At 73.2% G+C, this 55,977-nt stretch carries 52 protein-coding genes (2 of these 52 running past the window's edge); 22 read left to right on the forward strand and 30 right to left on the reverse strand.

Annotated features, from left to right (window positions below):
- Positions 1-326 carry the beginning of a helix-turn-helix transcriptional regulator gene (locus ACZ6ZR_RS05850; protein WP_465640061.1) on the reverse strand. 697 nt of this gene lie to the left of the window's left edge, so only the first 326 of its 1,023 coding nucleotides appear in the window; the start codon lies at positions 324-326; its stop codon lies off the left edge, out of view.
- A 92-nt stretch (positions 327-418) separates the two neighbouring features.
- On the opposite strand from ACZ6ZR_RS05850, the gene ACZ6ZR_RS05855 reads away from it, so the two are divergent.
- A complete protein-coding gene (locus ACZ6ZR_RS05855) occupies positions 419-976 on the forward strand; it encodes a DinB family protein (RefSeq protein ID WP_465639731.1) in 558 nt (185 codons plus the stop codon).
- A 50-nt stretch (positions 977-1,026) separates the two neighbouring features.
- Positions 1,027-1,446, forward strand: a complete 420-nt coding sequence (locus ACZ6ZR_RS05860; protein WP_465639733.1) for a DUF3224 domain-containing protein — start codon at positions 1,027-1,029, stop codon at positions 1,444-1,446.
- Between the two features lie 9 nt (positions 1,447-1,455).
- Here the strand turns inward: ACZ6ZR_RS05860 and ACZ6ZR_RS05865 are convergent, their stop codons facing one another.
- From ACZ6ZR_RS05865 to ACZ6ZR_RS05885, 5 genes are read right to left on the reverse strand one after another with little or no spacing between them, the layout of a single operon-like run.
- Positions 1,456-1,848, reverse strand: coding sequence for a RidA family protein (locus tag ACZ6ZR_RS05865; protein ID WP_465639735.1), 393 nt, complete (start codon positions 1,846-1,848; stop codon positions 1,456-1,458).
- A 55-nt stretch (positions 1,849-1,903) separates the two neighbouring features.
- The gene (locus ACZ6ZR_RS05870; protein ID WP_465639736.1) at positions 1,904-2,968 is read right to left on the reverse strand and encodes a caspase, EACC1-associated type; all 1,065 of its coding nucleotides are present in this window, start codon (positions 2,966-2,968) and stop codon (positions 1,904-1,906) included.
- 13 nt (positions 2,969-2,981) lie between these two features.
- Positions 2,982-3,335, reverse strand: coding sequence for an effector-associated constant component EACC1 (locus tag ACZ6ZR_RS05875; protein WP_465639737.1), 354 nt, complete (start codon positions 3,333-3,335; stop codon positions 2,982-2,984).
- 30 nt (positions 3,336-3,365) lie between these two features.
- Positions 3,366-4,526 carry a hypothetical protein gene (locus ACZ6ZR_RS05880; RefSeq protein WP_465639739.1) on the reverse strand — a complete coding sequence of 387 codons (1,161 nt, stop codon included), beginning with the start codon at positions 4,524-4,526 and terminating at the stop codon, positions 3,366-3,368.
- Positions 4,523-5,488, reverse strand: a complete 966-nt coding sequence (locus ACZ6ZR_RS05885; protein WP_465639741.1) for a hypothetical protein — start codon at positions 5,486-5,488, stop codon at positions 4,523-4,525. Before ACZ6ZR_RS05885 ends, ACZ6ZR_RS05880 begins: the two co-directional genes overlap by 4 nt.
- A 224-nt stretch (positions 5,489-5,712) precedes the next feature.
- Here ACZ6ZR_RS05885 and ACZ6ZR_RS05890 point away from each other — a divergent pair, with 224 nt between their 5' ends.
- The gene (locus tag ACZ6ZR_RS05890) at positions 5,713-6,501 is read left to right on the forward strand and encodes a cupin domain-containing protein (protein ID WP_465639743.1); all 789 of its coding nucleotides are present in this window, start codon (positions 5,713-5,715) and stop codon (positions 6,499-6,501) included.
- Between the two features lie 47 nt (positions 6,502-6,548).
- Positions 6,549-6,881 carry a hypothetical protein gene (locus tag ACZ6ZR_RS05895; RefSeq protein ID WP_465639745.1) on the forward strand — a complete coding sequence of 111 codons (333 nt, stop codon included), beginning with the start codon at positions 6,549-6,551 and terminating at the stop codon, positions 6,879-6,881.
- A 112-nt stretch (positions 6,882-6,993) separates the two neighbouring features.
- Here ACZ6ZR_RS05895 and ACZ6ZR_RS05900 read toward each other — a convergent pair whose 3' ends face one another.
- Positions 6,994-7,506: a pyridoxamine 5'-phosphate oxidase family protein gene (locus ACZ6ZR_RS05900; protein ID WP_465639747.1), complete on the reverse strand. Its 513-nt coding sequence runs from the start codon at positions 7,504-7,506 to the stop codon at positions 6,994-6,996.
- A 297-nt stretch (positions 7,507-7,803) separates the two neighbouring features.
- On the opposite strand from ACZ6ZR_RS05900, the gene ACZ6ZR_RS05905 reads away from it, so the two are divergent.
- Positions 7,804-9,153 carry a helix-turn-helix domain-containing protein gene (locus tag ACZ6ZR_RS05905; RefSeq protein ID WP_465639749.1) on the forward strand — a complete coding sequence of 450 codons (1,350 nt, stop codon included), beginning with the start codon at positions 7,804-7,806 and terminating at the stop codon, positions 9,151-9,153.
- On the opposite strand, the gene ACZ6ZR_RS05910 is transcribed toward ACZ6ZR_RS05905, so the two are convergent.
- Positions 9,154-9,654 carry an SsgA family sporulation/cell division regulator gene (locus ACZ6ZR_RS05910; RefSeq protein WP_465639751.1) on the reverse strand — a complete coding sequence of 167 codons (501 nt, stop codon included), beginning with the start codon at positions 9,652-9,654 and terminating at the stop codon, positions 9,154-9,156.
- Positions 9,655-9,951: 297 nt separating this feature from the next.
- Here ACZ6ZR_RS05910 and ACZ6ZR_RS05915 point away from each other — a divergent pair, with 297 nt between their 5' ends.
- Positions 9,952-10,959 (forward strand): hypothetical protein, encoded by a 1,008-nt coding sequence (locus ACZ6ZR_RS05915; protein WP_465639752.1) that lies wholly within the window; start codon positions 9,952-9,954, stop codon positions 10,957-10,959.
- 175 nt (positions 10,960-11,134) lie between these two features.
- Here the strand turns inward: ACZ6ZR_RS05915 and pepN are convergent, their stop codons facing one another.
- Complete coding sequence (gene pepN, locus ACZ6ZR_RS05920; protein WP_465639754.1) at positions 11,135-13,618, reverse strand: aminopeptidase N; 2,484 nt, start codon at positions 13,616-13,618, stop codon at positions 11,135-11,137.
- A 162-nt stretch (positions 13,619-13,780) separates the two neighbouring features.
- On the opposite strand from pepN, the gene ACZ6ZR_RS05925 reads away from it, so the two are divergent.
- Positions 13,781-14,962 (forward strand): TerD family protein, encoded by a 1,182-nt coding sequence (locus tag ACZ6ZR_RS05925; protein ID WP_465640063.1) that lies wholly within the window; start codon positions 13,781-13,783, stop codon positions 14,960-14,962.
- Between the two features lie 120 nt (positions 14,963-15,082).
- On the forward strand, positions 15,083-15,676 hold the full coding sequence (locus ACZ6ZR_RS05930; protein ID WP_465639756.1) for a Uma2 family endonuclease: 594 nt from the start codon (positions 15,083-15,085) through the stop codon (positions 15,674-15,676).
- A gap of 13 nt (positions 15,677-15,689) precedes the next feature.
- Here ACZ6ZR_RS05930 and ACZ6ZR_RS05935 read toward each other — a convergent pair whose 3' ends face one another.
- The 3 genes from ACZ6ZR_RS05935 to ACZ6ZR_RS05945 form a co-directional block, all read right to left on the reverse strand.
- The gene (locus ACZ6ZR_RS05935; RefSeq protein WP_465639757.1) at positions 15,690-16,619 is read right to left on the reverse strand and encodes a proline dehydrogenase family protein; all 930 of its coding nucleotides are present in this window, start codon (positions 16,617-16,619) and stop codon (positions 15,690-15,692) included.
- Between the two features lie 92 nt (positions 16,620-16,711).
- Positions 16,712-18,340, reverse strand: a complete 1,629-nt coding sequence (pruA, locus tag ACZ6ZR_RS05940) for an L-glutamate gamma-semialdehyde dehydrogenase (protein ID WP_465639759.1) — start codon at positions 18,338-18,340, stop codon at positions 16,712-16,714.
- Positions 18,341-18,507: 167 nt separating this feature from the next.
- On the reverse strand, positions 18,508-20,016 hold the full coding sequence (locus tag ACZ6ZR_RS05945; RefSeq protein ID WP_465639761.1) for an L-lactate permease: 1,509 nt from the start codon (positions 20,014-20,016) through the stop codon (positions 18,508-18,510).
- A gap of 208 nt (positions 20,017-20,224) precedes the next feature.
- On the opposite strand from ACZ6ZR_RS05945, the gene ACZ6ZR_RS05950 reads away from it, so the two are divergent.
- Positions 20,225-21,835 carry a PucR family transcriptional regulator gene (locus ACZ6ZR_RS05950; protein ID WP_465639762.1) on the forward strand — a complete coding sequence of 537 codons (1,611 nt, stop codon included), beginning with the start codon at positions 20,225-20,227 and terminating at the stop codon, positions 21,833-21,835.
- Between the two features lie 58 nt (positions 21,836-21,893).
- Here the strand turns inward: ACZ6ZR_RS05950 and ACZ6ZR_RS05955 are convergent, their stop codons facing one another.
- Genes ACZ6ZR_RS05955 through ACZ6ZR_RS05965 form a run of 3 tightly spaced genes read right to left on the reverse strand, consistent with a single transcriptional unit; the run spans position 21,894 to position 24,808 of the window.
- Entirely contained in the window at positions 21,894-22,028 is a 135-nt protein-coding gene (locus ACZ6ZR_RS05955) for a hypothetical protein (RefSeq protein ID WP_465639764.1), read from the reverse strand.
- Entirely contained in the window at positions 22,025-24,619 is a 2,595-nt protein-coding gene (gene lanKC / locus ACZ6ZR_RS05960) for a class III lanthionine synthetase LanKC (protein ID WP_465639766.1), read from the reverse strand. Before lanKC ends, ACZ6ZR_RS05955 begins: the two co-directional genes overlap by 4 nt.
- A gap of 24 nt (positions 24,620-24,643) precedes the next feature.
- A complete protein-coding gene (locus ACZ6ZR_RS05965; protein ID WP_465639768.1) occupies positions 24,644-24,808 on the reverse strand; it encodes a hypothetical protein in 165 nt (54 codons plus the stop codon).
- A gap of 134 nt (positions 24,809-24,942) precedes the next feature.
- On the opposite strand from ACZ6ZR_RS05965, the gene ACZ6ZR_RS05970 reads away from it, so the two are divergent.
- On the forward strand, positions 24,943-26,031 hold the full coding sequence (locus ACZ6ZR_RS05970) for a LuxR C-terminal-related transcriptional regulator (RefSeq protein WP_465639770.1): 1,089 nt from the start codon (positions 24,943-24,945) through the stop codon (positions 26,029-26,031).
- A 36-nt stretch (positions 26,032-26,067) separates the two neighbouring features.
- On the opposite strand, the gene ACZ6ZR_RS05975 is transcribed toward ACZ6ZR_RS05970, so the two are convergent.
- Positions 26,068-27,555 carry an alkaline phosphatase PhoX gene (locus ACZ6ZR_RS05975; protein WP_465639772.1) on the reverse strand — a complete coding sequence of 496 codons (1,488 nt, stop codon included), beginning with the start codon at positions 27,553-27,555 and terminating at the stop codon, positions 26,068-26,070.
- A gap of 149 nt (positions 27,556-27,704) precedes the next feature.
- Positions 27,705-28,904, reverse strand: coding sequence for a hypothetical protein (locus tag ACZ6ZR_RS05980; protein WP_465639774.1), 1,200 nt, complete (start codon positions 28,902-28,904; stop codon positions 27,705-27,707).
- Between the two features lie 196 nt (positions 28,905-29,100).
- On the opposite strand from ACZ6ZR_RS05980, the gene ACZ6ZR_RS05985 reads away from it, so the two are divergent.
- Positions 29,101-29,547, forward strand: a complete 447-nt coding sequence (locus ACZ6ZR_RS05985) for a VOC family protein (protein ID WP_465639776.1) — start codon at positions 29,101-29,103, stop codon at positions 29,545-29,547.
- Positions 29,548-29,620: 73 nt separating this feature from the next.
- The gene (locus ACZ6ZR_RS05990; protein ID WP_465639778.1) at positions 29,621-30,067 is read left to right on the forward strand and encodes an SRPBCC family protein; all 447 of its coding nucleotides are present in this window, start codon (positions 29,621-29,623) and stop codon (positions 30,065-30,067) included.
- A 55-nt stretch (positions 30,068-30,122) separates the two neighbouring features.
- Here ACZ6ZR_RS05990 and ACZ6ZR_RS05995 read toward each other — a convergent pair whose 3' ends face one another.
- Complete coding sequence (locus ACZ6ZR_RS05995) at positions 30,123-31,700, reverse strand: hypothetical protein (protein WP_465639780.1); 1,578 nt, start codon at positions 31,698-31,700, stop codon at positions 30,123-30,125.
- Positions 31,701-32,090: 390 nt separating this feature from the next.
- Here ACZ6ZR_RS05995 and ACZ6ZR_RS06000 point away from each other — a divergent pair, with 390 nt between their 5' ends.
- On the forward strand, positions 32,091-33,437 hold the full coding sequence (locus tag ACZ6ZR_RS06000; protein ID WP_465639782.1) for an MFS transporter: 1,347 nt from the start codon (positions 32,091-32,093) through the stop codon (positions 33,435-33,437).
- A 141-nt stretch (positions 33,438-33,578) separates the two neighbouring features.
- Positions 33,579-36,359: an endonuclease/exonuclease/phosphatase family protein gene (locus ACZ6ZR_RS06005; protein ID WP_465639784.1), complete on the forward strand. Its 2,781-nt coding sequence runs from the start codon at positions 33,579-33,581 to the stop codon at positions 36,357-36,359.
- 55 nt (positions 36,360-36,414) lie between these two features.
- Here the strand turns inward: ACZ6ZR_RS06005 and ACZ6ZR_RS06010 are convergent, their stop codons facing one another.
- From ACZ6ZR_RS06010 to ACZ6ZR_RS06045, 8 genes are read right to left on the reverse strand one after another with little or no spacing between them, the layout of a single operon-like run.
- Positions 36,415-36,792, reverse strand: coding sequence for a metal-sulfur cluster assembly factor (locus tag ACZ6ZR_RS06010; RefSeq protein ID WP_465639786.1), 378 nt, complete (start codon positions 36,790-36,792; stop codon positions 36,415-36,417).
- A gap of 22 nt (positions 36,793-36,814) precedes the next feature.
- Entirely contained in the window at positions 36,815-37,267 is a 453-nt protein-coding gene (gene sufU / locus ACZ6ZR_RS06015) for a Fe-S cluster assembly sulfur transfer protein SufU (RefSeq protein WP_465639788.1), read from the reverse strand.
- A 14-nt stretch (positions 37,268-37,281) separates the two neighbouring features.
- A complete protein-coding gene (locus ACZ6ZR_RS06020; RefSeq protein ID WP_465640065.1) occupies positions 37,282-38,532 on the reverse strand; it encodes a cysteine desulfurase in 1,251 nt (416 codons plus the stop codon).
- 35 nt (positions 38,533-38,567) lie between these two features.
- Positions 38,568-39,332 (reverse strand): Fe-S cluster assembly ATPase SufC, encoded by a 765-nt coding sequence (sufC, locus tag ACZ6ZR_RS06025; protein WP_465639790.1) that lies wholly within the window; start codon positions 39,330-39,332, stop codon positions 38,568-38,570.
- A gap of 6 nt (positions 39,333-39,338) precedes the next feature.
- A complete protein-coding gene (locus ACZ6ZR_RS06030; RefSeq protein ID WP_465639792.1) occupies positions 39,339-39,656 on the reverse strand; it encodes a bifunctional 3-phenylpropionate/cinnamic acid dioxygenase ferredoxin subunit in 318 nt (105 codons plus the stop codon).
- The gene (gene sufD, locus ACZ6ZR_RS06035; RefSeq protein WP_465639794.1) at positions 39,656-40,885 is read right to left on the reverse strand and encodes a Fe-S cluster assembly protein SufD; all 1,230 of its coding nucleotides are present in this window, start codon (positions 40,883-40,885) and stop codon (positions 39,656-39,658) included. The genes ACZ6ZR_RS06030 and sufD overlap by 1 nt, the downstream gene beginning before the upstream one ends.
- Positions 40,886-40,944: 59 nt before the next feature.
- Complete coding sequence (gene sufB, locus ACZ6ZR_RS06040; RefSeq protein ID WP_465639796.1) at positions 40,945-42,360, reverse strand: Fe-S cluster assembly protein SufB; 1,416 nt, start codon at positions 42,358-42,360, stop codon at positions 40,945-40,947.
- Positions 42,357-43,199: a helix-turn-helix transcriptional regulator gene (locus ACZ6ZR_RS06045; protein WP_465639798.1), complete on the reverse strand. Its 843-nt coding sequence runs from the start codon at positions 43,197-43,199 to the stop codon at positions 42,357-42,359. Before ACZ6ZR_RS06045 ends, sufB begins: the two co-directional genes overlap by 4 nt.
- A gap of 164 nt (positions 43,200-43,363) precedes the next feature.
- On the opposite strand from ACZ6ZR_RS06045, the gene ACZ6ZR_RS06050 reads away from it, so the two are divergent.
- Positions 43,364-44,287 carry an ABC transporter ATP-binding protein gene (locus tag ACZ6ZR_RS06050; RefSeq protein ID WP_465639800.1) on the forward strand — a complete coding sequence of 308 codons (924 nt, stop codon included), beginning with the start codon at positions 43,364-43,366 and terminating at the stop codon, positions 44,285-44,287.
- On the forward strand, positions 44,284-45,048 hold the full coding sequence (locus ACZ6ZR_RS06055) for an ABC transporter permease (protein ID WP_465639802.1): 765 nt from the start codon (positions 44,284-44,286) through the stop codon (positions 45,046-45,048). Before ACZ6ZR_RS06050 ends, ACZ6ZR_RS06055 begins: the two co-directional genes overlap by 4 nt.
- A gap of 4 nt (positions 45,049-45,052) precedes the next feature.
- Here the strand turns inward: ACZ6ZR_RS06055 and ACZ6ZR_RS06060 are convergent, their stop codons facing one another.
- Complete coding sequence (locus tag ACZ6ZR_RS06060; protein WP_465639804.1) at positions 45,053-45,640, reverse strand: LPXTG cell wall anchor domain-containing protein; 588 nt, start codon at positions 45,638-45,640, stop codon at positions 45,053-45,055.
- 167 nt (positions 45,641-45,807) lie between these two features.
- Positions 45,808-47,094: a choice-of-anchor A family protein gene (locus tag ACZ6ZR_RS06065; RefSeq protein ID WP_465639806.1), complete on the reverse strand. Its 1,287-nt coding sequence runs from the start codon at positions 47,092-47,094 to the stop codon at positions 45,808-45,810.
- A 468-nt stretch (positions 47,095-47,562) separates the two neighbouring features.
- On the opposite strand from ACZ6ZR_RS06065, the gene ACZ6ZR_RS06070 reads away from it, so the two are divergent.
- Positions 47,563-48,831, forward strand: coding sequence for an acyltransferase family protein (locus tag ACZ6ZR_RS06070; RefSeq protein ID WP_465639808.1), 1,269 nt, complete (start codon positions 47,563-47,565; stop codon positions 48,829-48,831).
- Positions 48,832-48,878: 47 nt separating this feature from the next.
- Positions 48,879-49,856, forward strand: coding sequence for a COX15/CtaA family protein (locus tag ACZ6ZR_RS06075; RefSeq protein WP_465639810.1), 978 nt, complete (start codon positions 48,879-48,881; stop codon positions 49,854-49,856).
- Positions 49,857-49,915: 59 nt separating this feature from the next.
- On the opposite strand, the gene ACZ6ZR_RS06080 is transcribed toward ACZ6ZR_RS06075, so the two are convergent.
- Positions 49,916-50,266 (reverse strand): hypothetical protein, encoded by a 351-nt coding sequence (locus ACZ6ZR_RS06080; RefSeq protein WP_465639812.1) that lies wholly within the window; start codon positions 50,264-50,266, stop codon positions 49,916-49,918.
- 75 nt (positions 50,267-50,341) lie between these two features.
- Between ACZ6ZR_RS06080 and ACZ6ZR_RS06085 the strand changes: the two genes are divergently transcribed.
- Positions 50,342-50,986: a DUF2461 domain-containing protein gene (locus tag ACZ6ZR_RS06085; protein ID WP_465639813.1), complete on the forward strand. Its 645-nt coding sequence runs from the start codon at positions 50,342-50,344 to the stop codon at positions 50,984-50,986.
- Positions 50,987-51,128: 142 nt separating this feature from the next.
- On the opposite strand, the gene ACZ6ZR_RS06090 is transcribed toward ACZ6ZR_RS06085, so the two are convergent.
- Positions 51,129-52,070, reverse strand: a complete 942-nt coding sequence (locus tag ACZ6ZR_RS06090) for a heme o synthase (protein WP_465639815.1) — start codon at positions 52,068-52,070, stop codon at positions 51,129-51,131.
- Between the two features lie 445 nt (positions 52,071-52,515).
- On the opposite strand from ACZ6ZR_RS06090, the gene tkt reads away from it, so the two are divergent.
- The 3 genes from tkt to zwf all read left to right on the forward strand — a co-directional run.
- Positions 52,516-54,612, forward strand: coding sequence for a transketolase (gene tkt, locus ACZ6ZR_RS06095; protein WP_465639817.1), 2,097 nt, complete (start codon positions 52,516-52,518; stop codon positions 54,610-54,612).
- Between the two features lie 81 nt (positions 54,613-54,693).
- Positions 54,694-55,824: a transaldolase gene (gene tal, locus ACZ6ZR_RS06100; protein WP_465639819.1), complete on the forward strand. Its 1,131-nt coding sequence runs from the start codon at positions 54,694-54,696 to the stop codon at positions 55,822-55,824.
- Positions 55,825-55,890: 66 nt separating this feature from the next.
- Positions 55,891-55,977, forward strand: partial view of a glucose-6-phosphate dehydrogenase gene (gene zwf, locus ACZ6ZR_RS06105; RefSeq protein WP_465640067.1) — the beginning only. Its footprint extends 1,473 nt past the window's final position; 87 of the gene's 1,560 nt are visible here — the first part of the coding sequence; it begins with the start codon at positions 55,891-55,893; its stop codon lies off the right edge, out of view.

The raw sequence follows: 55,977 nt of genomic DNA on the forward strand, positions 1-55,977 counted from the left end.
TTGCCCAGCGCGCTGCCGACCGGGCTCGTCGTGTCGTTCGCGTCGTGGTGACCGTCCAGGACCGCCATCACCAGGCAGAGCGCCTCCGTCGCGCTGAACGTCAGCGGCGGCAGCCGCAGACCGCGTCCCAGCCGGTACCCGCCGTACGGTCCGCGGTCCGACTCCACCGGGATGCCCGCCTCGCGCAGGATGCCGACGTACCGCCGGACGGCACGCTCGGAGACCCCGAGCCGGTCGGCGAGCCGGGCCGCGGTGATGCCGGGGCTGCCCTGCAGGAGCTCGAGCGTCAGCAGCGCGCGTGCGGTGGGCGTCGTGTCCGGCTCCACCAAGGGTCTCTCCTCCACTGGCTGCTGCCGTCTCGTCAGCTCCGGCAGGTTCCGGACGTGGATCGTCCGGAACCGACCCTAACGTGCTCCTCATGACCGACGACACCACCCTGAGCACCACCATCCACGAACCGTCCAACACCGCCGACGAGGTCGAGATGCTGCTGTTCGCGCTCGACCGCTCCCGTGCCCAGTTCGCCTGGAAGTGCGGCGGCCTGGACGCGGCCGCCCTCAACCGGCCGCACCCGCCGTCGACACTGACCCTCGGCGGCCTGCTCAAGCACATGGCACTGGTGGAGGAGAGCTACACCGTCGACTTCACGGGTGAGGCCCCCGGACCACCGCTGGACGTGCCCGAGGCCCTCACCGACCCGCAGTGGGTCTGGCGCACCGCGGCCACCGACACCCCCGAGCAGCTCTACGCCCTGTGGCACCGCACCACCGAGCGCTCGCGCACCGCGATCGCCTCAGCCCTCGCCGACGGCGGCCTCGACCAGGCGGCCAAGTACCGGCGGTGGCCGGACGGCACCGCACCGAACCTGCGGCGCATCCTGGTGGACCTGCACGACGAGTACGCCCGCCACGTCGGCCACGCCGACCTGCTGCGCGAGGCCGTCGACGGCCTCACCGGGGAGGACCCGCCGCAGTAGCTGTGGCCGGGTGGCCGGATCTGTCGGTGGCGCTGGCTAGCATCCGCCCCATGAGAGCTGACGCGACGTTCACCGTGAAGTCCTTCGTCCCCGCCGAGTTCACCCCGGCCTTCGAGGTCACCACCGGCGCCCCGGCCGGGGTCGCCACCATGGAGAAGCTCTACGAGGGCGAGGCCGCCGGCCGCTCCGCGACCATCTTCACCTCGGCCTTCGACCACGCCACCGGCGTCGGCACCTACCTCGCCCTGGAGTCCTTCGAGGGCTCCCTGCACGGCCGCGAGGGCAGCTTCAACTTCGCCCACTCCGCCACCACTACTGGCAGCGACCGCCTCTCCCCCTTCTTCGTCATCGTCCCCGGCAGCGGCACCGGAGCCCTCACCGGCATCACCGGCGCCGGCTCCCTCACCGTCGACCAGGACGGCACCCACCGCGTCACCTTCGAGTACGAGCTCGACGGCCAGGAGGTCTGAGCCCCGCCGCTACTCCGGGACGACCGCGAAGGCTTCGATCTCCAGGAGGAGGTCGGGGCGGAAGAGGGCGGCCACCTGGACGGCGGAGGAGGCGGGGGCGTGGACGGGGTCGAGGTGTTCGTCCCAGGCGGTGCGGACGGCTTCCAGGTGGGCGATGTCGGTGACGAAGACGGTGAGCTTGACCAGGTGGGCGAAGGTGGCGTCGGCGGCGGCCAGGCAGTGGCCGATGTTGGCGAAGACCTGGCGGGCCTGGGCCAGGGCGTCGCCCTCGCCGACCAGGGCGCCCTTCTCGTCGAGAGGGACTTGGCCGGCCACGTGGACCTGGCGGCCGGTGGCGCTGACCACGTGGCTGTAGCGCGGGCTGGGAAAGACTCCGGCCGGGGCGGCGGTGCGGAAGGTCACGAGGAGGCCTCTCGGGTCGGGTGGGGCGGGGTGGCCATCCTCTCCTGAGGGGGTGTCAGGTGCGCCAGCGGGCCAGGGACTCCTTGATGGCCGCGAGGACCGGGGAGTCGGCGGGGAGGATGGCGGCGGCGAGGGCGGCCAGGGGTTGGAGCAGGGCGAGGGCGGCCTCGCGGCCCTCGGTGGTGCCGATGGCGTGGGCGTGGGCGTTGCGGAGTTGGAGGGTGAGCAGGTCGGCCGGGCCGAGCACGACGGCGGCGTCGGCGGCGATCGCGGCCAGCCGGGCGGTGGCCTGTGGCTGGTGCCAGGGCCGCCGGTGCTGGCGGACGGCGAACTGGCGGTAGGCGAAGCCGGCCCGGACGCGCAGGCCGGCCGCGGTGAGCGCGGTGCCGTAGGCGGGGTTGCGGGCCAGCGCCAGGTGGCCGCTGCCGTCCACGGCGCGCTGCATCGGCACGGGGGCCTGGTAGCGGCGCGGCATCGGATCCGGCAACTGGGCGAGTTCGACGGCCAGATGATGGTGGATCAGGTCCAGCGGGAGGTCGGCGGGCCCGTCCGGGACGCCCTCGCGGAGCAGCCGGAGCAGTTCCTCGGCGAAGCGGGTGAGCCCGAGCTCCGGGTTGAGCAGGGCCTTGCGGGCGCGGTCCACCGCGGTGAGCAGGTGCAGGTCGGCGGCGGCCGGCTCGTCCAGGGCCAGCCCGGCGAAGCAGCAGTCCAGCACCGCGATCCGGTGCGCCGCCGTCTGCCCGAGGGCGGCCAGCGCCGCCTCGGCGGAGAGCGCGGTGCGGGGCACCTGGTCGGGGTCGTCCTCCGTCCCGGGCAGCGCCAGGTGGAGGCGGCCGGCCGCGCTGGTCACGCCGTGGCCGGCGTAGTAGAGCAGCACCGTGGAGCGGGCCCGGCCGGCCACGTCGGCGATCCGGTCCAGCACCTCGCGGGTGCTCTGCGGATCGACCAGCCGTACCACCCGCTCGGGGGCGAAGGTGCCGTCGGGGCCGGAGAGGTGGTCGGCGAGCAGCTCCATCGAGGCCACCGCCTCGGGCATCGGTGGCAGTCCGGCGTAGCTGCCGACGGCGACCAGCACCGCCCAGGAGTCGGCGCGGTCCGGGCTCAGGGTCCAGGGTGTCATCGGGGTGGGTGACTCACTCGGCCAGGAAGTCCTCCACCTGGTTGAGGAGTTGGCCGGTGTCGGTGGTGGAGTCGCCGGAGATCCGCAGCTCGGTGCCGTCCGGGCGGCGCAGCTCCATCGAGACCCCGCCCTTGCGCAGCCGGGCCTCCAGCCAGACGCAGAGCGGGCCGATCACCAGCGGGCCGAGCTCGGCGGCGTACTGCACGGCGTCGGCCATGCCGCCCTGCTCGTCGGGGCCCGGCGGGCGGATCCGGTTGGTGGTCAGGCCGCGCAGCTCGGAGTCCCGGTTCAGGTGCTGCTGGAGCGCTTCGGCGTCGTCCCGGACGTCGCCGTCCGTGCCGTCGAAGGCGATGGTGAACTGGGGCATGGTGGCGCCTTTCGGGTGTGGGGGCTGTGGTCAGAGTAGTGGCGGGAGGGGCGCCGGCCGGACCGGAGGGGGCGGCAACGGGACCTCCACCGACGGGAGTTGCTCGAAGAGGCGGGCGGTGCGGCCGGTGAACTCGTACGGCAGCCGGACGGCCGCGGCCGTCTCGCCCGGGTCCGCCAGGCCGACCAACTCGTGTTCCAGGAGCGACCAGTTGGCGTCCGGCAGACCGACCGGGCGGTGGGCGGCGGGCAGCGGATCGGCGCCGAGGGCGGTGAAGTCGGCCCAGGCGCGGGCGTGTTGCACCGGCGGCAGCGGGACGGCCACCCCGCCGACCTGGGCGGCCACCGACTCCGGCAGGCCGGGGCCGGCCGGGCCGGCCGCGGCCAGCAGGATCCGCAGGCGGTGGGCCGGACCGAGGTAGCGGCGGAGCGCGTCGTCGAAGAAGTCCCGGCCCGCCTCGGCGGAGGGGTCGGCCCGGTGGGCTCCCTGCCAGAGCGGACTGCCGGTGCCCGGCAGGGCGAGGGCGGCGTAGCTCTCGGCGAACCGGGCCATCACCGCGGCGGCCTGGGCCGGCAGCCCGGCCGGGGTCAGGCTGACGGCCAGGCAGGTGGGGTGCGGCTGCCTGGCCAGGGTGGTCCAGAGCAGCTCCCACGTCCCGGCGGCCGGGGCGAACGGCGCGGCGGCCACCGCGTACGCCCGCTGGGCGGTGGGCCGGGCCAGCGGACGGACCTCGACGCGCTTGCGGATCTCGTACCAGGAGAGCGGGCCGACGGGCGTGCCGAGCGGGTTCAACTCGGCCATCAGGGCGGCGTGTTCGCGCACCGGGGCGGTGGCGACGTGGGCCGGGGGAACGACCCCGAGCAGGGCCCGGACCGCTGCGGCGGCGGCCTCCGGCGTGGGGCCGGTGGCGCGCGCCAGCAGGGTGGCGCGGAGCCGGGTGCCGGTGCCGCCGCTGCCGCCGCCGGTGACCCGCAGTTCGAGGTGACCGGCGCCGGGCCGGGGGTGGCAGAGCGCGGTGAGCCAGGCGAGTTCGGCGGCGCCGGCCTCGGCCCAGCGGCGGTCCTCGGGCAGGGCGGCGTAGCCCCGGTGGTCCGTGAGCCCCAGGGCGGGGGCCAGCCGCACCGCCGCCCACCCGACGTGGCCACCCGCTCCGTCGGGGCCGGTCAGCACGCCGTCCTGAGCGATCGTCACGACCGCTGGGTGGGCGGCGCGGGCGGAACGGGCGGGGTCGGCGGCACCGGGCCCAGCGGCGGGGTGACCGAGGTGGGGGGCGAGGGCGGCACGGGGGCGGCGGGCGGCACGGGGGCCGCCGGCGGGACCGGAGCGGCGGGCGGGACGGGCGGCGTCGGCGGGGCAGGTGGCCGGGGTACCGTCGCGCCGGACGGGGCGCCGGACGGCGGGCCACCCGGGAACGTGACCAGCGGCACCCTGCGGCCCTCGATCGCCACCACCAGCCCCTCGCGGCAGGCGGCGTGCACCGCCTCGCGCATCGCCCGAACCTGCGAGGTCCGGGCCATCGCCGTCCGGATGTCACCGCGGCGGGTCAGCGCGTCGGTGACGAACTGCACCAGCAGCCGGGCCTTGCTCCTGGTCCGCCACATCTGCCAGCCCAGGTAGAGGCCGTTCCCGTAGCGGAAGACCGAGACGTGGGCGACGCAGTCGCCCTGGCCGAGGTTCAGCTGCCGGCCGGCACCGGCCAGGGAGCCCCCCTCCTCCACGACGGTCAGGGGGTAGCCGCGCTCCAGCACCACGTTGCGGATCTGCGCGAAGGCGGAGTCCACGTCGGTGCGGGCGTGGAGCAGCACGCGCCACTCCGCGACCGGCTCGGTCAGGCCGCCGACCAGCATCAGGGCGACGAAGAGCAGGAAGGTGGCGCCCAGCACGAACAGCAGCCAACCCGCGTAGCCGGAGCCGGAGTCGGAGCCCCCGTACCCGGAGGAGTAGTCGGAGCCGGAGTCGAGCAGCATCGGAAGCCCCACCACGGCCAGGGCCAGACCGACCGTCCAGGACAGGAACGCGGCCCGGAGCCAGAGCCCGAGGATCGCCCGCCCGCTGACCCGGTCGTCGAGCACGGTCTCCACCGGCTCGTGCCGCAGGGTCTTGTCGAGGTAGGCGGCGTTCCCGTCGGCGCCGTCCCATCCGGGTACTGGCACGGCACTGCCGTACGTCATGCGATTTCCCCCTGGCTGTCCGTCAGATCGCTTGCGCGGTGCACATGTTGGCATAACGGCAGGTACTTGTCAGTGACCCCGGAGGAACCGGGTCAATCGGACAGGACCGGTCGGTGACGCCTGCCCCAGGTGTCCGGGACAGCGGGCCGCGCAGCATGGAGGCCGGACCGCACCGCGTCCGAAGGACCCGACGGAGGAGGAGAGGCATGCTGGCGAACCGGACCACCCCGGCCACCGGGTACTCCGACGAACTGATCGTCGCCGACCCCGGCGGCGCCGCCGACGTGTACGCGATGCACGGCGGCCGGAACGTCGCCCGGTGGAAGTGCCTGGCCCGCCGACTCGGCCTGTCCGGCACCTGGGAGGCGATCGAGGTCTCCACCCTGCCGCCCGCCACCGAGTGCGGCGTGCACCACCACAGCCGGACCGAGGAGCTCTACTTCGTGGTCTCCGGCGAGGGCGAACTGCTGCTGGACGGCGTCCTGCACACCGTCGGCCCCGGCACCCTGATCACCAACCCGGTCGGCACCCGCCACCGGCTGAACAACCCGGGCGCGGTGGACCTGGACTGGATCGTCATCGAAGTCATCAGCCCACCGGTCGCCGCCGCGCTCACCGGCGACCCCGGCCACACCGGAAGGCCCCTCATGCGCACCGCCACCATCATCGACCTCGCGGCGGACGGCTCCGCCGACCTCACCACCCTGCTCAGCGGACCGCTCCGGGACGCCCGGCTGGTCACCCTCGCCCCCGGCGAGCAGGAGGAGCTCCGCTCCGACGACCGGGAGCACACCCTGTACGTGCTGGCCGGCACGGGGCGGGCGCTGGCCGGCACCACGGAGGTGCGGCTGGGTCCGGGGACGGCGGTGACGCTGCCGCTCGGCAGCGCGGCGACGCTGCGCGCCGACGGGCAGCTGCTGCGGTACTTCACCGCGAGCCTGGCCGTGCCCAACGCCAAGGACGGGCGACGGGTGACCGAGCGGGGTGCGGCATGATCGTCTCGCGACCGGGGAACGCACCCCGGACCCTTCGGGGCAACACCGTGCGGAGCACCGGGCGCTCACTGGCCCGGCGGGGCTTCTTCCACAGCGAGACCGAGTCGGTGGACCACCTCGACCTGGCCCCGGGCAGCCGGATCGACGCCCGGGGGCGGGAGGGCACCGAGGAGATCTGGTTCGTCGTCAGCGGCGGCGGACGCCTCGTCACCCCGGACGGGTCCACCCTCCCCCTCCGCCGCCACACCCTCGCCGTCTGCCCCCTCGACACCGGCGCCACCGTCCACGCCGGCCCCGACGGCCTCTCCGCCGTCCTGATCGCGGTGGTCCCCCCGGGGCTCACGGACGCGATGCCCATCCGCTACCCCGCCGGCGGCTGAGGCCTCGGGAACGGCAGCACGTGCGACTGGCTCGTGTGCCCCGATCCGACTCTGGTCCGCTTCCGTACTCGCGCAGTTCCTCGCGCCCCTGGGTCGCTGCCCTGGTGGGCCGTCAGCGGAGGACGCGGGCGGAGAGGTAGTTGCGGCGGCCGAAGCGGGGTTCGTCGACGGCGGTGAGTTCGTCGACCTGGAAGCGGTAGAGGGCCGCGGCTCCGGCGCCGCTCAGGTACTGGCGCCGGAGCTCGGGGTCCTGTCCGAAGGACGGGTAGCGGGACTGGTAGGCGGCGAAGGCGGCTTCTGCGTGGTGGCCCCAGGCCTCGCCGGCCCGGCCGGTGAACTGGATGCCGCGGAGCTGCTCGCCGAAGACCGGCGGCGGGAGGAAGACGGTGGCGGCGGCCCGGGCCTCCTCGGTGAGGTGGAGGCTGTGACGGGTGGAGCGTTCGCTGACGAAGTAGAGGACCAGGTCCTCGTCGTAGGCGAAGAAGGCGAGGTTGGCGTGCGGGCCGCGCTCGGGGCCGGCGGTGGCCAGGGTGAGCACCATGCTCTCCGCCAGCAGCCCCTCGACCCCCTTGGCGAACTCGGCCGCCGGCCAGTCCCCCTGGGTCATCTCCAACCGGTACGTCACGGGTCTCCCCCTCCGCCGCGCTGCACGTGGACCGAGCCGGCCCGGGGCGTCGTTCCCGGGGACCGGCTCACATGCTCTCCCCGCGGCCACGGGCACACAAGGGTTCCGGCGGCCATCGGGTCATCCGGACAAGCGGTACCGGACCGGGGACGAAGACCGGATAGCCCCGCAAAACGCTTTCTTCCGGCAGATAGCGGCAGGTCGAAAGATTTCCCAACCCGACCAATGCCCCCGCTCCCGGCCGTAACCTGTCTCCGGTACACCAGGACCGACGTGGGCCCGACGGGGAGGCACCGGTTGCAGGAGAGTCATCGAGCGGTCCCGCAGCCCCGCCGGGCACCCGAACAGGCGGACCTGCCGGAGCGCTACGACCGGGCCATGGCCTCCTCCTCCGTGTCCCCGCCGGAGGAGTCCGAGGCCTTGCCGAGACCCGAGATCGGCGACTCCTGGGACCGGCTGCGCCGGCTCGGCCTGGACCCGGAGCGGGGCCGGGAGGCCCGCCGGATCGGCCCCGCCGAGCTGGAGCACCGCCGCCGCGAGACCCATCTGTCGGACATCCTCCCGGTGCTCCGGACCACCCTGCTGCTGCCCACCAGCACCACCCCGCTGATCCTGGCCATCGCCGACGGGGACGGCCACGTGCTCTGGCACGAGGGCGAGCGCCCGCTGCTGCGCACCGCCGACTCGATCGGCTTCGAGACCGGCGCCCGCTGGGTCGAGGACGAGGTCGGCACCAACGGGATCGGCCTGGCCCTGCGGGTCCGCCGCCCGGTCCAGGTGCACTCCGCCGAGCACTACCTGCGCAGCCACCACGGCTGGACCTGCGTGGCCGCCCCGGTGCACGACCCGCGCACCGGCCGGCTGCTGGGCGCCGTCAACCTCAGCGGCCCGGCCCGCTCGATGGCCCCGTACCTGCTCCAACTCGCCGCCACCGGCGCCCGGCTGGCCGAGGCCGAACTGAGGGCCCGTCAACTCGAGGCGCTGCACCGGCTGCGCACCGTGGCCGCCCCGCTGCTGGCCCGGGTGGACCGGCCCGCCGTGGTGGTGGACAACGAGGGCTGGACGGCGGCCACCGTCGGCCTGGCCCCGGTGCCCCGGCTACGGCTGCCGGTCGAGGGGCTCGGCGGCTCGCCCCGGGTCTGGCTGCCCACCCTGGGCGAGTGCGCGGTGGAACCGCTGGCCGACGGCTGGCTGATCCGCCCCACCGGGAGCCCCGGCCCGGACGGCCCCGGCGACGGCTCGCTGATCACCCTGGACCTGCGCCGGGCGGCCCGGCCCGAGCTCACCGTGGAGGGCGCGGTCGGCCGCTGGTCCCACGGGCTCAGCCCGCGCCACGCCGAACTGCTGCTGCTGCTGGCCGTGCACCGGGAGGGCCTCAGCGCGGCCCGGCTCTCCGAGGCCCTGTTCGGCGACCCCTCCCGCACGGTCACCGTCCGGGCCGAGGTCTCCCGGCTGCGCCGCTACCTGGGCGGGCTGCTGGACCACCGCCCCTACCGGCTGACCCCCACCGCCGAGGTGGTGGTGCTCCGCCCGACCGACCCGTACGACCTGCTGCCGAGCTCGTCCGCCCCGGCCGTGCGGGAGGTCCGCTCCGGGCTGGTGCGCGGCACGCTCCGGCTGCCGGGCGAGGTCGTCCCAGCCCGTTGATCAGAACCCGTTGAGGAGCTCGCTGAGCTGACCGTCCGTCGGCCCGGAGAGCGCCTCCTCCTCGGCCGACACCACGGCGTAGGTGCGCTCCAGCCAGGCCTGCACCCGGGGCTTGGAGGCCTCCAACAGCGCCCGCCCGTGCGGCGATTCGAGGGCCAGGTGCAGGGTCGAGCCGTGGCAGGGGCAGTACGCGGGCCAGAGCTTGACGTCGCCCTGCCCGCTCAGACCGGCGAGACCGTCCCGGAGCAGCTCACGGGAGAACACCCAGTCCGCCTCGTCGGAGCGGCCGAGGTGGAAGGTGAGCAGCACCTCGTAGGGCCGTTCCGGGTCGTACCGGAAGCGGGTGCGCACCTCTCCCACCGAGTCCTCGTCGAGCGCGATCCGTAGGGTCAGGACCTCCTCCACCGGCCCCGGCACGACGTCGGGTCCGACCGCCTCGTCGCCCGTGGGGGTGGCGGCGAACGGCGGGTTCGAGGCGGCTGACAGCGGGTCGCGCGGCATGACGATCTCTCCGAGGCGGCTGGGGTTCCGCCCAGCCTGCGGCAGCGCCGCCGCCCTTGCAACCGTTGCAAGGAGGTTGCAACACTCGTCCACGGACCCCGGCGCACCCGTGGAACTGACGGATCCGGCGGCCGATCCCCCTGCCGTGCACCGGGTCTGGCGGTCCGTCAGGTGCGCACTGGTAGTCTCAGTTGGCCCTGCGCCGTACCCGGACCGTGAGAACCGGCCGAACAGCGGCGCGGCGAAGGCGAGTTCGGTCGATCGACACATTCGGGAAGTCGGGAAGGAGGCGGGCCGGTGCTCCGGGAGCTCCGCGAGAAGGACGGGACGGCGACCGCCGCCCGGCACGACGTGCCGTCACGGCAGGCGCGGCACGGCCGGCCGAAGCCGGTCGGTGCGCGGTTCCGGCTGCCGGGCTTCCGCTTCTCCGGCGCCGCGATGGCGATGTCCACCGTGGTCGGCATCAGCGTGGCCACCACCTGGCTGGTCAGCGAGCAGCAGACCGTCGGCAGGCTGCCCGGGGTCACCAACGTCGGCGCCAGCCCGCCGATCCCCAGCCCCGACGCGGCCCCCGAGCCGGCCCCGGAGACCACGGCCCCGCCGCAGCCCGGCCCCGCCGCGGTGGTCCCCGGTCCGCGGGCGCTCGGCGCCCGCACCCCGTCGGCCACCCACTCGGCCACCCCGTCCCCGACCCGCCCCCGGACCCCCTCCCCCTCGGCGTCCGCCCCGTCGGCCTCCCCGGCCCTCCCGCCCGTGACGGTCTCCGCGCCCGGCCCCGGGCCGAGCCCCTCGCCGTCCGCCGCGTCGCCGTCGGCCTCGCCGTCACCGTCACCCAGTGGCAGCGCCACCGGTACGCCCCGGCCGGGGACACCGCCGCCGCTGGCACCGACCGGCACCCCGACGGCGGCCGCCCCGATGACCGGTCTGGCCGAGCTCGGCCCGCTCGGCCAGACCGGCACCCGGCACACCCTGGAACTGACGGTCGGTGAGGAACTCACCGCCCTCCAGGTCGAGTTCGAGCTGACCCGCCCGGAAGCACTGCCCGGCACCGTGCCGTGGAGCACGCTGCCCGGCGCGGTCGTCACGGTCGTCCAGGCCCGCGGCACCGTGATCTACCGCTTCACCCTGCCGCCCGGCCTCGACGTCATCCCCGGCAAGTACCTCTTCGCCGTCCACACCGTCGGCCCCTCCCCCTCGGCGAGCCCGAGCCCGGTCACCACCCGGCCCGCCGAGGAGACCTGGTCCGCCGCCGCCTTCAACCTCCGCCGCTCCACCGCCACCACCACCCGCGGCACCTTCCACTGACGGCCCGTCCGGGCGGGCGCCCCGGCGGGGCAGCGACCCAGGGGCGCGAGGAACTGCGCGGCCCGCCACCCACCGCCGTTCAGATCGCAGCACGTGCAACTGACCCTCGTGGAAGCGACCAACGGTAGTGGTCTTCCGCTTCGCGCGGTTCCTCGCGCCCCCGGTGTGACCAACCTCAGCCGCGGATGCGGGCGGCGCGGCGCAGGTCGTCGATCTGGTCGGCCAGGGTGCGGCGCAGGCCCGGGGTCAGGGCGTCCCCCGCGAGCAGCGCCTCCGCGAGGGCGACCGTCTCCGGGGTGGACCAGCCGGTCGGGAAGAGCGCCGTGCCGAGGGCACGGGAGACGATGTCGCCGCGCTCACCCGCCGCCGGGATCTCGGCGAAGTACCGCTCCACGTACGGACGTTGCAGCGCCTCGCCACCGGACTGCCAGAACCCCTGCGCGACGGCGGTGAGCAGCGCGTTCGACAGCCCGCCCTCCTCGCCGAACAGCAGCCCCCAGGCCGCCTCCTTGGCCTCGGCCCCCGGCAGCGCGGCCCGCGCCCGGGCGGCCCCCTCGGAGGCGGTCGACCCGGGATCGGCGGCCAACTCGGCCGCGATCCGGTCCTCGCCGATCAGGCCCCGCCCGGCCAGCCGCACCAGCGCGGCCCAGCGCAGCTCCGCGCTGAGCTCGATGCCGAAGGCACCGCCGCCGAGCCACTCCTCCAGCTCGGCCAGCTCCCGCTCGCCGGTGGCGTTGTCGACCGCGGCCCGCAGCGCCGCCAGCCGCAGGCCCAGCTCGGCGTCCTGACGCGCCAGCAGCTCCCGCGCCGCACCGGCCAGCCGGGCCTGGGCGGCGGGCCGCTCGGCCGGGTCGAGGTAGGGCAGCATCTTGGTGCGGGCGAAGGCGAAGACCGCGTCCACGATGGCGTCCACCGACTCGCCGGGCAGGTGGGCGGCGACCAGGTCGAGGTAGCCGCCCGGGGCCAGCTCGCCGTCCCGGACCAGGTCGCGGGCGTGCTCCCAGAGCACCGCGCGGGTCAACTGGTCGTCGAAGAGCGAGAGCTTCTCGGTGACGGTCCGCCAGGAGGCCTCGTCCAGCCGGATCTTGGCCCAGGACAGGTCACCGTGGTTGGGCAGCAGCAGCGCGGGGCGGGGCGCCCCGGTGAGCTGCGGCAGCGGGGCCGGGGTGCCGGGCTCCAGCTCGACGTCGTACGACTCCCGGAGCACCGGCCTGCCGTCCGCGTCCAGGTCGAAGACGCCCAGGCGGACCAGGTGCGGCCGGCTGCCGTCCGGCACCAGCTCGGCGGAGGCGATCACGTCCCCGTCGTAGGAGACGGCCGTCCCCAGGGTGTCCACGCCGGAGGTGCGCAGCCAGTGCTCGGCCCAGCCGCGGACGTCCCGGCCGCTGGTCTCGGTCAGCACGTCCAGGAACTCGCCGAGTTCGGCGTTGCCGAAGCGGTGCCGGGCGAAGTGCTCGTTGATCCCGGCGAAGAAGGCCTCGTCGCCGAGCCAGGCGACCAGCTGGCGCAGCGCGGCGGCGCCCTTGGCGTAGGAGATGCCGTCGAAGTTGCCCATCGCCTCGGCGACGCTCTTCAGGCCCTCGGCGGCGATCGGGTGGGTGGTGACGCGCTGGTCGGCGTCGTAGCCCCAGCCCTTGCGCTTGATCGCGAAGCCGCTCCAGGCGCTGCGGAAGCGGGTCACCTCGTCGGTGATCCGGAAGCCCAGGTACTCGGCGAAGGACTCGTTCAGCCAGATGTCGTCCCACCAGCGCAGGGTGACCAGGTCGCCGAACCACATGTGGGACATCTCGTGCGCCACCACCATGGCGCGGAAGGTCCGCTCGGCCTCGGTCGGGGCGGAGTGGAAGAGCATGTGCTCGGCGAAGACCACGCAGCCCGGGTTCTCCATCGCGCCCCAGTTGAACTCGGGCACGAACGCCTGGTCGTAGCGGCCGAACGGGTAGCGCTCGTCGAAGAGTTCGTGCAGCCGGTCGAAGGACTGCCGGGTGACCTCGAACAGCTCCTCGGCCTCGCGGTCCAGGTCGGCGGCGAGCGCCTTGCGGCCGTGCAGGCCCAGCGGGATGCCGTCGTGCTCGGAGTACACCGAGTGCAGCGGGCCGGCCACCACGGTGAACAGGTAGGTGGAGATCGGCTTGGTCGGCTCGAACTCCCAGCGGCCCTCGGCCACCTGCTTGCCGGTGCCGTTGCCGAGCACGGTCCAGTCGGCCGGGGCGGTGGCGGAGAGGGTGAACGAGCCCTTGAGGTCGGGCTGGTCGAAGCACGGGAAGGCGAGCGGCGCGAGGTCCGGGCCGCAGGCCGCGTACAGGTAGACCGAGCCGTCGGCCGGGTCGACGTAGCGGTGCAGGCCCTCGCCGGTGGAGGAGTAGCGCTGGTCGGTCTCCAGCAGCAGCTCGTTCTCGGCGAGCAGGCCGGTCAGCGGCAGCCGGTGGTCGGCCAGCGCGGCCGGGTCCAGCTCGGTGCCGTTGAGCACGGCGCGGTGCAGGGTGTCCGGCCTGAGGTCGAGGAAGGTCCCGGCGCCCGGCTCGGCGCAGGCGAAGCGGACGGTGGTCGCGCAGCCGTAGACCGTCTCACCCCGGGTCAGGTCGAGGTCGAGGGTGTAGCCGTGGACCTTGAGCAGACGGGCACGGGTACGTGCCTCGGAACGTTGTAGAGCTGGCATGCCCTGCATGCTTTCCCAGCGGCCGGAACGGGACAAGCGGCATTCCGTGCCGACTCGCCGATTCAGCTGAGAGCTTGGCTACGCTGGGCCTTCGCAGCCGCCAGAGTTGAGTGTGCATCAGGGATGCGCGTGGAGAAGAAGGAGCAGCCAGTGACGACGGTCCTGACCCAGGGCGGCAACGCGCCGCTCGCATCGGCCCGGGTGACGGTCGAGGTGACGGCCCCCAAGGCGCTGGACGTCTCCGGGCTGCTGCTCACCGAGGCGGGCAAGGTCCGCTCGGACGCCGACTTCGTCTTCTTCAACGCCCCGAACGGGCCGGGGGTGACGCACCGTCCGGCCGCCGGCTCCACCCCGGACGCGATCACGGTGGACACCTCCGCGCTGCCCGCCGGGATCGAGAAGGTGGTGGTGACGGCCAGTCTGGACGACGCGAACGCGACCTTCGCCGGCACCGAGCCCACCGCCACCGTCCGGGACGCCGACACCGGGGCCGTCCTGGTCACCTTCACCCCGCCGCGTCTCACCCGGGAGACCGCCCTGGTGGTGGTCGAGGTCTACCGCCGGGGCGGCGCCTGGAAGGTCCGCGCCGTCGGCCAGGGCTACGCCAACGGCCTGGCCGGCATCGCCACCGACTTCGGCGTCTCGGTGGACGACTCGCCCGCCCCGCCGCAGGCCGCCCCCGCCGCGCCCCTCGCTCCCCCGCAAGCCGCCCCCACCCAGGCCCCGCCCAGGCCGGTCACCCCGCCAGCCGTCCCGGCCTCGCTCACCAAGGTCACCCTGGACAAGGGCCGGATCAGCCTCACCAAGGGCGGCTCGGTCTCGCTGGAGAAGAACGGCAAGCCCTTCCTCTCGGCCGTGAAGATGGGCCTCGGCTGGGAGCCCGCCGGCCGCGGCCGCAACATCGACCTGGACGCCTCCTGCATCGCCTTCGACGCCCAGCGCAACAAGGTCGAGACCGCCTGGTTCATGAAGCTCTCGATCTTCAACGGCGCCATCGCCCACTCCGGCGACAACCTCACCGGCAAGGGCGACGGCGACGACGAGGCCATCACCGTCCACCTGGACGGCCTCCCCGCCGAGGTCTGCGGCCTGGTCTTCGTGGTCAACTCCTTCTCCGGCCAGAAGTTCACCGACGTCAAGAACGCCTACTGCCGCCTCCTGGACGCCGGCTCCGGCCAGGAGCTGGTCCGCTTCGACCTCACCACCTCCGAGCCCAGCACGGGCGTGGTGATGTGCAAGCTGGTCCGCCAGTACTCCGGCGAGTGGGTCATGACCGCCATCGGCGAGTACGTCAACGCCAAGACGGCGCGGGCGATGGTGAAGCCCGCCGGCGCGATGCTCTGACGGGGAATCAGACATTTCGACTTGAGCGAAACCACTCGATCGTAGGGACTCGAACCGCTCGCCTTCCGGTGGCCACGCCATGGCTCATAGCGTGGCCACCACCCACTGGAAGGGGGCATCATGAGTGCCATGGCACAAGAGCATCCGGTGCAGGCCGGGCCCTCCGAGGCGGACATCCTCCTCGCGGGCTTCCTGGACCTGGCCACCCCCGAGGGCTTCCGAGCTGAGCTCATCGAGGGAGAGATCGTCGTGGCTCCACCGACCGACGGCGCGCACGAGCGTGTCTTCAGCCGCCTGGTGCGGCAGATCATCCGGCACTCCGCGGTCGAGATGGACGTCTCGGGCTACAAGGGCCTGCGCCTGCCGAGCGGCGGCCGCTGCCCGCGGAACTACGCCATCCCGGACATCACGCTCGCACCGCTCGACCTGGACCTCTTCAACGAGGCACCGCCCTGGATGGACCCGGGCGGGGTCGCGATGGTCGCGGAGGTCACCTCGTCGAAGGCGATGCAGGACCGGATCGCCAAGCGGCACTGCTACGCCCGCGCGCAGATCCCGCTGTACCTGCTGGTCGACCGCGAGGAGTCACGGGTCAGCATCTTCGCAAAGCCCGAAGGAGACGAGTACACCGAAGTGCACCTCGCCTCCTTCGGGAAACCGCTCGCCCTGCCCGAGCCGTTCGGCTTCGAGCTGGACACCGCGGCCTTCCTCTGACCTTGACGGCCCGTCAGCCCCGGGTGGCCATGGCGCGGAGGAAGAAGGTCAGGTTGGCCGGGCGCTCCGCGAGGCGGCGCATGAAGTAGCCGTACCACTCCTCGCCGTACGGAAGGTAGACCCGCATGGTGTTGCCGGCCTCGGCGAGGCGCAGCTGCTCCTCGGGGCGGATGCCGAGCAGCATCTGGTACTCGAAGCTGTCGAGCTCGCGGTTGTTCCAGTCCGCCAGCTGGCCGGCGATCTTGATCATGTTGGGGTCGTGCGAGGCGACCATCGGGTAGCCCTCGCCGGCCATCAGGATCTTGAGGGCGCGGACGTAGGCCAGGTCGACCTGGTGCTTGCCCTGGAAGGCGACCGACTCGGGCTCCTTGTAGGCGCCCTTGCAGATCCGGACCCGGGAGCCGGCCGTGGCCAGGTCGCGGCAGTCGGACTCGGTGCGGCGCAGGTACGCCTGGAGGACGACGCCCAGCCAGGGGAAGTCGACGCGCAGCTCGCGGGCGATGGCCAGGGTGGAGTCGGTGGTGGTGTGGTCCTCCATGTCGAGGGTCACCGTGGTGCCGGCCTCGGCGGCGGCCGCGCAGATCCGGCGGGCGTTCTCCAGGGCGATCTTCTCGCCGTCCACCGGGAGGAACTGGCCGACCGCGGAGAGCTTGACGGAGACCTCGGCGTCGGCGGCCAGGCCGGTCTCCTTGAGGGCGGCGAGCAGGTGCTCGTAGGCCTCGGCGGTGCCGGCGGCCTGGTCCGCGTCCTTGGTGTCCTCGCCCAGGTGGTCAAGGGTGACCTTGCGGCCGGTGACGATGAGCTCGTCGGTGGCGGTGACCGCCTGGTCGAGGCGCTCGCCGGCGACGAAGCGCTCGACTATCGCGTGGGTGGGCGGGAACTTCTCGACCACGGTGCGCACCTGCGGGGAGCGGGAGGCGGCGAGGAGGGCGGAACGGAGCATCGTGAACTCCTGGAGACGGTTCAGCTGGTGGGGAGGGGCGAGGGCGGCGGCGTGGGATTCCGCCGCCGCCCTCAGGGGGGAGTGACGACTGGTCAGCCCATGTGCGGGTAGCGGTAGTCGGTCGGCGGGACGAAGGTCTCCTTGACCGACCGGGTCGAGGTCCAGCGCATCAGGTTCTGCTTGGCGCCGGCCTTGTCGTTGGTGCCGGAGGCGCGGCCGCCGCCGAAGGGCTGCTGGCCGACCACGGCGCCGGTGGGCTTGTCGTTGATGTAGAAGTTGCCCGCCGCGTGACGGAGCTTCAGCATCGCGTGCTGGACGGCCTCGCGGTCCTGGGCGATGATCGCGCCGGTCAGGGCGTAGGCGGAGACCGACTCCATCTGGGTCAGCATCTCCTCGTACTTCTCGTCCTCGTAGACGTGCACGGCCAGGACCGGGCCGAAGTACTCGTCCTTGAAGTACTCGGAGGCCGGGTCCTCGCAGACCAGCACGGTCGGGCGGACGAAGTAGCCGACCGAGTCGTCGTACGTGCCGCCGGCCAGCACCTCGACCGAGGGGTCGGCCTGGGCGCGGTCGATCGCGGCCTTGTTCTTGGCGAACGAACGCGAGTCGATGACGGCCGACATGAAGTTCGACAGGTCGGTGACGTCACCCATCGTCAGGCCGTCGACCTCCTCGCGGAACTCGTCCTTGAGCTCGGCCCAGATCGAGGCCGGGACGTAGGCGCGGGAGAGGGCCGAACACTTCTGGCCCTGGTACTCGAAGGCACCGCGGGTCATCGCGGTCTTCAGCACGGCCTTGTCGGCGGACGGGTGGGCGACCAGGAAGTCCTTGCCGCCGGTCTCGCCGACGATCCGCGGGTAGGTGCGGTAGTTGGCGATGTTGGTGCCGACCTCGCGCCACAGGTGCTGGAAGGTGGCGGTGGAGCCGGTGAAGTGGATGCCGGCCAGCGCCGGGTCCTTCAGCGCGACCTCGGAGACGGCCAGGCCGTCGCCGGTCACCATGTTGATGACGCCCTTGGGCAGGCCGGCCGCCTCCATCAGCTGCATCAGCAGGTGCGCGGCGAACTGCTGGGTGGGCGACGGCTTCCAGATCACCACGTTGCCCATCAGGGCGGGGGCGGTCGGGAGGTTGAGCGCGATGGCGGTGAAGTTGAAGGGGGTGATCGCGTAGACGAAGCCCTCCAGCGCGCGGTGGTCGCTGCGGTTCCAGACGCCGTCCGAGGAGATCGGCTGCTCGGCGATGATCTGCCGGGCGAAGTGCACGTTGAAGCGCAGGAAGTCGACCAGCTCGCAGGGGGTGTCGATCTCGGCCTGCTGGGCGGTCTTGGACTGGCCGAGCATGGTGGCGGCGGCCAGGGTCTCGCGCCAGGGGCCGGCCAGCAGGTCGGCGGCCTTGAGGAAGATCGCGGCACGGGAGTCGAAGGAGAGCGCCTGCCAGGCCGGGGCGGCGGCCAGCGCGGTGTCGATGGCCTCCCGCGCGTCGTCCTGGGTGGCGTTGCGCAGGGTGCCGAGGCGGGCCGCGTGGTTGTGCGGCTGGACGACGTGGATCTCCTCGCCGCCGCCCATCCGGCGCTCGCCGTTGATGGTCATGGTGAGCTGGATCGGCTCCTGGCCGCCCAGCTCCTTCAGCTTGGCCTCCAGCCGGGCCCGCTCGGGGGTGCCGGGGGCGTAGCTGTGGACCGGCTCGTTCACCGGCGCGGGGACCTGGGTCACAGCATCCATGAGCGCGCGATCTCCTTCTCGTCATGGGGGAAGGCCGGGCGGGGGTCACACGCCGGCCATGAAGAAACGCTAAGGCGCCGGGGCCGTCGCTTTGCTTGGCCTGGCAGCCAAAGTCGGCCCCTCACCCTTGTACGGGTGAACAGAGCCGACCGACCGGGCTAACCGGCTCACCGCCAGAGGACGGCGATCACGCCGAGCACCAGGAAGATCAGGCCGTGCACCGTCAGCACGGTGCGCAGCACGTAGGTGGTGTCCACCTTCGCGGCGGTCTCGGTCTCGGTGAGCACCGCGACCCCGCCCCCGCCGGCCGCCGGAGCCGCGGACGGAGCCGGGGCCGCGGACGGGCCGGGCGAGTTCTCGGCCAGCTGGGCGGCCAGCACCACCCGGGCCACCGCGCCGCCGGAGGCCAGCGCGGCGCTGACGTTCTGCACCGCGACCAGCTGGGCGGCCGGGTAGTGGAGCAGCTGGGCGGTGGCCGCCTGGCTGGAGGCGAACATCGCGTTGGCCCCGGTGTTGGAGCCGGCCAGGAAGCCGCCGACCGCGCCGATCCAGGGGGCCAGCAGCAGGTAGCCGGCGCCCAGCGCGGCCCCGGCGTCGGCCAGCGCCCGGCTCATCCCGCTGGCCGCCAGCAGGGTGCCCAGGGCCAGGAAGACCACGGTGGTCAGGGTGACCTGCCACCAGCGGCCGAAGGTGGCCGAGGTGGCGGGCGGCAGCACCGCGCCCTCGGTGCCGAGCAGTCCGGGGGTGAGCGCGGCGGTCAGCAGCAGCCAGCCGGCCGGGCCGGCCAGCACCGTCCACCACCCCTCCTCGACCCCGGCCAGGCCGAGCGCGAGCCGGCTCAGCAGCAGGCCGCCGACCAGGAAGGCGTACGGGACCAGGGCCCGGCCGAGCGGGGCCCGCGCACCGGCGGCGGCCACACGGCCGGACAGCCGGGAGACCAGCAGCAGGACGACGACGGTGGTGATGCCGCCGAGCACGCCGGCCAGCGGCATGCCGACGTAGAAGTCCACCGCCCAGACGGTGAGCCAGAGGGTGCCGGCCGCGAGCACCAGCTCGCCGGCCGAGGCCAGCGCGCGGCGCGGGCCGAAGGAGACCACCAGGGCGGCGGCCCCGGCGATCAGGAAGACCGGGGCGGAGAGCAGCGCGGAGTTGATGCCCAGCTCCTGGAAGTCGACCCCGCCGAGCTCGGCGGCGACCAGGCTGCCGGGGGCCAGCGAGCCCCAGGGCACGGTGACCAGGCCGAGCAGGCCGACCACGGCGGCCTTCGGCGCGCTCAGGCCGAGCTGGCGCAGCAGCGGGATCGCCACCACCACGCCGATGCCGAAGCCGGTCAGCGACTCGGCGAACGGGGTCACGCCCAGCTGGACCAGCAGCACCGCGCGGGCGGCGGTGCCGGAGGAGCCGCCGATCCAGTCGCCGAGCCGCTTCTGGGTGCCGGTGCGGCTCATCAGCTCGCTGAGCAGGATGCCGCCGAACAGGATGGCGGCCAGCTCCACGATGGTGGGGAGCATGTGCAGTTCGGCCCGGAACAGGTCCCCGGCCGGGTGGCGGAAGGAGGTGAGGGTGACCACCACCGCCGTGGCCAGGGCGGCGAGTGCGGCGTACAGGGCTCGCACCCGGGCGGCCAGCAGCCCTAAGGTGACCAGGATCGGCAGGGTCGCCAGCGCGGCGTTCATCGCGGTCCTCCAGGGACGTCTTCGGCGTGGTGGTGGCGCTCGGCGGTCACGGCCACCCCGGGCCGAGAATAGGAACGGCTCGCATCGCCGACGCACGATCCCCCCGGACACCGGACAATCCGGCCGGGACTAGGTCAGGTCGGGCCGTTGTGACGGGCCGTCAGGCCGTGCGGTCCTTACCGCGCCGAGCACGAGGATGGGAGAACGGATGGCCGCCGCCGGGCTGCCGCTGCGTCAGCTGCTGATGTCGCTGGGCGAACCGCTGGTCGAGCTCCAGGCGGCCCCGGCCGGGCTGGACGTGCCGGTGCGGGACGTGGCGATCCTCGACCCGGAGGACCCGGCCACCGCCTCGGCGGGCGAGCTGGTGCTGGCGATCGGGGCCCGCGGCCGGGCCGCGCTGCCGGCGCTGCGGGCGGCCGGGCGGGCCGGGGCGGCGGCGGTGGCGGTGAAGCTGGACGCGCCGGGGCAGGCGGACGCGCTGCGCGAGGCGGCCACCGAGGCCGGGGTGGCGCTGCTGAGCGTGCGGCGGGAGACCCGCTGGGAGCACCTGGACTCGCTGGCCCGGGCGATCATCGCCGGGCCGGACGCCCCGGAGACCCCGGAGCACAACGCCGGGGACCTCTTCTCGCTGGCCCAGACCGTCGCGGTGCTGACCAACGGCATCGTCTCGATCGAGGACACCTCCAGCCGGGTGCTGGCCTACTCGCGCTCCTCGGACAGCGACGAGGTGGACGACCTGAGGCGGCTCTCCATCCTGGGCTGGCAGGGCCCCGAGCCGTACCTGTCCAAGCTCCGCGAGTGGGGCATCTTCCAGCACCTGCGCTCCTCCGACACGGTGATCGGGATCGACCCGCACCCGGAGCTGGGCATCCGGCGCCGCCTCGCCATCGGCATCCGGGCCGGGGCGCAGCCGCTGGGCACCATCTGGGTGCAGGAGGGCGCGCAGCCGCTGGCCCCGCTGGCGGACCAGGCACTGGTCGGCGCGGCCCGGGTGGCGGCGGCCCAACTGGTGCGCCGCAGGCGGGAGTTGTCCGCCGACGTGCGGCTCACCCAGACCCTGCTGACCGGCCTGCTGGAGGGCTCCACCGGCCCGCAGACGCTGGCCACCCACCTGGGCCTGGACCTGCGGCGGCCCGCCACCGTGCTGGCCTACGCGGCCGGTTCACCCTCCGAGGGCTCCGACCTGGAGCTCACCCGGGCCGAGGTGACCGGCCTGATCTCGGTGCACACCGCCGCCCGGCACCGCTCGGCGCTGCTCGCCACGATCGACTCCCGGGTCTACGTGCTGCTGCCCGAACTCCCGGCCGGGCTGCCGATGTCCACCGTCCGGGCCTGGGCCCAGGAGGTGGTGGACGCGGCCAGGGAGCACCTGGGCGTGCCGCTGCGGGCGGCGGTCGGCGCCACCGTGGAGGGGCTGGCTGCGGTGCCCGAGTCCCGGGCGCAGGCGGACCGGATCCTGGACGCGATGGGCCGCGGCGGGGTGGCGCTGGAGGTGGCCGCGCTGATCGACGTGCAGGCCGAGGTGCTGGTGAGCGAGGTGCTGGCGCTCCTCCAGGAGCGCGGCCGGCTGCGGGACCCGCGGCTGACCGCGCTGGCCGCGTACGACCGGCGGCACGGCACCCGGCTGGCCGAGTCGGTGCTGGCCTGGCTGGACGCGCTGGGCGAGGTCCGGGTGGCCGCCGACGCGCTGCACATCCACCCCAACACCCTGCGGTACCGGGTCCGCCGGGCCGAGCAGCTCACCGGGATCGACCTGGCCCAGCCGCAGCAGCGGCTGCTGGCGATGCTCCAACTGCGGCTGCCCGCCGACGAGGCCTGAGGCCCCGCCGGCGGGCAGCTCCGGCCGGCCCGCCGACCGACCGGCTCCCGACGGGAGGTCAGTCCTGCGGCTCGGCCGCGACCGGCTGGGCGGCGCGGAAGTGCGCGTGGCTGCTCCAGTGGCTGCCGTCGGCGGCGTACTCGCCCGAGGTGCGCTCCTCGGCCAGGCCCTGGAGGTTGAGGATCGAGGTCACTGTGGTGTCCCTTCGTCGGTGGCCACCCCGGCGGGTCCGCCGGGGAGATCGGTGAGGCCGGGCAGCGGGACGGGGCCGAGCACCGCCTCGTGCAGGGCCAGCATCACCCCCGCCGCCCCGGTGGCCAGATCGGTGGAGAGCCGGTGCAGCCGCCGCCCGGGCACCGCCCAGTGGCCGCGCAGGCCGACCAACTGGAGCCGCAGGTCCCAGAGGTGGCGGGCCATCAGCTCCCACTGCCCGCCGCGGGCCAGGTGCAGCACCATCCCGGCCCGGCCCTCGAACAGCCCGGCTGCGGCCACCAGCCGGGGCCGGCAGGCCCGGTCGGCGGCGGCCAGCGCGGCGGCCAGGTCGGGCTGGGTGCGCCAGTCCGGGGTGGCGGCGATCAGCAGCCCGAGCCCGGCCCCGCCCTCGGCGAGGTAGGGCAGGCGGCGGCGCCCGTCCGGCTCGGTGAGCATCAGCATGCCCTCGGGGCGGGCGGCACCGGCGAGTTCGGCCCGCAGCGCCGCCTCGGCGGCGGTGGCCCAGCGCGGTTCGCCGGAGTCGGCGTGCAGGTGGCGGAAGAGCGCGGCCAGCCCGGCCCGCCCCGCCAGCAGCCCGGGCGCCTGCGGGGCGCCGGGGGCGCCGTCCGGCACCAGCGCGGTGAGGCCGTCGGCCAGCGCGTACGCCCGCTCGGCCCGGCCCCGGTCCCCGGTGTACCGGGCCGAGTCCAGCAGCGCGAGGGCCAGCCCGGCCCGGCCGGAGCCGAGCCCGGGCGCGCCGGGCGGGCCGGCCGCCTCGGCCCGATCGAGCAGTTCCTCGGCCTGCTCCGGGCGGCCCAGGCGGCGCAGCGCCCAGGCCACCCCGGCCAGTCCGTCGTACAGGCCGGGCCGGGGGTCGGCCAGCGCGCGGGCGCGCTCGACCAGCAGGTCCAGCTGCTCCTCGGGCACCCGGTAGCCGCAGCCGTGCAGCGCGTACAGCACCCCGGCCGCGCCGTGGGCCAGCGAGAGCGCGGGGCCGCCGGGCTCGAACTGGGCGACGTCGCCCGGGAAGAGACGGTCCGTCCGCTCCGGGGTGGCGGCCGCCCGGATGCCCTCGGCCAGCGAGTCCAGCACCGGCCACCAGCCGACCGGGCCGGTCACGCCCGGCGCGGGCCACGGGACCACGGGCGGGCCGCCGGCCAGCTCGGCGCTGCCCCTGGGCAGGGCGCCGCCGACCGCCTCGCGCAGCGCCGCCCGGGTGGCGGGGACGAAGCCCTCGGGCACCGGGTAGCGGACCGGGATCTCGGCCAGCGCCTCCTCGGCCTTGCCGGAGTCCAGGTGGAGCAGCGGGTTGAGCGGCAGCAGCAGGTAGAGCCGGAGCGCCGCCAGCGCGTACCGGTCCACCGCCGGGCCCCGCCGGGCCGCCGGGCTCACGAAGCCGGGCGCGCCGAGCGCCGGGCCCTCGGCCGCGTCCACCGGGAAGGCCAGCTCGAAGTCGACCAGGGCGCACCGGCCGTCCGGGCGCAGCAGCACGTTGGACGGGTGCAGGTCGCCGAAGACCAGCCCGCGCCCGTGCAGCTGACGGAGCATCCGCTCCAGCTGGCCGAGCACGTCCAGCGCCCAGGCGGTGTACTCGGCCAGCTCGGCCGAGGACGGGTCGGGCCGGGTGAGCGGGCAGCGCCGGGTGAAGGCCGTCTCCAGCGGCTCGCCCTCGATGTGCTCCTCGACCAGGAAGTGGTGCTCCCAGTCCTGGCGGTACTCGTACAGCGCGGGGACGAAGTCCAGCCCGGCCAGCCGCTCCAGCACCGCGCGCTCGCGGTGCAGCCGCTCCACCGCGTCCCGCCCGTCGGCGTCCAGACCGGCGTGCGGGCGGGCCTCCCGGAGCACCACCGTGCGGCCGTCCCGGCGGTCGGTGGCCAGGTAGACCCCGCCGCCGTTGGAGAAGTGCAGCGCCTTGGCCACGTCGAACGGGAAGTCCGGCTCGGGCGCGGCGGCGGCCTCGGCGATCTGCCCGGCCACGAAGTCGGGCACCGGCGCCCACTCCGGGACGGTGAAGACCGCCCCGCGCACGTCGGGGACCAACGCTCCGTCAGGCCGGCGCAGCGCCAGCACCCGCCGGCCGTCCGGGCCGGTGGTCCACTGCTGGACGAAGGCGCCGTAGCGCAGGTGCAGCGGGCCCTCCTGCCAGCGCAGGTCGCTCAGCACGTACGGGCCCGGGGTGCCCTTGAGCGCGGCCGAGAGCTCGGCCAGGGCGTGCCGCAGCGCCTCCTCGCCGAGCGGGTAGAGGGTGAGCAGCTTGCCGCTCGACCCGCGCGGGGCGTACTTGCCGTTGGCGGCCAGCAGCCGGGCCGGGGAGCGCAGGAACTTCACCGGCGTGCCGGTGGCCGTGCAGTGCTCCAGCACCGTGGCGATCACCCGCTCGGCGTCCGGTGCGGTGGCCGAGACGTGCACCTTCCAGCCCTGCTCGGGCAGTTCGGCCCCGGCCGGGGCCAGGTTGACCCAGGGGCCGTGGACGGACCGCTCCCAGCCGGGCGGCAGGGCGGCGGTGGCCGCCGGGTAGGACAGCTCGGTGACGGGCGGCACGTCGTAGAAGAGCGGATCGGCGAGGCAGTGCCGTTCGTAGCGGTCGTCCATGGTGTTCCCCGGTCGGTCGGCCCGTCAGAGCTGGGGGCGGACCCAGCAGTCCTCGCCCCAGGCGGTGGTGGCCACGCAGATCGGGCCCTGCGGCCCGCCCGCCCGTGCGCCGCCCCGCGGCTGCTGCGATCCGGCCGTCAGCACCAGCGCGGTCAGCGCGAGCGCGAGCAGGACGAAGGCTTTCCTCATGGCGTTCCCCCGGTGAAGAGACGTACGGCCCGGCCTCTGACGGTCCGTCGGCGAGGGGGCGTTCCGTGCACCACCCTGGCATCCGGGGCCATGATCCGCCGCAGTTGTAATGTGGCCACTCCGTGCCATGCAGCTTGAGGAGGTACCCCATCGGCGCCGATGCCGCGCTGCCCGGGCTGGGTCCCGAAGCGCTCTCGCTGTACGCCTGGACGGTCCGCAACGGCCGGCTGCCGGACGCCGACCGGGCCGCCGCGCTGGCCGCGACGGGGCTGGCGGAGCCCGTGCTGGCGGCCGCGCTGGAGCGGCTGGACGCCGCCGGGCTGGTCCGCCGGGCCGAGCCGGACGGCTGCTGGCGGGCCGTCAGCCCGTCCGCCGCCGGGGCCCGGCTGGTCGCCCCGCAGGAGGACCTGCTCCAGCAGCGCGAGGAGGAGGTGCGGGCCGAGCGGGCCCGGCTGCGGCAACTGCGGGAGTACTTCGCCGATCTGATGCCCGCCTACCTGGAGCGGCGCGAGCGCAGCCACCCGGAGGTGGCGGTGGACGTGCTGGAGGACCAGCGCGAGGTCCGCGCGGTGCTGGCCGAGACCGTCCGGGACTGCCGGGAGGAGGTGCTGGTCTCCAAGCCCGGCGGCGCCTTCCCGCCCGGCACCCTGCGCGAGGCGCTCCCCCGGGACCTGGAGCTGCTGGAGCGCGGCGTGCGGATGCGCAGCCTGTACCAGGACACCACCCGCTACGACCCGGCGACCAGGCGGCACGCGGCCGCGCTGATCGAGGCCGGGGCCGAGATCCGCACGCTGCCCGAGGTGATGCCGCAGCTGATCGTGGTGGACCGCCGGATGGCCTTCCTGCCCAACCGCTCGAAGGGCAACGGCGCGGTGGTGGTCCGCGAACCCGCCCTGCTGGACCACCTGCTGACGGTCTTCGACCGGGACTGGGCCTACGCGACGCCCTTCACCAGCGGCCCGACGGCCGCCCGGCGGACCACCGGCACGCTGCGGCGCAGCATCCTGGTGCTGCTGGCCAAGGGCTACAAGGACGAGACGGTGGCCCGCCGGCTGGGCATCTCGCTGCGCACCTGCCGCCGGCACGTCTCGGAGCTGCTGGAGCACCTGGACGCGGGCAGCCGCTTCCAGGGCGGGGTGATCGCCGAACGGCTGGGCCTGACCCACCAGTTCGACCTGCCGGACGAGGAGCCGGAACGACGGCTGCCCGCCGACGAGGTCTGAGACCCCGCCGGCGGGCAGCCGCCACGACCTCGCGGATCAGTCGTTGTAGCCGTGGCCGCTCCGGTGGCGCAGGCGCCACCACGGGCCGGTGATGGCGACCAGGATGCCGGGCACCTGGATGTTGGCGAACAGGGTCTCGCCGTCCTCGGAGAAGTTCACGCCGGTGAACTCGCTGAACTCCGGCGCCTCGGGGGTGCCGATGTTCAGGTCGTTGCGGGCGATCGGGTAGGTCTTGCCGTCCTCGGTGGTACCGAAGAGGTGCGAGACGCCCTCGCCGTCCTCGGCGATCACCAGGCCGCCGTACGGCGAGACGGTGATGTTGTCCGGGCCGTCGAAGTTGCCGTGGTCACCCGCGACGTCGGTGTTGACGCCCAGCAGCAGCTTGAGGGTGATGGTGCGGCGCTTCGGGTCGTAGAACCAGACCTGGCCGTCGTGCGCCTGGCCCGGGCTCTCGGTGCGGGCGTAGCTGGAGACGAAGTAGAAGCCGCTGTCGCCCCACCACATGCCCTCCAGCTTGCGGGCCCGGGTGACCTCGCCGGCCGCGAACTGCTTGCGGACCGAGACGGTCTTGGCGTCGCGGTCCTGGACCTTGACCCAGTCGACGCCGTAGACGGTGCCGACCTTGACGGCGCGGGACAGGTCGTCGACGAAGGTGCCCTTGGAGTCGAAGACCTTGAAGGCCTCCAGCACACCGGCGTCGGCGGCCAGGGTGCGCAGCTTGCCCTTGCCGTGCTTGAAGCCGGCCGGCGGGGTCCAGCGGAACAGCAGGCCGTTCGGGTTGGAGGCGTCCTCGGTCAGGTAGAGGTGGCCACGCTTCTGGTCCACCACGACCGCCTCGTGGGCGTACCGGCCCAGCGCCTTGACCGGCTGCGGGTCGCGGTTGGCCTCCTGGTCGTGCGGGTCGACCTCGAAGATGTAGCCGTGGTCCTTGGTGAAGCCGTTCTTGCCGGCCTTGTCCTCGGTCTCCTCGCCGGACAGCCAGGTGCCCCACGGGGTCGCGCCACCGGCGCAGTTGGTCGCGGTGCCGGCGATGCCGACCCACTCGCGGACCTGCTTGCCGCCGTTCTTCACCTCGACGACGGTGCAGCCGCCGGCCGCGCCCGGGTCGTAGACGTGGCCCTCCAGCAGCGGCACCGGGTGCGGCCAGTTGGCCCGGGCACCGGCCAGCTCGTGGTTGACCACCAGCAGGGTGGCGCCGTGCCTGCCCTCGAAGGAGGCGGTGCCGTCGTGGTTGCTCGGGGTGGACTCGCCGGTGACCAGCTTGGTCTCGCCGGTGCGGGTGATGACGCGGTACTTGAAGCCGCGCGGGAGCGCCAGCACGCCCTTCGGGTCCGCGATCAGCTCGCCGTAGCCGACGGCGCGGCGGGCCGCGGCGGCGGCCTCCGCCTCGGCGACGCCCTCGCCGCCGACCGGGGCCGCGATGGCTCCCGGGGCGGTGGCCAGCACCTCGGCGCTGCCGGCGATGAGGACACCGGCACCGATGGCGGTCGAACGGTTGACGAAGTCCCGGCGGGACAGCGGCATGTTCACTCCTGTGAGTGTGGGAGGGCGCGACGCCCAGCAGACTCCGCGCCTCCGGTGAACCGCGGGTGAACCCGACGCCTCGTCAGAGTGGTGATTTGCCTACCGTATTCGAACAAGTGGAACGCCCTTTACCTTCTGCGGCCACCCGCTCAGCGTCCGACACGCTCGATCCGCCACTGCTCCCAGGCTGTCAGCCAGGCCTCCTCGGACGCCGGGGCCGCCCCCTGGGCCCGCGGCGCGCCGCCCAACCAGAGGCGCTCCCAAGCCCGTTGGGCCGGGAGGCTGGGCACCTCGCTGGCGAACACGGTGTACCGGACCACCTCCTCCACCGCGGCCGCACCCTCCGGGGTGCCGACCGCCCAGTCGGTGTTCTGGGCCAGCCGGGTCAGGTGGTTGACCATCGCGGTGACGGCGTCCCCGGCCTCCTCCCTGGTCTCCGAGGCCAGCCGCATCTGCTGCCGCACGGCCGCCTCCCAGCGCACCGCCCCGGCCTCGCCGCGCAGCCGCCGGGGCAGCCGCGGCGCCGTCCGGGCCCGGGCCTGCGCGGCCAGTGCCACCGCCTCCTGCACCGCGTGCTCGATCACCGCCCGGTGCGCCTCCAGCCCGGCCACCGGCGGGAGCTCCCGCTCCTCCAGCACGCCCGGCCGCTCCTGACGCAGCGCCAGCCGGCGCAGCAGGTCGGTGCGGCCCAGCACGTACCGCTCGAAGTCCTCGATCCGGCGCAGCTCCACCCCGCCCGGCGGCACCCCGCGGCCCGTCACCTGGACGGTCACGCCGTCCACCCGCAGACGCCCGGCCCAGACCGGCGGGGCGGGCGGCTCGGTGTCCGGGCGGCGGTCCTCGTGGATCTGCAGCGCCCTGGGCTCGCCCTCGACGGTGATCCACTCGCGCAGCGCGCGGACGGCGCCGGGGCCGTCGCCCTCGTCCACCTCCAGCTGCTCGTAGACCCGGTCGCGCTCGTCCTCGACCACGTCCTCCAGCTCGGGCAGCTGACGGTGCTCCGCACCGGGGCGGTAGGTCCGGACGGTCACGTACGGGCCCTCGGCCGAGCTCCAGTCGCCGGAGCGCACCTCGACCCAGCCGAGCCGGCCGTTGCTGACCTCCCACTCGGCGAGCGCGTCGCCGTCCTCGGCCTCCGCCGCCGGCCCTTCCGCCTGCCCTTCCACCTGCCCCGGCCCCTCGGTCTCCTCGCCGCCGGGCGCGGCCCGGTGCAGGCCGTGGGCGAGCTCGGAGCGGTCCACGCCGTAGACCGGGAAGTCGGCGTCCGCGAGCACCTGGCGGCTGTGCTCCTCGTGGTCGGCGTAGAAGTCCTCGGGCTCCTGAGGCCTGGTCGCGTCCTGCCTCTTCATCCTCTGCCGCACCCCCGCGTGCTCGCCTCGCCGTAGGTCGCTCCGCACCTCACCCCACGTGCGGCGAAGTCAGAGCCTGCCCAACCTTACGGGCCCCGGACCTGCCGGGCCATCAGCTTCCCCCGTACGGTTGGCAGCTCGCCGCTCCGGCCCCGTACGACCGGAAATGTCAGTAGCCTTGCCTACGCTGGGCGGTATGACCGCAGCCACGCCGTTCCCCGCCCGGATCAGCATCGTCACGCTCGGGGTGAGCGACCTCGCCGCCTCCGAGGCCTTCTACCAGGCCCTCGGCTGGCAGCGCTCCGAGGCCTCCAACGAGTCCATCGTCTGGTTCCGCACCGCCGACTCGGCGCTCGGCCTCTTCCCGAGCGAGGAGCTGGCCGCCGACGCGGGCGTCCCCGCCACCGGCGAGCCCTCCTTCCGCGGCGTCACCCTGGCGGTCAACCTGGAGTCCCCCGAGCAGGTGGACGCCGCCATGGCCCACGCCGTCGAGGCGGCCGGGGCCACCGTGGTCAAGCCGCCGAAGGCCACCGAATGGGGCGGGTACTCCGGGTACTTCGAGGACCCGGACGGCCACCTCTGGGAGCTCGCGCACAACCCCTTCTTCCCCTTCACCACATCCGGCCAGCTCGACCTCCCCTGACCGGTGCCGGCCCGGCCCCCGGTGGGCAGACTCCCTCCGCAGGGCCACTTCGCCGCACGGGAGGCCACCGGAGTTGGACGCCAACCTCTACCACCTGGTCTCGTCCTGGGCACTGCCCGCCGCCGCCCCGGCCCGCGTCTACGCCGTGCTCCGGGACGTCGGGCACTACCCCGACTGGTGGCCGCAGATCCGCACCGTCCGCCGCCTCACCGACCACAGCGGCGAGCTGCTGATCCGCTCCGTGCTGCCCTACTCGCTGCGCCTGACGGTCCGTGAGCAGCTCCAGGACGAGACCGCCGGCGTGCTGGCCGCCGACCTCACCGGCGACCTGGTCGGCTGGTCCCGCTGGACGATCCACCCCGACGGCCCCGGCACCCGGGCGGTCTTCGAGGAGGAGGTCCGCCCCGCCAAACCCCTGATGCGCCGCCTCGCCCCCGTCGCCCGCCCGCTCTTCCTCGCCAACCACGCCGCCATGATGCGCGGCGGCCACCACGGCCTGCTCCGCCACCTGACGGCCTGACACCTCCGGCGGGGCGGGCGCCTGGCCATCCCCTCCCGCCCCGGCCGATCCGGCGTCAGCCCTTCTGGCGGGAGCGGGCCTTGAAGGCGGCCTTGCGGGCCTCCTTGGCCACCGTGCGGTCCAGGTGCAGCTCGCCGATGGCCTCCAGCACGTCGGAGGTGTACGGGTGGTCGATCCGCCAGAGCTCGCCGAAGAAGCTCGCCGGGTTGGCCGTCACCGGCAGCTCCGCGACCAGCCGGCGCAGCACCTCGGCCTCGCCCTCGCTGGTGAGCAGCTGCGCCGCGAAGCCGTCCACGGCGGTCCAGAGCACCATGGTGCGCTCCGGCGCCACCACCTCCTGACCCTGCGCCAGCAGCCAGGCCCGCGCGGCCCCGCCCAGCTCCGGGTCGTCCTGCACCTCGACGGCGGCCGGCCTGGCCTGCTCCCCGATCACCTCCAGGGTCTGCACCACCAGCAGCCGCCGCACCGGCGAGAACGTGTCCGCGCCCCGCGCCGCCGCCAGCAGCTCCCGCGCGGCCTGTGCCGGGTCCTTGCCGGCCAGCCAGATCAGCAGCTCCCGCTCGGGCAGCACGTTGGCGGTCTCGGTGACCGCCCGCAGCACCGTCTCGGCGTCGCCCTGGGCCAGCTCGCCGACCAGCGGGGCGTCGTAGCCGTCCTCCAGCAGCCACTGCCGGACGCAGTACTGGCCCAGCGGGGTCAGCCGGACCAGGCCGAAGCGGGCCGACTCCTCCTCGCTGAGCTCCTCGTCGGCGGCGGCCGGGGAGTCCTCCTCCTCGAACAGCTCGGGGTCGATCGGCCGGTGCTCCAGCAGGCCGAGCTCGGCCAGGTCGGCCAGCATCGGGTCCAGAGTGACCATCAGATCGGTGATGTCACCGAGCAGTTCCTCGTCCGGCTCCTCGCCCTCGGGCACCACCAGCAGCGCGGCCAGCACCCCGAGCGGGACGGTCTCCTCGCCGGGCTCGGCGAAGGCGGTGGTCTCGTAGAGCACCTGGAGCGCCTCGTCCAGCAGCTCGGCCGCCGCCTTGCGGGACTCCTCGACGGCCGCCAGGCGGTCCTCGTCCTCGTCGTCCGCGCCGCCGTCCTCGTCCTCCAGGTCCAGCGAGTCCGCCTCGGCGGCCAGCTCGCGGACGATCCCGGCGGCGGTCAGCCAGAGTTCGAGGACGGTCTCCTCGTCCCCCTGCTCGGCCGCCTCCAGGTCGGGGCCGGGGATGGCCACGTGCTCGCCGGACTCGGTGGTGCCGATCTCCACCAGGTCCAGGTCGCAGGCGAGCGACCAGGCCCGGACGGCCTCCACCTCGGCCTCCTCGCCCTCGCCGAGCCCGATCAGCCGGGCGGCGGGCGCCCGGTCGGCCGCCGGGAGGTCGCCGAACTCGTCCACCGGGCGGTGCGGCGCGGCCCAGCGGGCCAGCTTCAGCGCGTGGCCGATCAGCGGCACCGCGAGCGCCGCGTCGGCCAGCTCGCGGTCCGAGGGCAGTTCGACCGGCGGTACGAGCACCGCCGCGTCGTCCTCGTCCGGGCGGCCGTGCGCGGCGAACGCCCCGTACAGGTCCGCCAGGTCGTAGTCGGCGGGCAGCAGGCTCTCGGCGGCCGGGCTGTCCGACGGGTTGTCAGGGGTGCTGGGTCGTCCGGCCATGGTGCTGCGCTCTCCCGGTGTGGCGGTGGTCACTGCCGACCGGATGGTGCCGGTCCGTCAACTCAGCGTAGCCGTCCGAGCCCCCGCCCGCCCGGGTCGCACGCCGGGCACCCCCACTCCGACCTCGGCACACGCCCCGGGACACCCGTACCTGACGCAGTCCGGGCCCGTACTTGCCGAAGTGGCGCAGACGACACTCCGGAGGGCGATTTGCCCACCTTTCGAACACGTATCCTTCAGCAGGCGCGCGGTACCACAACCCATGGACCGGCCCACGGGCAACGTCGCCCACACCCCTTCTTTCCCCCGCCCCACCAGGGCTCCGCCGGCAGGCCACCACCCCAGGCCCGGGCCGCCCTCGGTGGTGCCCGGCCACAGGAGACCCCTGCCATGGCGGACCTCTCCCCCGTCGGCGCCCGACTGGGCAGCGCCCAGTTCGAAGGACGCCGGCTCTCGGAGGCCCTGCTCCCCCTGGAGCTCGCACCACGCACGCAGCTCCAGCTCGCCGCGATCAGCCGCTGGAACGCGCTGCGCGGCGTACGCGTCGGCCTGGTGGCCACGGCCCTGCTGCTCCTGCTGATCGGCGCCAACCTGGCCACCCCGATCTACCCGGTGCTGCAGCGTCAACTCGGCCTCACCGCGCTCGACACCACCATCCTCTTCACCGTCTACGTCTTCGCCCTGGTCCCCGTGCTGGCCGCCGTCGGCCACTGGTCCGACCACCTCGGGCGCCGGGCGATGATCCTCCCCGCGGTCGCCCTGGCCGCCGCCGGCGACGCGCTCTTCGCCACCGCCGGCAGCTTCTGGCAGCTGGCCGCCGGCCGCGCCGTCCAGGGCATCGCCGTCGGCCTGGCCACCGGCGCCGCCGGAGCCGCCCTCGGCGACCTGCTCCCCGACCACCAGACCCTGGCCGCCAAGCTCACCCTGGCCTGCTCGGCCGGCGGCGTCGCGATCGGCCCGGTGGTCGGCTCGCTGCTCTCCTCCGGCGAACACCCGCTGCTGACGCCGTTCCTGGTGCACGCGGTGCTGCTGATGGTGCTCTGCGTACCGCTCGCCCTGGTCCACCCCCGCAAGCCCGGCGGCCGCCGCCCGGCCGCCGCCCCGCCGCGCGTCACCACCCCGGCCCACCTGCGGCCGAGGCGGCTGCGGCTGCCGCGCACCGGCCGCCGCGAGTTCCTGCTCGCCGCCGGGGCCGGCTTCGCCTCCTACGCGGTCTTCGGTGTCTACCTCAGCCTGGCCCCGGCGTTCTCCGCCAAGCTGCTCGGCACCAGCTCCACGCTGACCGGCGCCGTGGTGGCCGCCCTCCTGCTCGGCTCCTCCGCGGTGGCCCAGCTCCTCATCCCGCCCACCACGGACCGCGTCGTCATCGCCCTCGGCATGGCCGGCCTGGCCCTCGGCCTCGGCCTGGTGGTCACCGCCGCCTGGACCGGCACCGCCGCGCTCCTCTTCCTCGGCAGCGTCCTCGGCGGCGCCTGCCAGGGCGTGGCCTTCCGCTCCCTCTTCACCACCGCCGTCGCCGCCATGGACCCCGAACGGCGAGGCTCCGAACTCTCCACCCTCTGGGTCATCGTCTACCTCGGCTCCTCCCTCCCCATCGTGGGAGTCGGCGCCCTGGTCCAGACGTACGGCCTCCTCCCCGCCGTCTCCGCCTTCGTCGGCCTCGCGGCGGTCGCCTGCCTCGCCCTCGCGGGGGCGGTGCTGAGGCAAGGAGCGCGACGCCCAGTGGCAGCGGCCTAGAGGCGCGAGGAACTGCGCGCAGGGGAACGGCAGCACCTGCAACCGGCTGACGGTGGCTCAGTTGCCGGTGAGCCGCCTTCCGACTCGCCCAGTTCCCCGCGCCCCTGCGGTGCGCAGCCAAGATCGCTAGGGTGCCCTGACGTGAGATCACTTCCCGTCAGGGCAGCCGTCGCGCTGTCCGCCCTGCTGACCGTCCTGATACCCGGCCACGCCTCGGCCGCCGCCCCCGAGCCGCCGCTCAAGGTGGTCACCTACAACATCTGCGGCCAGTCCTCCTGCCAGTCCCCGCTGGCCCCCGCCGAGTGGACCGCCGCGATGAAGACGGCGCTCACCTCCTCCGACCCGGACGTGGTGAACCTCCAGGAGGTCTGCGCCGGCCAGGCGGACCTGCTCCGCGCCGCCCTCCCCGGCTACACGCTCTCCTACCTCAAGGGCCTCGACCTGAGCAGCGGTCAGCGCGGCTGCCAGAAGTGGGGCGGCGTCACCACCTCCTTCGGCGCCGCCCTGCTGGTCAAGACCGCGCACCAGCCGGTCTTCCGCAGCCTGGTGCTGAAGCCGCTCGACCCGGCCCGCGAGCCGCGCCCGCTGATCTGCGCCAACGCCACCGTGGGCACCCACCCCGTCCAGCTCTGCGACGTCCACCTGGACGGCGGCCTCGGCGGCTTGCGCGCCCAGGGCCTCCCGGTGGTCCTGGACCGCATCCAGGAGTGGGGCCAGGGCCGCCCGACCGTGCTCTCCGGCGACTTCAACGCCGACCCGACCGACCCCAACCTCGGGCTGCTCTACCAGGCCCAGGACGGCAACGGCACCTTCATCGAGGCCGACCAGCGGGACCGGCTGTACTTCCCGGCCGCCTGCCGCCACCTCGCCGACTGCCGCTCCGGCGAGCAGACCACCTTCGACAGCGCCCCGAACACCGTCCCGATCGGCGACGCCCGCAAGTTCGACTACGTCTTCGGCACCGCCTCCGCCTTCACCTCTCCGAAGGCCTGGACCGACCCGGCCGGCCACCTCTCCGACCACGCGGTCTACCGGGCCGAACTGACCTGGGGTCAGGACACCACCGCCCCGTCCGCCCCGCTGGTGTTCAACTCCCCCGGCCTGATCGGCTCCGGCAACGACTGGGTGAACGCGGTCGACCGCACCGCCGGTGACTTCACCGGCGACGGCGCCCCCGACCTTGTGCTGCGCTACGCCACCGGCACGGTCGTGCTCCACCCCGGCGACGGCAGGGGCGGCTTCGGCGCCGCCCGCCAGCTGGCCTCCGGCTGGACCTCCGTCCGCTCGCTCACCGGCGGGTACTTCAACGAGGACGCCCTCGCCGACCTGCTGGTCCAGTACGACGACGGCACCGCCGCCGTCGTGGAGGGCCGGGCCGACGGCACCCTCTCCGCCCCGTACCCGCTGGACGTCCCCGGCGGACTGCTGAACGCGGTGGACCTGGCGTACGGCCACCTGCTCTCCCCCACCAGCCGCGACCTGCTGGTCCGCTGGGCGGACGACCACTTCAGCGCCCGACCCGTCGTCAGGACCGGCGGCGCGTACGCCGTCTCGGGGGCCGTCACCATCCGCCCCGGCGGCGCCGACAAGCTCCCCGGCACGGCCGACCTGCTCACCGGCGACTTCACCGGCAGCGGCTCGACCTCCCTGCTGATCCGCGACACCACCGGCGCGACGGCGCTCTACCCGGCCACCGGCCCCGGCCTGTACGCCACCAAGGTCCCGGTCTCCGACGGCCGGAACTGGCAGGCGGTGGAGGACCTGGTCGCCGCCGACTTCACCAAGGACGGCAAGGACGACCTGGTGCTGCACTGGGCGAACCAGTACAGCTCCACCGCCCCCGGCAAGGGCCAGAGCGAGTTCCTGCCCTCCACCGGCACCACGCCCGCCCTGTTCGGCCCGCCCTCCGTGCTCAAGTGGGCCTCCGTCAGCCCCTGGGGCAACGCCTCCGACGTGCTGACCGCCGACTTCGACGGCGACGGCAACGCCGACCTGCTGACCCGCCGCCCGCGTTCACCGCTGCGGCTGAACCTGGGCGTCGGCACCGGCGGCTTCCCGAACGACGCCGCCCACCAGAAGGACTTCGGCCCGAGCGGGAACTGGGACTGGGCCACCGGCCTGGCCGCCGGGGACTTCGACGCCAACGGCACCGTGGACCTGATCGGGTACGACGGCTTCCACGCGCTGTTCTACCCCGGCTCGGCCACCACCAGGGGCACCTTCGAACCCGCCACCGACCTCACCTCCCCCATCGACTGGCGCTTCGTCGCCGACGTCACCGTCGGCCGCTTCGAGACCGGCGGCCGCAGCCAACTGGTGATCCGTCAGACCGACGGCCAGGTGCTCCGCTACCCCACCCCGGCCTCGGCCGGCGTCCCGGTCACCGCCGAGGGCACCGCGGTCTCCTGGGGCGACGCCGCCTCCCTCACCGGGGGCGACTTCACCGGTGACGGCAAGGACGACCTGCTGGTCCGCTGGACCGCCGGCAGCGCCTTCGTCTACCCGGGCGACGGCACCGGCGCCTTCGGCGGCTCCCGCCCCGTCCTCGCGGCCGGCTCCCTCTCCGACCTCACCGAGCTCGGCCAGGGCAAGGTCTACGCCACCCAGCCCCCGGTCAACCTCTACCGCTGGTCCGACGGCACCCTGCTGGTCGACCGCAAGCGCACCGCCGACCTGACCACCCCGACCGCCCCGAAGGCCGCCACCAGCCTGCTGGTCCGCTCCTCCGACGACCACGGCCGCACCGCCGCCTACGAGTACTCCTTCGACGGCGCCCCGCCCACCACCCTGGACGCCTTCCACAACACCCTCTCCGTCCCCCTCGACGGCCTCACCACCGGCGCCCACCGCCTCACCGTGACCGCCCTCGACCCCAGCGGCAACCGCTCCGCCCCGACCGTCCTCGACTTCACCCGCTCCTGACGAACGCCGAAGGCCCGGCCCCCCTCACGGGGAGCCGGGCCTTCCTGACGAACGGTCAGACGTTGAAGCCGAGCGCGCGGAGCTGGTCGCGGCCGTCGTCGGTGATCTTGTCCGGGCCCCACGGCGGCATCCAGACCCAGTTGATCCGGAGGTCCTGGACCAGGCCGTCGGTGGCGGTCTTGGCCTGGTCCTCGATCACGTCGGTGAGCGGGCAGGCGGCCGAGGTGAGGGTCATGTCGATGGTGGCGACGTCGCCCTCGTCGATGTGGATCCCGTAGATCAGGCCCAGGTTGACGACGTCGATGCCCAGCTCGGGGTCGACCACGTCCATCAGGGCCTCGGTGAGGTCCTCGACCGAGACCGTGCCGGCGGTGGTGCCGACGATCTGGACGGGGCCCTCGGCCGGCGTGGTGCCGGCCTCGGTGTCGCTCATGAGTGAATCCTCATCAATCAGTTCAGTCGTTGACGGCGGGGTGCTCGGAGAGCGCCTGGGCGGTGGCGTCCTTCCAGGCCATCCAGCTGAGCAGCGCGCACTTCACCCGGGCGGGGAACTTGGAGACACCGGCGAACGCGACCGCGTCCTCCAGGACCTCCTCGTCGCCCTCGCCCTTGCCCTTGCTCTGCATCAGCTCCAGGAAGGCCTCCTGGATCGCCTGGGCCTCGCCGACCGTCTTGCCGACCACCAGCTCGTTCAGCACCGAGGCGCTGGCCTGGCTGATCGAGCAGCCCTGGGAGTCGTACGAGACGTCCGCGACCACCGGGCCGTCGAGCTTCACCCGGAGGGTGATCTCGTCGCCACAGGTCGGGTTGACGTGGTGCACCTCGGCGTCGCCGTCGCGCAGGCCCTTGCCGTGCGGGTTCTTGTAGTGCTCCAGGATGATCTCCTGGTACATCGAGTCCAGCTTCATGCCGCGCTCACCCCTCAGCCGAAGAAGTTGCGGACGTGGTGCAGGCCGTCGATCAGCGCGTCTACCTCGCTCGGCGTCGAGTAGAGGTAGAACGAGGCCCGGGTGGTGGCCGGCACGCCGAAGCGCAGGCAGACCGGCCGCGCGCAGTGGTGGCCGACCCGGACCGCGATGCCCTGCTCGTCGAGCACCTGGCCGACGTCGTGCGGGTGGATGTCACCGAGCGTGAAGGAGATCGCGGCGGCCCGGTCCACGGCGTTGCGCGGGCCGATGATCCGCAGGTCCGGGACCTCCAGCAGGCGCTGCACCGCGTACTCGGTGATCGCGTGCTCGTGGGCGGCGATCTTCTCCATGCCGATGTTCGACAGGTAGTCGATGGCCGCGCCGAGACCGACCGCCTGGGCGATCGGCGGGGTGCCGGCCTCGAACTTGTGCGGGGCCGGGGCGTAGGTCGAGGCGCCCATGGTGACGGTCTCGATCATCTCGCCGCCACCGAGGAACGGCGGGAGGTCCTCCAGCAGCTCCTGACGGCCCCACAGCACGCCGATGCCGGTCGGGCCGAGCATCTTGTGGCCGGTGAAGGCGACGAAGTCGGCCTCCAGCGCCTGGACGTCCAGCACCATGTGCGGGGCGGCCTGCGAGGCGTCGATCAGCACCAGGGCGCCGACCGACTGGGCCTTGCGGACGATGGCCTCGACCGGGTTGACGGTGCCGAGCAGGTTGGAGACCAGCGTGAAGGAGACGATCTTCGTCTTCTCGGTGATCAGCTCGTCGATGTTGGAGAGGTCGAGACGACCCTCGTCGGTGAGCCCGAACCACTTCAGCTTCGCGCCGGTGCGCTGCGAGAGCAGCTGCCACGGCACGATGTTGGAGTGGTGCTCCATCTCGGTGATGACGATCTCCGAGTCGGCGTCCACCTTGTACGGCTCGTCGGCCCAACCCAGCATGTTGGCAACCAGGTTGAGGGACTCGGAGGCGTTCTTGGTGAAGATCACCTCATCCCGGCTCGGCGCGTTGACGAAGGCCGCGACCTTGTCACGGGCACCCTCGTAGAGCGCCGTGGCCTCTTCGGCCAGCACGTGCACACCACGGTGCACGTTGGCGTTGTGCCGCTCGTAGTACGCGTTCAGCGCGTCGAGCACCTGGCGCGGCTTCTGCGAGGTCGCCGCGTTGTCCAGGTAGACCAGCTGCTTGTCGTCGTGCAGCTGCCGCTGGAGGATCGGGAAGTCCTTGCGGATCGCGTCGCCGAAGGCCTGCGCGTCAGCCAGGAGCCCGGTCAACGCCGAGCCGGGATGAGAGATCGTCACTCGGAAGCGCCGCCCTTCACATATGCCTCGTAGCCCTCGTTCTCCAGCTTGTCGGCCAGCTCGGCACCGCCGGACTCGACGATGCGGCCGCCCGCGAAGACGTGGACGTGATCGGGCTTGATGTACCGCAGGATGCGGGTGTAGTGCGTGACCAGCAGGGTGCCGACCTCACCGGTCGAACGGACCCGGTTGATGCCCTCGGAGACGATCCGCAGCGCGTCGACGTCGAGGCCGGAGTCGGTCTCGTCGAGGATCGCGATCTTCGGCTTGAGGAGCTCCAGCTGGAGGATCTCGTGGCGCTTCTTCTCACCGCCGGAGAAGCCCTCGTTGACGTTGCGCTCGGCGAAGGCCGGGTCCATGGAGAGCGCGGACATGGCCTCCTTGACCTCCTTCACCCAGGTGCGCAGCTTGGGGGCCTCGCCGCGGACCGCGGTGGCCGCGGTGCGCAGGAAGTTGGAGACCGAGACGCCGGGGACCTCGACCGGGTACTGCATGGCCAGGAAGACGCCGGCCCGGGCGCGCTCGTCGACCGACATCTCCAGCACGTCCTCGCCGTCCAGCAGGACGGTGCCGCCGGTGACGGTGTACTTGGGGTGGCCGGCCAGCGAGTAGGCCAGGGTGGACTTGCCGGAGCCGTTCGGGCCCATGATCGCGTGCGTCTCGCCCTGCTTGACCGTCAGGTCGACGCCCTTGAGGATCTCGCGGGGACCGTTCTCGGTCTCGACGGAGACGTGCAGGTCACGGATTTCAAGCGTTGCCATGTGTACTCAGGACTCCTGGTTGACGGAGACGAGCACATCGTCCCCTTCGATCTTCACGGGATAGACGGCGACCGGCTTGGTGGCGGGCAGACCGTTGGGCTTGCCGGTGCGCAGGTCGAAGCTGGAGCCGTGCAGCCAGCACTCGATCATGCAGTCCTCGACCTCGCCCTCGGCGAGCGACACGTTCGCGTGCGAGCAGATGTCGTTGATCGCGAACACCTCGCCCTCGGTGCGGACGACGGCGACCGGAACGCCGTTCAGCTCGACGCGCTTGGGGGTGTCCTCGGCCAGGTCGGCCAGCGCGCAGGCTCGGAGAAAGCTCATCAGACGGCTGCTTCCAGCTCGGCTTCGATCTTCTCCATCAGGTTGTCCTGGATCTCCGGGACGCCGATCTGCTGGACCAGCTCGGCGAAGAAGCCGCGGACCACCAGGCGACGGGCCTCGTCGGCCGGGATGCCACGGGCCATCAGGTAGAAGAGCTGCTCGTCGTCGAAGCGGCCGGTCGCCGAGGCGTGGCCGGCGCCGACGATCTCGCCGGTCTCGATCTCCAGGTTCGGGATCGAGTCCACCCGGGCGCCGTCGGTGAGCACCAGGTTGCGGTTGAGCTCGTAGGTGTCGGTGCCCTCGGCGGCGGCGCGGATCAGCACGTCGCCGACCCAGACCGCGTGCGCGTCCTTGCCCTGCAGGGCGCCCTTGTAGACCACGTTCGACCGGCAGTGCGGGGTGTCGTGGTCGATCACCAGGCGGTGCTCCAGGTGCTGCCCGGCGTCCGCGAAGTACAGGCCGAAGAGCTCGGCCTCGCCGCCGGGGGCGGCGTAGCTGACGCGCGGGTGCAGGCGGACCACGTCGCCGCCGAAGGTCACCACGACCGACTTGAGCGAGGCGTCCCGGCCGACCAGGGCGGTGTGCTGCGCGGTGTGCACCGCGTCCCGGTCCCAGTCCTGGATCGAGACGAAGGTGAGCTTGGCGCCGTCGCCGAGCAGCAGCTCGACGTTGGCCGCCCGGGTGCCGGTGCCGGTGTGGTTGAGCACCACGACCGCCTCGGCGAAGGGCTTGACCTCGACCAGCACGTGGGCGAAGGCGGTGCCGCCCTCGCCGTGCACGTCGATCCGGACCGGCTCGGTGAGCACCGTCTCCTTGGGGACGGTGACGACCAGCGCCTGCTGGAACGCGGAGTACGCCTGCGCGGCGACCCGGTCCACCGGCTTGCCGGCCTTGCCCAGCCGGGCGTCGTCGCGGCCGACGGTCTCGGCGGTGACGCCCTCGGGCAGGCTCAGCTCGATCTTGTCCTGGCCCGCCGCGCCCTGGACGGCGGTGCCGTCGTGCAGACCGCCGAGGCGGTGCATCGGGGTGAAGCGCCAGTCCTCCTCGCGGCCGGTCGGCACCGGGAAGTCGTCGACGTCGTACGAGGGCTTGACCGTGACGCGGGCGTCGATCGGCTGCTGGACGGTGGCCCGGCCGGTGCCGGGGCCCGCCAGCTGCGCGCCCGCACCGGCGGTGCCGACCTCGATCGAACCGGCGGTGGTGGAGCCGGAAGTGTTCTGCTCAGCCATGGCTGTTCGTGGTGCTCTCTTCCTCAATCTGTGGACAGGTCACGGGGGCTGACGGTGCGTCAGCCGACCGAACCCTCCATCTGCAGCTCGATCAGCCGGTTCAGCTCCAGCGCGTACTCCATCGGCAGCTCGCGGGCGATCGGCTCGACGAAGCCGCGGACGATCATCGCCATCGCCTCGAACTCCGTCATGCCACGGCTCATCAGGTAGAACAGCTGGTCCTCGGAGACCTTGGAGACCGTCGCCTCGTGGCCCATCGAGACGTCGTCCTCGCGGACGTCGACGTAGGGGTAGGTGTCCGAGCGCGAGATGGTGTCGACCAGCAGCGCGTCGCAGAGCACGTTGGACTTGGCGCCCTTGGAGCCCTCGCCGATCTCGATCAGACCGCGGTACGACGTCCGGCCGCCGCCGCGCGCCACCGACTTGGAGACGATGTTCGACGAGGTGTTCGGGGCCATGTGGACCATCTTGGCGCCGGCGTCCTGGTGCTGGCCCTCGCCCGCGAAGGCGATCGACAGGGTCTCGCCCTTGGCGTGCTCGCCCATCAGGTAGACGGCCGGGTACTTCATGGTGACCTTGGAGCCGATGTTGCCGTCGACCCACTCCATGGTGGCGCCCTCGTACGCGACGGCGCGCTTGGTCACCAGGTTGTAGACGTTGTTCGACCAGTTCTGGATGGTCGTGTAGCGGCAGCGGCCGCCCTTCTTGACGATGATCTCGACCACGGCGCTGTGCAGCGAGTCCGAGGAGTAGATCGGGGCGGTGCAGCCCTCGACGTAGTGGACGTAGGCGTCCTCGTCGACGATGATCAGCGTCCGCTCGAACTGGCCCATGTTCTCGGTGTTGATCCGGAAGTAGGCCTGCAGCGGGATCTCCACGTGCACGCCCTTCGGCACGTAGATGAACGAGCCGCCGGACCAGACCGCCGTGTTCAGCGCGGCGAACTTGTTGTCACCGGCCGGGATCACGGTGCCGAAGTACTCCCGGAAGAGCTCCGGGTGCTCCTTCAGCGCGGTGTCGGTGTCCATGAAGATCACGCCCTGAGCTTCGAGCTCTTCGTTGATCTGGTGGTACACCACCTCGGACTCGTACTGCGCGGCGACACCGGCGACCAGGCGCTGCTTCTCCGCCTCCGGGATGCCGAGCTTGTCGTACGTCGCCTTGATGTCGGCGGGCAGCTCCTCCCAGGAGGCGGCCTGCTTCTCGGTGGAGCGGACGAAGTACTTGATGTTGTCGAAGTCGATGCCGGTCAGGTCGGAGCCCCAGGTCGGCATGGGCTTCTTGCCGAAGAGCTTCAGGCCCTTCAGGCGCAGGTTGAGCATCCACTCGGTCTCGGACTTCTTCTGCGAGATGTCGCGGACGACGTCCTCGCTCAGACCGCGCTTGGCGGCGGCACCGGCAGCGTCCGGGTCGGACCAGCCGTACTCGTAGGTGCCGAGGCCCTCGAGCTCCGGGTGCGAAACGGTGTCAGTCATGCGAGGTTCCTCCGCGCGGACGCAGGTGCTGATGGAGTGGACGTACCGGCAGTCGGCACGGCACCGGGCAGCCGGCGCGAGCCAGTTGACGGTGCGGCACCGGGTGCCGGCACATAGGTGGTGCAGACCCCGTCGCCGTGGGCGATGGTGGCCAGCCGTTGCACATGGGTGCCCAGGAGCTGGGAGAAGACTTCCGTCTCCGCCTCGCAGAGCTGCGGGAACTGCTCGGCGATGTGCGCGACCGGGCAGTGGTGCTGGCAGAGCTGGGCGCCGGCCGGCGCCTTGGGGGAGGCCGCCGACGGCACTCGCCGCACCGTGGCAGCGTACCCGTCGGCGCTGAGGGCCCGGGCAAGCGCCTCGGCCCGCTGGTCGGAATCGGCCAGCTCCAGCTCGGCGCGGTAGCGCTCGCCCTGGCTGCCGAAGCGGGCCCGGGCGAAGGCGGCGACCGCCTCCTCGCCCGCCTTGCCGCCGCCCACCGACTCGGAGATCCAGCGCAGCGCGTCGGCCGCGAGCTGGTCGTAGGCCTGGTAGAAGGCGGACCGGCCGGCGTCGGTGAGGGCGAAGACCTTGGCCGGGCGGCCGCGGCCGCGGCTGCCGTAGACCCGCTGCTCGCGCGCGTCGACCAGCCCGGCGGCGGCGAGGCCGTCGAGGTGGCGGCGGACGGCCGCGGAGGTCAGGCCCAGCCGGCTGGCCAGGTCGGCGGCGGAGGACGGGCCGTGGTCCAGGATCGAGCGGGCGACCCTGTCCCGGGTGCCCGGGTGGCTCTCCGCCTCCGGGGACGCGGGCACGGCGCAGCCGGGGGCCGCGTCGGCCTCCGGCAGCTCGGTGTGCTCGCGCATGTTTTTCACAACACGATTGTTGCGTAATTCGTTCCACAGGCACAAGCCGTGATCCACACCTCACCGATGACATCTGTCACGCAGGCAAGCCTTACCTGACCAGGGAATTGTGATCATCGAGGCCCCGTCCGGAGGCGGGCGTGAGCCCTCTTAGACTCAGCCGCATGCATAGCGAACCAGCGGTCCAGGTCACCGGCCTGGTGAAGCGGTACGGCTCCAAGACCGCTGTGGACGGGCTCGACCTGACCATCGCGCGGGGCAGCGTCACCGCCGTCCTGGGGCCGAACGGCGCCGGGAAGACCACCACGATCGAGACCTGCGAGGGATACCGCCGTCCGGACGCCGGGACCGTCCGGGTGCTGGGCCTCGACCCGGTGACCGAGGCGGCCGCGCTGCGGCCCCGGATCGGCGTGATGCTGCAGTCCGGCGGCGTGTACGCCGGGGCCCGCGCGGTCGAGATGCTCCGGCACACCGCGAAGCTGCACGCCCACCCGCTGGACGTGGACGCGCTGGTCGAGCGGCTCGGCCTCGGCTCCTGCGGCCGGACGACGTACCGCCGGCTCTCCGGCGGCCAGCAGCAGCGGCTCGCGCTGGCGATGGCCGTGGTCGGCCGCCCCGAGCTGGTCTTCCTGGACGAGCCCACCGCCGGGCTCGACCCGCAGGCCCGCCGGGCCACCTGGGAGCTGGTCCGCGACCTGCGCCGGGACGGCGTGACCGTGGTGCTGACCACCCATCACCTGGACGAGGCCGAGGAGCTGGCCGACCGGGTGGCGATCGTGGACGCCGGCAAGGTGATCGCCGAGGGCACCGTGGAGGAGCTCTGCCGCGGCGGCTCCGAATCCGCCCTGCACTTCGAGGCCCCGGCCGGCCTCGACCTCGGCGGCCTGCGCAAGGCCCTGCCGGACGGCGCCCACGCCACCGAGACCTCCCCCGGCTCCTACCGGGTGGAGGCCCCGCTCGACCCGGCGCTGCCGGTCACCGTGACCGCCTGGTGCGCCTCGGTGGGCGTGCTGCCCGAGCGGCTGACGGTGCGTCGGCGCAGCCTCGAAGACGTCTTCCTCGAACTGACCGGACGGGACCTGCGATGACCACCTACGAGCCGATGCCGGGCGCCGCCCCGGTCGGGCGGATGCTGCTGGCGCAGGCCGCGTTCGAGACGAAGATGCTGCTGCGCAACGGCGAGCAGCTGCTGCTCACGGTGGTCATCCCGACCGTGCTGCTGGTGCTGTTCTCCGCCGTGGACGTGGTGGACGTGGAGGGCCCGGGCAAGCGGGTCGACTTCCTGGCCCCCGGCCTGCTGGCGCTCGCCGTGATGTCCACCGCCTTCACCGGCCAGGCCATCGCCACCGGCTTCGAACGGCGCTACGGCGTGCTCAAGCGGCTCGGCGCCAGCCCGCTGCCGCGCTGGGCCCTGATGGCCGCCAAGACCGGCTGCGTGCTGGTCACCGAGGTGCTCCAGGTGGCCCTGCTCTCGGTGATCGCGCTGGCGCTCGGCTGGTCCCCGCAGGGCAGCCCCCTCGCGGTCGCGGCCCTGCTGCTGCTCGGCACCGCCGCCTTCTCCGGCCTCGGCCTGCTGATGGCCGGGACGCTCCGCGCGGAGGCCACCCTGGCGGCGGCCAACCTGGTGTTCGTCCTGCTGCTGCTGGCCGGCGGCGTGGTGGTACCGCTGTCGAAGTTCCCCGAGGCCGTCCGGCCGGTGCTGGAGCTGCTGCCGATCAGCGCGCTCTCCGACGGGCTGCGCGGGGTGCTCCAGCACGGCGCCGGGATGCCCTGGGCGGACCTGGGCATCCTCGGCGCCTGGGCGGTGCTGGGGCTGGGCCTGGCGGCCCGCTTCTTCCGCTGGGAGTGAGCGCTTAGCGGGAGCGGCGGCGTCCGACCAGGACCAGGGCGCCGCCGATCACCAGCACGCCCGCGCCGGCCAGCGCGATCGGGACGGCGCTGCCGCCCCCGCCGGTCTCGGCCAGCTGCGGGGCGCTCGGCTTGGGGCTGGGCTTCTTGGACGGGGTCGCGCTGGGCGTGACGGTCGGGGTCGGGGTGGCGCTCGGCGTGGGCGTCGGGGTCGGCGTGGGAGTCGGCGTCGGGGTGGGCTTCGGGCACGGGGCGCTGGTCGCCGTCTTGACGATCGGGGACTTGGGCTCCTGGTCGGTGGTGACCGTGAGGGTGAGCTTGACGTCCGCGGTGTGCGCCGCGACCGGGAAGTCCTTGCTGTACTCGGTGGAGAACTTCTCCTCCGTCACCACCGCCTTGCCGTCGATCTCCAGCGAGACCCGGTTGGTGAACTGCTCGCCGTAACCGGACAGCCGCACGCTGACCTTGTCGCAGCCGACCGTCCACTCCACCCCGTGCGTCGGCGACACGGCCATCGCACTGCCCGTCAGCAGCAAGGGGGCCAGAACCCCCGCCGCCAGTACTCCGCCGAACACCCCACGCTGCCGCGCCATCCGCTCTTCCCTCCCGAACGACCTTGTCCGGCAAGGGCCTTGACTCCCCCGCGCGGACCTTCGTGCGGACTCTACCGGCGCCCGGCCGCACCACCGGCGGCCTTGGCGAAAAAAGCACGCACCCGCCGTTCGGAGTCGAACGGCGGGTGCGTGCCCAGCGGTCGGTCTCAGGCGCGGCGGCCCGCGCGGCGGCGGGTCGCCACCACGACGGCGGTGCCGGCGCCGACCACCAGCACACCGCCGATGGTCAGCGGCAGCAGGCCGCTGGCACCCGTGAAGGCCAGGCCGCCCCCGGGCGCGGAGGGCGAGGCGCTCGGCGCGGTGCCGCCGGGGGTGGTGCCGGAGGCGGACGGGCTGCCGCCGGTCGCGGCCGAGGGGGTGCCGGAGCCGCTGGGCCGCGGGGAGGTGCTGCCGCCCGGGCTGCTCGGCGACGGGCTGCCGGACGGGGAGGCCGAGGGGGAGGCCGAGGTGCTCGCGGACGGCGACGGCGAGGGGCTGGTGCCGGGGGTGCTCGGCGACGGGCTGACCGGCGGGGTCACCGGGAGGCAGCCGGTGAAGGGGTAGTGGTGGGTCTCCGCGCCACCGGTGCCGACCAGCGACTTGGCGATGACGGAGCCGTTGACCGGGCCGCCCTTGCCGAGGTCGAAGTGGGCGTTGGGGGCGAGCACGCTGCCCGGCCAGGCGTTGCCGCTGTTCTTGGTGACCGTGGTGGCGGTCGGGAAGTTCCAGAGCAGCTTCTCGCGGACGCCGCCGCCGGAGGCGCTCTGCAGCTTGTCGTCCAGCACCCCGTTGAGCAGGAAGCCGGTGGTGCCGGCCTTGGCCTGGTCGTAGGAGCCGCCGGTCACCGTGATCACGGTGACGGCGCCGACCGGGACGGTGAGGTACACGTCCTTGGCCTTCTCCAACTGCTCGGCGGAGACGGAGAAGTGGTTGAGCTTCGGGTCGGTGCCGGTGAGGCGCAGCGCACTGCCGTCGGTGACGGCCTTGCCGTTGGCGGGCGCGGCGGCCAGCTGGGCGGATGCGCTGCGCAGCTTGGCGAACTCGGCGGCGAAGTCGATCGGGGACGGACCCTTGGCGATCTTGCCCTGGTGGGCCTCCAGCTTGCCGGTCAGGGTGCCGCCGTGGACGCCGTTGCCCTTCATGACCTGGACGTTGCCGGAGACGTTGCCGGCCACCACGAAGGCGTTCTTGCCGGGCAGCGCGTCGATCTGGGCGGCGGTCAGCTCGTTGCCGACCGTGAAGGTGCCGCTGAAGTTGCCGCCGACCGCGACCGCGCCCTCGGCGTCGGGGCTGTGCGCGTCGTCGCCCTCGATGAACTCGCCGTAGAGGTTGGCCACTCCGAGGGTGGCGCACTGCTCCTCGTTCGGGACGGCGGAGGCCGAGGGGGCGGCGAGGGAGGCGAGGGCGAGCGAGCTGCCGAGGAGGAGCGCGGCGGCGGGCACGGATATGCGCATGTGCAGGATCTCCGCTGTGGGTGCGGCCATATCGAATATGGGTCAGGGCGCACTCTTTCCAGCCAGCCCCCGACTGGTCAAGACCAATGTCCGGAATGACCGAGACTGCCCCCGGATGCCCGGCGCTTCGGGAGAGTTGACGGTTTATGAGGATGAAACGGACACCGCGACGACCTGACGGTGGTCTGCCAGCCCTCGGGTGTACGTAATCTCGATCCGGTCACAAGGGGAGCGCAGAACCTCTCAGATCGGACATTGACGGTCAATCAGCCGACCGGGCTGCACTAGCGTCAGGCAGGATGACCGCCTCTCCCCTCCTCGGCGCCCGGCCCCAGGCGCCCGTGCCGGCCACGATCCGGGTCGACGCGGTGGTCACACCGGCCACCACCCCGGCCCGCTGAACCTCCCCGCCCGCGGCACCGCCTCCCCCGCGCCGCCCGCTCCGTCCTCACCGCGCAGGAACCGCCCATGTCCAGCCACCCGCAGCACATCGAAACAGTCCAGCTGCGCGTCCTGCCGCAGCCCCGCATCCCCGACGAGTGGCAGCTCCCCGAGCCTGCCGCCGCCGAGCCCGATGCCGAGCGCGAGCCCGCCCCGGTGAAGCGCGGCGGCGGCCGGGACCGCTACCTCGACCTGCTCCGGGCGCTCGCCCTGGGCCGCGTGGTGCTCTACCACAACTTCAACTGGAGCTGGCTGCCGCTGGTCTTCCCATCCATGGGCGTGATGTTCGCGCTGGCCGGCTCCCTGATGGCCCGTTCGCTGGCCAAGCCCGCGCTCGGCGTGATCCGGGGCCGCCTGCGCCGCCTGCTGCCGCCGCTCTGGCTGTTCGGCGCGGTGGTCACCACCCTGTGGATCCTGGACGGCTGGGGCCCGAACTCCGAGGGCCACCCCGGCTGGTGGTGGGGCAAGATGGCGCTCTGGATCATGCCGCTCTCCACCCCGCCGTTCCCGGTCGGCGACCTGCCCGGCTTCGGCGGGCTGATGGAGCACTCCTGGGGGGAGCAGGTCGGCGTCCCGCTCTGGTACCTGCGGGCCTACCTCTGGTACGTCCTGCTCTCCCCGCTGATGCTGCGCTGCCTGCGCCGCTTCCCGGTGGTCACCGTGCTGACCCCGCTGGCGCTGGCGATGGCCAGCGGCTACCTCCCCGAGGACGGCCGGATCTGGGAGACCCTCAGCGACTTCCTGGTCTTCGGCTCCTGCTGGATCCTCGGCATGGCCCACAACGAGGGCCTGCTCAAGAAGCTCCCGCAGTACGTCGCCCCGTCCGTCGCGCCGCTGGTGATGCTGGCCGGCTACTGGTGGTACACCAGCCGCCCGGTGATCGACCCGACCGAGGTCACCGACCTGGAGAGCGTCCCGGTCGGCCAGGCGATCTGGTCCTTCGGCTTCGTCCTGCTGCTGCTCCACCTCAGCCCGTCGTGGAAGGAGTGGCCGCCGAAGCTCGAGCGCTGGAACGGCCTGATCAGCCTGCTCAACGCCCGCGCCGTCAGCGTCTACCTCTGGCACACGCTGGCGCTGGAGCTCTCCGTCCCGATCGTCGACCTGTGCTGGCGCAGCGACTTCCTCGCGGAGAACCTCGGCTGGCTGCTGCGCACGATGTACCCGCAGCTGCTCGTCGGCGTCCCGCTGATCGGGCTGTTCGTGCTCTGCTTCGGCTGGATCGAGGACCTGGCGGCGAAACGCAGACCCCGGCTGTTCCCCTGGCCCCGCCGGCTCAAGGGCAGGAGACGCGCCTGACGGCGGGTGGCGCCCTGGTGCATTGATCACCTATAAGGCGAATTACAGTGTCTGGCGTGCTTACTCCCTCCGCCCTGCTCGCCGATCGCTGGCACCCGACCGCCGAGACCGTCCGCCGGGCCGCGCTGGCCGCACTGGTGATGAGCGTGGTCATCGTGGTGACCGGCGGCGCCGTCCGGCTGACCGCCTCGGGGCTCGGCTGCTCGACCTGGCCGCGCTGCACCTCCGAGAGCCTGACCCCCACCGCCGAGATGGGCGTGCACGGGGTCATCGAGTTCACCAACCGGATGCTCACCTACGTGCTCTGCGCGGCGGTCGCCTGGGTCACCCTGGCCGGGCGCTGCACCCAGCCGTGGCGACGGAGCGTCAGCCGGCTGGGCTGGGCCCAGTTCTGGCTGGTGATGAGCAACGCGGTGCTCGGCGGCGTCACCGTGCTGACCGGCCTCAACCCCTACATCGTCGGCGCGCACCTGATCGCCGCGATGGGCCTGGTCTGGGTCGCGGTGCTGACCTGGGAGCGGGCCAAGGAGGGCGACGGGGAGCCGGAGCCGCTGGTGCCCCGCCCGGTCCGGCGGCTGGCCGACGTGCTGGTGGTGGCGATGGGCCTGCTCGTGGTGGCCGGCACCCTGGTCACCGGCGCGGGCCACCACCCCGGTGCCTCCAGCAAGGACGGCAAGCCGGTCGCCCGGATCCCGCTGGACTACGACCGGCTCGCCCAGCTGCACACCGACTTCGTCTTCCTGGCGCTCGGCCTGACCGTCGCGGTGATCTTCACGCTGGCCGCGGTCAAGGCCCCGAAGGCCGCCCGCCGCCGGGCCGTGGAGCTGCTGGTGGTGCTGCTCGCCCAGGGCCTGATCGGCTTCGTCCAGTACTTCACCGACGCCCCGGAGATCCTGGTCGGCCTGCACATGTTCGGCGCGGCGCTGGTCTGGATCGCCGCCCTGCGGGTGCCGCTCTCGCTGCGCCGCCGCCCGGTGCTGGCCGTCCCGGCCCAGGCCGCCGCGAAGGCGCTGCAGGACGCCTGACGATGCGTCGGAGGCCCGGACCCCCTCCGTGGGGGTCCGGGCCTCCGGCGTACGGTCCGTCAGCCGCCCAGCTGGACGCCCGCCATGCGCTTCCACTCGTAGGCGCTGGTGCGCACCTTGAGGGCCAGCTCGCCCTCGAAGTCCTCGTGCAGCTTCACCCCGGCCAGCTCGGCGGCGCGCAGGCCGACGGCCCGGCTGGGCGCGACCTGGTCGCCCCAGGAGCCGTCCGCGCCGACCAGCACGATCCGGGTGGCGATGCCGCTGACGTTCTCGACCACGCCCTCGACGGAGCCGCCGTGCTGCTTGGCGAAGCTCTGGATGTTCTTGGCGATGCGCTGGGCACGGCGCTGGGCACGGCGCTCGGCGCGGGCGTCCGGCGCGGCGGTGGTGGCGGTCTCTGCGCTGCTCATGGACCGCATGCTACCGACGGGTAGTCAGTCTGGCGACGGCAGCGGCGTGTGCGGCCGGACACATAGGCTGGCCGGGTGACCTTCCAAGGGTGGCCCGCCGAGGCCTTCGAGTTCTACGAACAGCTGGAGACCGACAACTCCAAGCCGTTCTGGCAGGCCCACAAGGCCCGCTACGAGCAGGACGTCCGCGCCCCGATGCTCGCGCTGCTGGACGCGCTGGAGCCCGAGTTCGGGGCCGGCAAGGTGTTCCGGCCGTTCCGGGACGTCCGGTTCAGCAAGGACAAGACCCCGTACAAGACCCACATCGGCGGCTGGCTGGACAGCGGGGGCTACATCCAACTCTCCGCCGACCACCTGGCCTGCGGCAACGGCATGTACCGGCTCGCCACCGACCAACTCGCCCGCTACCGGGCGGCGGTGGCCGAGGACGTCACCGGCGCCGAGCTGGAGCGGGTGATCGCGGCCGTCGAGGCCGAGCCGGGCATCGGGGTGCACGGGCAGGAGCCGCTGAAGAGCACTCCGCGCGGCTTCACCAAGGACCATCCGAGGATCGGGCTGCTGCGCAACAAGGGCCTGGTCGCCTGGCGCGAGTGGGAGCCCGCCGCCTGGATGGGCACCCCGGAGGCCGCGGAACGGATCGCCGAGTTCATCCGCGCGACCCAGCCGCTGATGGCCTGGCTCGACGACCACGTCGGCCCCAGCGAACTCCCCGGCCGCTGAGACACGAAGGGCCCCCGCCTCGGCGGGGGCCCTTCTGACGTCGTGACGTCGTGTCAGCCGATGAACGGGTCCACCGCGATGACCACGACGCCCCCGAAAACGCCGAAAGCCCCCCGCAGGGGGCCTCCGTCGTGACGTCGTGTCAGCCGATGAACGGGTCCACCGCGATGACCACGAACAGCAGGGTCAGGTAGGTGATCGACCAGTGGAACAGCCGCATCTCCTTCAGCTTCGCCCCGACCACCCCGGCCTTGGCCCGGGAGTGCAGCCCGTGCGCCTCCTTCAGCCAGAAGGCGCCGAGCACCACCGCCGAGACGGGGTACAGCCAGCTGGTGTGCGCCAGCGGCCAGAGCAGCAGCGACACCCCGACCATCACCCAGGAGTAGGCGACGATCTGACGGGCCACCGCGAGGTTGCCCTTGAGCACCGGCAGCATCGGCACGCCCGCCTTGACGTAGTCCTCCCGGACCTTCATCGACAGCGGCCAGTAGTGCGGCGGCGTCCAGAAGAAGATGACCAGGAAGAGCACGAGCGCCGACCAGGACAGCGAGTTGGTCACCGCCGCCCAGCCGACGAAGACCGGCATGCAGCCGGCGATGCCGCCCCAGACGATGTTCTGCGCGGTGCGCCGCTTCAGGCCCAGCGTGTAGACGAACACGTAGAAGAGGAGCGCGGCCAGCGCCAGCCCGGAGGCCAGCGGGTTGACCAGCAGCCAGAGCCAGGCCGTGGAGAGCACGGCCAGCGAGATGCCGAAGACCAGCGCCTCGCGCGGCGAGACCATGCCGGTCACCAGCGGGCGGCGCTCGGTCCGCGACATCACGGCGTCGATGTCCCGGTCGATGTACATGTTGAGGGCGTTGGCGCCGCCGGCCGAGAGGTACCCACCGACCACCACCCAGACGACCAGCAGCGGATCGGGCACGCCACGCTGCGCCAGGAACATCACCGGGACGGTGGTGATCAGCAGCAGTTCGATGATCCGGGGCTTCGTCAGCGCGACGAACGCCCCGACGCGGGCCCCGAACGGCCTGCGGGCAGGGGAAGTCCCCAGCACCCCGGCAGGACGGGATTCAACGGCGGTCACGGACACCCCAACTCACGGTGAATCTTCACAGGCGTCCCCGGAACCAGAACGTGCCGAATCCGTCCGCACTGCGCGTACCACGCCACCTTAGACGCTCCATATACCGGGACCGGCGCCGGGGTCCTCCGGCGAGGCGGAACCGCACACCGCCGGGTGAATCGTGGCAAAGCGGCCCCGTCCCCCGTCCTGCCCTCCTGACGGGCCGTCGGACGGGTTCCGGGTGAGGGTGGACGGTGAGCAGGTGACACGGTCCACCGGAATCCCGGGAGGTACGTCCGGGATGTCCTGCCACGCAGGGTGAAGGCCCGCCCGGGCGGTAGGCTCGCACAGAGAAGCGGGATCAACCCTCCGTGACCGGAACCAACGAGACGTCAGGTCCACAGCGCCGTGGCCGGCCCGGTCCATCACGGGGTCACTCTTCACATGGAAGGAGCCCTGAGAAAGGGTGAGCACCACGCCGAACGCATTCGAGTGGACCGAGCTGGACCAGCGGACCGTCGACACCGCCCGTGTCCTGGCCATGGACGCAGTCCAGAAGGTCGGCAACGGGCACCCGGGGACGGCCATGTCGCTGGCCCCCGCCGCGTACGTCATCTTCCAGCGCTTCCTGCGCCACGACCCGACCGACCCCGCGTGGGCCGGCCGTGACCGCTTCGTCCTCTCCCCCGGTCACACCTCCCTGACGCTCTACACCCAGCTCTACCTGTCCGGTTACGGGCTGTCGCTGGACGACCTGAAGGCCTTCCGGGTCGCGGGCAGCCGCACCCCGGGCCACCCGGAGCACGGTCACACCGCCGGGGTCGAGACCACCACCGGCCCGCTGGGCCAGGGCATCGGCAACGCGGTGGGCATGGCGATGGCCGCCCGCTACGAGCGCGGCCTGTTCGACCCCGAGGCCCCCGCGGGCACCTCCCCGTTCGACCACACCGTCTGGGCCATCGTCAGCGACGGCGACCTGGAGGAGGGCATCTCGGCCGAGGCCTCCTCGCTGGCCGGCCACCAGAAGCTGGGCAACCTGGTCGCGCTCTACGACGACAACCACATCTCGATCGAGGGCGACACCGAGACCGCCTTCTCCGAGGACGTGCTCGCGCGCTACGAGGCGTACGGCTGGCACGTGCAGCGGATCACCCAGAAGGCCGACGGCGACGTGGACGTCCACGCGCTGGCCGCCGCGCTGGACGCCGCCAAGGCCGAGACCGGGCGCCCGTCGATCATCGCGATGCGCACCATCATCGCCTGGCCGGCCCCGGACGCCCAGAACACCGCCAAGGCGCACGGCTCCGCGCTCGGCGACGCCGAGATCGCCGCCACCAAGAAGGTGCTGGGCTTCGACCCGACCAAGACCTTCGAGGTCTCGGACGCGGTCATCGACCACGCCCGCGAGGTCGTCCAGCGCGGCAAGGCCGGCCGGGCCGCGTGGGAGAAGGGTTTCCACGCCTGGCGCGAGGCCAACCCGGAGCGGGCCGCCGAGTTCGACCGGATCTCCATCGGCGAGCTGCCGGACGGCTGGGAGAAGGCCGTCCCGGTCTTCCCGGCCGGCAAGGAGGTCGCCACCCGCAAGGCCTCCGGCGACACCCTCAAGGCGCTCGGCGCGGTCATCCCCGAGCTCTGGGGCGGTTCGGCCGACCTGGCCGAGTCCAACCTGACCACGATCGACGAGGACAGCTCCTTCCTGCCGGAGGGGAACCCGCTCAAGTCGGCCTCCCCGTACGGCCGGACGATCCACTTCGGGATCCGCGAGCACGCCATGGGCTCGACCATGAACGGCATCGCGCTGCACGGGAAGACCCGCGTCTTCGGCGGCACCTTCCTGGTCTTCGCCGACTACATGCGCCCGGCGGTCCGGCTGGCCGCGCTGATGAAGCTGCCGGTCACCTACGTCTGGACGCACGACTCGATCGGCCTCGGCGAGGACGGCCCGACCCACCAGCCGGTGGAGCACCTGGCCTCGCTGCGCGCCATCCCGGGCCTGGCCATGGTCCGCCCGGCCGACGCCAACGAGACCGCCGTCGCCTGGCGCACCGTGCTGGAGCGTCAGACCAGCCACCCCGGCCCGGTCGGCCTGGCGCTGACCCGCCAGGGCGTCCCGACCTGGGACCGCGAGGTCTTCGGCTCCGCCGAGGGCACCGCCAAGGGCGGCTACGTGCTGGCCGAGGCCTCCGACGCGGCGCCCAAGGTGATCCTGATCGGCACCGGCTCCGAGGTGCAGCTGGCCGTCCAGGCCCGCGAGGAGCTGGAGGCCGACGGCATCCCCACCCGGGTCGTCTCGATGCCCTCGATCGAGTGGTTCAACGAGCAGGACCAGGCGTACCGGGACAGCGTGCTGCCGCCGAACGTCAAGGCCCGGGTCTCGGTCGAGGCGGGCATCGCCCAGGGCTGGCGCGAGCTGGTCGGCGACGCCGGCCGGATCATCAGCCTGGAGCACTTCGGCGCCTCGGCCGACTACAAGGTCCTCTTCCGCGAGTTCGGCCTGACCGCCGACGCCGTGGCCAACGCCGCCCGCGCCTCGCTGCGCACCGTCGAGGCCATCTCGCGCTAGTCACCACCGGGGGTGAGGGGTCCGTCCGGACCTCTCACCCCTTCCTGACTTCCCATCAGATCAGAAGAGGAATTGAGCACCATGACTGACGCACTGAAGCGCCTCAGCGACGAGGGCGTGGCGATCTGGCTGGACGACCTGAGCCGTGACCGGCTGAACTCCGGGAACCTGGCCGAGCTGGTGCAGAGCAAGCACGTGGTCGGCGTCACCACCAACCCGACCATCTTCCAGAAGGCCATCGGCGGCGGCAGCGAGGCCTACGCCGGCCAGCTGCGCGACCTGGCGGTCCGCAAGGTCACCACCGACGAGGCGATCCGCATGATCACCACCTCGGACGTGCGCGACGCGGCCGACGTGCTGCGCCCGGTCTACGACGCGAGCAACGGCCGCGACGGCCGGGTCTCCATCGAGGTCGACCCGCGGCTGGCCCACGAGACCGCCGCGACGGTGGCCGAGGCCAAGCAGCTGTGGTGGCTGGTGGACCGCCCCAACGTGCTGATCAAGATCCCCGCCACCAAGGCCGGCCTGCCCGCCATCGCCGAGGTGCTCGGCAAGGGCATCAGCGTCAACGTCACGCTGATCTTCTCCCTCGAGCGCTACCGCGCGGTGATGGACGCCTACCTGACGGGCCTGGAGACGGCCAAGGCCGCCGGCCTGGACCTGTCCCAGATCGAGTCGGTCGCCTCCTTCTTCGTGTCCCGCGTGGACACCGAGATCGACAAGCGCCTCGACAAGATCGGTGGCGACGCCAAGGAGCTGCGCTCCAAGGCCGCGCTGGCCAACGCCCGCCTCGCCTACCAGGCGTACGAGGAGGTCTTCGGCGGCGAGCGCTGGAAGGCGCTGGAGGCCACGGGTGCCAAGCCGCAGCGTCCGCTCTGGGCCTCCACCGGTGTCAAGGACCCGAACCTCCCGGACACCCTGTACGTGACCGAGCTGGTCGCCCCGGGCACCGTCAACACCATGCCCGAGGGCACCCTGGACGCCACCGGCGACCACGGCGTGGTCACCGGTGACACCATCACCCCCAACTACGCCGACGCCCAGGGCGTGATGGACGCCATCGCCGCCGCCGGCGTGGATTACGACGACGTGGTCCAGGTGTTGGAGGACGAGGGAGTCCAGAAGTTCGAGCAGTCCTGGAACGAGCTGCTGGACACCGTCACCGCCTCGCTGGCCGCGCTTTCGAACAAGCACGGCGCCGACGAGAACTGACACCCGCTCACACCGACGTTCACGAAGCGGAGTTCACCACCAGTGAGCACTGAAACCTTCCCCGACCTGTCCGGGGCCGAGGGCGAGCAGGGCGAACCCCCGCTCGCGCCCTCGAATCCGCTGCGTGACCCCGCAGACCGACGGCTCCCGCGC

This window comes from Kitasatospora sp. NPDC088742 (assembly GCF_055584905.1).

Coding starts and splice junctions, on each gene's coding strand:
- ACZ6ZR_RS05985 (WP_465639776.1), top strand. CDS start 29,101: ATGACCGCAGCCACGCCGTTCCCCGCCCGGATCAGCATCGTCACGCTC.
- ACZ6ZR_RS05965 (WP_465639768.1), bottom strand. CDS start 24,808: ATGAGGAAAGCCTTCGTCCTGCTCGCGCTCGCGCTGACCGCGCTGGTG.
- sufD (WP_465639794.1), bottom strand. CDS start 40,885: ATGGCTGAGCAGAACACTTCCGGCTCCACCACCGCCGGTTCGATCGAG.
- ACZ6ZR_RS05860 (WP_465639733.1), top strand. CDS start 1,027: ATGAGAGCTGACGCGACGTTCACCGTGAAGTCCTTCGTCCCCGCCGAG.
- ACZ6ZR_RS05980 (WP_465639774.1), bottom strand. CDS start 28,904: ATGAAGAGGCAGGACGCGACCAGGCCTCAGGAGCCCGAGGACTTCTAC.
- ACZ6ZR_RS06000 (WP_465639782.1), top strand. CDS start 32,091: ATGGCGGACCTCTCCCCCGTCGGCGCCCGACTGGGCAGCGCCCAGTTC.
- ACZ6ZR_RS06030 (WP_465639792.1), bottom strand. CDS start 39,656: ATGAGCTTTCTCCGAGCCTGCGCGCTGGCCGACCTGGCCGAGGACACC.
- ACZ6ZR_RS06050 (WP_465639800.1), top strand. CDS start 43,364: ATGCATAGCGAACCAGCGGTCCAGGTCACCGGCCTGGTGAAGCGGTAC.
- ACZ6ZR_RS05945 (WP_465639761.1), bottom strand. CDS start 20,016: ATGAACGCCGCGCTGGCGACCCTGCCGATCCTGGTCACCTTAGGGCTG.
- pruA (WP_465639759.1), bottom strand. CDS start 18,340: ATGGATGCTGTGACCCAGGTCCCCGCGCCGGTGAACGAGCCGGTCCAC.
- ACZ6ZR_RS06070 (WP_465639808.1), top strand. CDS start 47,563: ATGTCCAGCCACCCGCAGCACATCGAAACAGTCCAGCTGCGCGTCCTG.
- ACZ6ZR_RS06045 (WP_465639798.1), bottom strand. CDS start 43,199: ATGCGCGAGCACACCGAGCTGCCGGAGGCCGACGCGGCCCCCGGCTGC.
- ACZ6ZR_RS06060 (WP_465639804.1), bottom strand. CDS start 45,640: ATGGCGCGGCAGCGTGGGGTGTTCGGCGGAGTACTGGCGGCGGGGGTT.
- ACZ6ZR_RS05875 (WP_465639737.1), bottom strand. CDS start 3,335: ATGCCCCAGTTCACCATCGCCTTCGACGGCACGGACGGCGACGTCCGG.
- ACZ6ZR_RS06080 (WP_465639812.1), bottom strand. CDS start 50,266: ATGAGCAGCGCAGAGACCGCCACCACCGCCGCGCCGGACGCCCGCGCC.
- ACZ6ZR_RS05935 (WP_465639757.1), bottom strand. CDS start 16,619: ATGCTCCGTTCCGCCCTCCTCGCCGCCTCCCGCTCCCCGCAGGTGCGC.
- sufU (WP_465639788.1), bottom strand. CDS start 37,267: ATGAAGCTGGACTCGATGTACCAGGAGATCATCCTGGAGCACTACAAG.
- ACZ6ZR_RS05950 (WP_465639762.1), top strand. CDS start 20,225: ATGGCCGCCGCCGGGCTGCCGCTGCGTCAGCTGCTGATGTCGCTGGGC.
- sufB (WP_465639796.1), bottom strand. CDS start 42,360: ATGACTGACACCGTTTCGCACCCGGAGCTCGAGGGCCTCGGCACCTAC.
- ACZ6ZR_RS06065 (WP_465639806.1), bottom strand. CDS start 47,094: ATGCGCATATCCGTGCCCGCCGCCGCGCTCCTCCTCGGCAGCTCGCTC.
- sufC (WP_465639790.1), bottom strand. CDS start 39,332: ATGGCAACGCTTGAAATCCGTGACCTGCACGTCTCCGTCGAGACCGAG.
- tal (WP_465639819.1), top strand. CDS start 54,694: ATGACTGACGCACTGAAGCGCCTCAGCGACGAGGGCGTGGCGATCTGG.
- ACZ6ZR_RS06055 (WP_465639802.1), top strand. CDS start 44,284: ATGACCACCTACGAGCCGATGCCGGGCGCCGCCCCGGTCGGGCGGATG.
- pepN (WP_465639754.1), bottom strand. CDS start 13,618: ATGCCAGCTCTACAACGTTCCGAGGCACGTACCCGTGCCCGTCTGCTC.
- ACZ6ZR_RS05995 (WP_465639780.1), bottom strand. CDS start 31,700: ATGGCCGGACGACCCAGCACCCCTGACAACCCGTCGGACAGCCCGGCC.
- ACZ6ZR_RS05910 (WP_465639751.1), bottom strand. CDS start 9,654: ATGCCGCGCGACCCGCTGTCAGCCGCCTCGAACCCGCCGTTCGCCGCC.
- ACZ6ZR_RS05890 (WP_465639743.1), top strand. CDS start 5,713: ATGCTGGCGAACCGGACCACCCCGGCCACCGGGTACTCCGACGAACTG.
- ACZ6ZR_RS05975 (WP_465639772.1), bottom strand. CDS start 27,555: ATGCCGCTGTCCCGCCGGGACTTCGTCAACCGTTCGACCGCCATCGGT.
- ACZ6ZR_RS05930 (WP_465639756.1), top strand. CDS start 15,083: ATGAGTGCCATGGCACAAGAGCATCCGGTGCAGGCCGGGCCCTCCGAG.
- ACZ6ZR_RS05855 (WP_465639731.1), top strand. CDS start 419: ATGACCGACGACACCACCCTGAGCACCACCATCCACGAACCGTCCAAC.
- lanKC (WP_465639766.1), bottom strand. CDS start 24,619: ATGGACGACCGCTACGAACGGCACTGCCTCGCCGATCCGCTCTTCTAC.
- ACZ6ZR_RS05870 (WP_465639736.1), bottom strand. CDS start 2,968: ATGACACCCTGGACCCTGAGCCCGGACCGCGCCGACTCCTGGGCGGTG.
- ACZ6ZR_RS06010 (WP_465639786.1), bottom strand. CDS start 36,792: ATGAGCGACACCGAGGCCGGCACCACGCCGGCCGAGGGCCCCGTCCAG.